The 56,533-nt window shown below is 70.7% G+C and carries 52 protein-coding genes and 1 pseudogene (2 of these 53 running past the window's edge); 32 read left to right on the top strand and 21 right to left on the bottom strand.

Features of this window, described 5'->3' with window-relative positions; all coding sequences use genetic code 11:
- From ACFYY8_RS02290 to ACFYY8_RS02270, 5 genes are all read right to left on the bottom strand, one after another.
- Positions 1-68: the beginning of an acetoacetate decarboxylase family protein gene (locus ACFYY8_RS02290; protein WP_390036294.1), read on the bottom strand. 673 nt of this gene lie to the left of the window's left edge; the window shows 68 of its 741 coding nt (coding positions 1-68); its start codon is at positions 66-68; the stop codon falls past the left edge of the window.
- Positions 53-1,183, bottom strand: coding sequence for a glycosyltransferase family 4 protein (locus ACFYY8_RS02285; protein ID WP_390036292.1), 1,131 nt, complete (start codon positions 1,181-1,183; stop codon positions 53-55). The genes ACFYY8_RS02290 and ACFYY8_RS02285 overlap by 16 nt, the downstream gene beginning before the upstream one ends.
- Positions 1,184-1,232: 49 nt before the next feature.
- Complete coding sequence (locus tag ACFYY8_RS02280; RefSeq protein ID WP_390036289.1) at positions 1,233-3,215, bottom strand: acyltransferase family protein; 1,983 nt, start codon at positions 3,213-3,215, stop codon at positions 1,233-1,235.
- Between the two features lie 254 nt (positions 3,216-3,469).
- Positions 3,470-5,173 carry an LCP family protein gene (locus tag ACFYY8_RS02275; RefSeq protein WP_390036287.1) on the bottom strand — a complete coding sequence of 568 codons (1,704 nt, stop codon included), beginning with the start codon at positions 5,171-5,173 and terminating at the stop codon, positions 3,470-3,472.
- Positions 5,174-5,326: 153 nt separating this feature from the next.
- Entirely contained in the window at positions 5,327-6,757 is a 1,431-nt protein-coding gene (locus ACFYY8_RS02270) for a phospholipid carrier-dependent glycosyltransferase (protein WP_390036285.1), read from the bottom strand.
- A 141-nt stretch (positions 6,758-6,898) separates the two neighbouring features.
- Between ACFYY8_RS02270 and ACFYY8_RS02265 the strand changes: the two genes are divergently transcribed.
- From ACFYY8_RS02265 to ACFYY8_RS02220, 10 genes are all read left to right on the top strand, one after another.
- On the top strand, positions 6,899-9,046 hold the full coding sequence (locus ACFYY8_RS02265; RefSeq protein WP_390036284.1) for a hypothetical protein: 2,148 nt from the start codon (positions 6,899-6,901) through the stop codon (positions 9,044-9,046).
- 105 nt (positions 9,047-9,151) lie between these two features.
- Entirely contained in the window at positions 9,152-10,129 is a 978-nt protein-coding gene (locus ACFYY8_RS02260; protein ID WP_390036282.1) for a permease-like cell division protein FtsX, read from the top strand.
- A 54-nt stretch (positions 10,130-10,183) separates the two neighbouring features.
- On the top strand, positions 10,184-11,113 hold the full coding sequence (locus ACFYY8_RS02255; RefSeq protein WP_390036280.1) for a glycosyltransferase family 2 protein: 930 nt from the start codon (positions 10,184-10,186) through the stop codon (positions 11,111-11,113).
- Complete coding sequence (locus ACFYY8_RS02250) at positions 11,114-12,190, top strand: glycosyltransferase family 4 protein (protein ID WP_390036278.1); 1,077 nt, start codon at positions 11,114-11,116, stop codon at positions 12,188-12,190.
- Positions 12,191-12,249: 59 nt separating this feature from the next.
- On the top strand, positions 12,250-13,116 hold the full coding sequence (locus tag ACFYY8_RS02245) for a class I SAM-dependent methyltransferase (protein WP_390036276.1): 867 nt from the start codon (positions 12,250-12,252) through the stop codon (positions 13,114-13,116).
- Between the two features lie 18 nt (positions 13,117-13,134).
- A complete protein-coding gene (locus tag ACFYY8_RS02240) occupies positions 13,135-14,061 on the top strand; it encodes a YbhN family protein (protein WP_390036274.1) in 927 nt (308 codons plus the stop codon).
- Positions 14,062-14,152: 91 nt separating this feature from the next.
- Complete coding sequence (locus ACFYY8_RS02235) at positions 14,153-15,274, top strand: glycosyltransferase family 4 protein (protein WP_390036272.1); 1,122 nt, start codon at positions 14,153-14,155, stop codon at positions 15,272-15,274.
- Between the two features lie 71 nt (positions 15,275-15,345).
- On the top strand, positions 15,346-16,440 hold the full coding sequence (locus ACFYY8_RS02230; protein WP_390036270.1) for a sugar phosphate nucleotidyltransferase: 1,095 nt from the start codon (positions 15,346-15,348) through the stop codon (positions 16,438-16,440).
- A gap of 9 nt (positions 16,441-16,449) precedes the next feature.
- Positions 16,450-17,346 (top strand): DNA-3-methyladenine glycosylase family protein, encoded by an 897-nt coding sequence (locus ACFYY8_RS02225; protein WP_390036268.1) that lies wholly within the window; start codon positions 16,450-16,452, stop codon positions 17,344-17,346.
- A gap of 284 nt (positions 17,347-17,630) precedes the next feature.
- Positions 17,631-20,225: a bifunctional FO biosynthesis protein CofGH gene (locus tag ACFYY8_RS02220; RefSeq protein ID WP_390036266.1), complete on the top strand. Its 2,595-nt coding sequence runs from the start codon at positions 17,631-17,633 to the stop codon at positions 20,223-20,225.
- Between the two features lie 36 nt (positions 20,226-20,261).
- Here ACFYY8_RS02220 and ACFYY8_RS02215 read toward each other — a convergent pair whose 3' ends face one another.
- Positions 20,262-20,909 (bottom strand): TetR/AcrR family transcriptional regulator, encoded by a 648-nt coding sequence (locus ACFYY8_RS02215; RefSeq protein ID WP_390036264.1) that lies wholly within the window; start codon positions 20,907-20,909, stop codon positions 20,262-20,264.
- A gap of 168 nt (positions 20,910-21,077) precedes the next feature.
- Between ACFYY8_RS02215 and ACFYY8_RS02210 the strand changes: the two genes are divergently transcribed.
- The gene (locus ACFYY8_RS02210) at positions 21,078-21,686 is read left to right on the top strand and encodes a DUF4386 domain-containing protein (RefSeq protein WP_390036262.1); all 609 of its coding nucleotides are present in this window, start codon (positions 21,078-21,080) and stop codon (positions 21,684-21,686) included.
- A 35-nt stretch (positions 21,687-21,721) separates the two neighbouring features.
- On the opposite strand, the pseudogene ACFYY8_RS02205 reads toward ACFYY8_RS02210, so the two are convergent.
- From ACFYY8_RS02205 to ACFYY8_RS02195, 3 genes and pseudogenes are all read right to left on the bottom strand, one after another.
- Positions 21,722-21,808, bottom strand: a pseudogene (locus ACFYY8_RS02205) (hypothetical protein); the annotation flags it as partial.
- A 202-nt stretch (positions 21,809-22,010) separates the two neighbouring features.
- The gene (locus ACFYY8_RS02200; protein ID WP_390036260.1) at positions 22,011-23,438 is read right to left on the bottom strand and encodes a tetratricopeptide repeat protein; all 1,428 of its coding nucleotides are present in this window, start codon (positions 23,436-23,438) and stop codon (positions 22,011-22,013) included.
- Between the two features lie 340 nt (positions 23,439-23,778).
- Positions 23,779-24,273: an FBP domain-containing protein gene (locus ACFYY8_RS02195; protein ID WP_390036258.1), complete on the bottom strand. Its 495-nt coding sequence runs from the start codon at positions 24,271-24,273 to the stop codon at positions 23,779-23,781.
- Between the two features lie 72 nt (positions 24,274-24,345).
- Between ACFYY8_RS02195 and ACFYY8_RS02190 the strand changes: the two genes are divergently transcribed.
- The gene (locus tag ACFYY8_RS02190; protein WP_390036256.1) at positions 24,346-24,915 is read left to right on the top strand and encodes a TetR/AcrR family transcriptional regulator; all 570 of its coding nucleotides are present in this window, start codon (positions 24,346-24,348) and stop codon (positions 24,913-24,915) included.
- Between the two features lie 49 nt (positions 24,916-24,964).
- On the top strand, positions 24,965-25,438 hold the full coding sequence (locus ACFYY8_RS02185) for a DUF1203 domain-containing protein (protein WP_390036254.1): 474 nt from the start codon (positions 24,965-24,967) through the stop codon (positions 25,436-25,438).
- Positions 25,439-25,457: 19 nt separating this feature from the next.
- Here the strand turns inward: ACFYY8_RS02185 and ACFYY8_RS02180 are convergent, their stop codons facing one another.
- Positions 25,458-25,787: a cupin domain-containing protein gene (locus ACFYY8_RS02180; RefSeq protein WP_390036252.1), complete on the bottom strand. Its 330-nt coding sequence runs from the start codon at positions 25,785-25,787 to the stop codon at positions 25,458-25,460.
- 79 nt (positions 25,788-25,866) lie between these two features.
- Here ACFYY8_RS02180 and ACFYY8_RS02175 point away from each other — a divergent pair, with 79 nt between their 5' ends.
- Positions 25,867-26,808 (top strand): helix-turn-helix domain-containing protein, encoded by a 942-nt coding sequence (locus tag ACFYY8_RS02175; protein WP_390036250.1) that lies wholly within the window; start codon positions 25,867-25,869, stop codon positions 26,806-26,808.
- 15 nt (positions 26,809-26,823) lie between these two features.
- Here the strand turns inward: ACFYY8_RS02175 and ACFYY8_RS02170 are convergent, their stop codons facing one another.
- Positions 26,824-27,195: a DUF4267 domain-containing protein gene (locus ACFYY8_RS02170; protein WP_390036248.1), complete on the bottom strand. Its 372-nt coding sequence runs from the start codon at positions 27,193-27,195 to the stop codon at positions 26,824-26,826.
- Between the two features lie 434 nt (positions 27,196-27,629).
- On the opposite strand from ACFYY8_RS02170, the gene ACFYY8_RS02165 reads away from it, so the two are divergent.
- The 5 genes from ACFYY8_RS02165 to ACFYY8_RS02145 all read left to right on the top strand — a co-directional run bounded on the left by ACFYY8_RS02165 (position 27,630) and on the right by ACFYY8_RS02145 (position 31,467).
- Positions 27,630-27,884: a hypothetical protein gene (locus ACFYY8_RS02165; RefSeq protein ID WP_390036246.1), complete on the top strand. Its 255-nt coding sequence runs from the start codon at positions 27,630-27,632 to the stop codon at positions 27,882-27,884.
- Positions 27,881-28,411, top strand: coding sequence for a hypothetical protein (locus tag ACFYY8_RS02160; RefSeq protein WP_390036244.1), 531 nt, complete (start codon positions 27,881-27,883; stop codon positions 28,409-28,411). The genes ACFYY8_RS02165 and ACFYY8_RS02160 overlap by 4 nt, the downstream gene beginning before the upstream one ends.
- Before the next feature lie 427 nt (positions 28,412-28,838).
- Entirely contained in the window at positions 28,839-29,501 is a 663-nt protein-coding gene (locus tag ACFYY8_RS02155) for a DsbA family oxidoreductase (protein ID WP_390036242.1), read from the top strand.
- Between the two features lie 230 nt (positions 29,502-29,731).
- On the top strand, positions 29,732-31,330 hold the full coding sequence (locus tag ACFYY8_RS02150) for an MFS transporter (protein WP_390036240.1): 1,599 nt from the start codon (positions 29,732-29,734) through the stop codon (positions 31,328-31,330).
- Positions 31,327-31,467, top strand: a complete 141-nt coding sequence (locus tag ACFYY8_RS02145; protein WP_390036238.1) for a hypothetical protein — start codon at positions 31,327-31,329, stop codon at positions 31,465-31,467. The genes ACFYY8_RS02150 and ACFYY8_RS02145 overlap by 4 nt, the downstream gene beginning before the upstream one ends.
- An 89-nt stretch (positions 31,468-31,556) precedes the next feature.
- Here ACFYY8_RS02145 and ACFYY8_RS02140 read toward each other — a convergent pair whose 3' ends face one another.
- Together ACFYY8_RS02140 and cofD are read right to left on the bottom strand one after the other, a co-directional pair.
- Positions 31,557-32,876: a coenzyme F420-0:L-glutamate ligase gene (locus ACFYY8_RS02140; RefSeq protein ID WP_390036236.1), complete on the bottom strand. Its 1,320-nt coding sequence runs from the start codon at positions 32,874-32,876 to the stop codon at positions 31,557-31,559.
- Positions 32,873-33,838 carry a 2-phospho-L-lactate transferase gene (gene cofD, locus ACFYY8_RS02135; protein WP_390036234.1) on the bottom strand — a complete coding sequence of 322 codons (966 nt, stop codon included), beginning with the start codon at positions 33,836-33,838 and terminating at the stop codon, positions 32,873-32,875. Before cofD ends, ACFYY8_RS02140 begins: the two co-directional genes overlap by 4 nt.
- A 261-nt stretch (positions 33,839-34,099) precedes the next feature.
- Between cofD and ACFYY8_RS02130 the strand changes: the two genes are divergently transcribed.
- The 4 genes from ACFYY8_RS02130 to ACFYY8_RS02115 all read left to right on the top strand — a co-directional run bounded on the left by ACFYY8_RS02130 (position 34,100) and on the right by ACFYY8_RS02115 (position 41,264).
- Positions 34,100-36,124 (top strand): hypothetical protein, encoded by a 2,025-nt coding sequence (locus ACFYY8_RS02130; protein ID WP_390036232.1) that lies wholly within the window; start codon positions 34,100-34,102, stop codon positions 36,122-36,124.
- 229 nt (positions 36,125-36,353) lie between these two features.
- The gene (locus ACFYY8_RS02125) at positions 36,354-36,614 is read left to right on the top strand and encodes a WhiB family transcriptional regulator (protein ID WP_012888122.1); all 261 of its coding nucleotides are present in this window, start codon (positions 36,354-36,356) and stop codon (positions 36,612-36,614) included.
- 178 nt (positions 36,615-36,792) lie between these two features.
- The gene (locus ACFYY8_RS02120) at positions 36,793-39,654 is read left to right on the top strand and encodes a glycosyltransferase family 2 protein (protein ID WP_390036230.1); all 2,862 of its coding nucleotides are present in this window, start codon (positions 36,793-36,795) and stop codon (positions 39,652-39,654) included.
- Positions 39,651-41,264, top strand: coding sequence for a DUF5719 family protein (locus ACFYY8_RS02115; protein WP_390036228.1), 1,614 nt, complete (start codon positions 39,651-39,653; stop codon positions 41,262-41,264). The genes ACFYY8_RS02120 and ACFYY8_RS02115 overlap by 4 nt, the downstream gene beginning before the upstream one ends.
- A gap of 69 nt (positions 41,265-41,333) precedes the next feature.
- Here ACFYY8_RS02115 and ACFYY8_RS02110 read toward each other — a convergent pair whose 3' ends face one another.
- Positions 41,334-41,729, bottom strand: coding sequence for a metallopeptidase family protein (locus tag ACFYY8_RS02110; protein WP_390036226.1), 396 nt, complete (start codon positions 41,727-41,729; stop codon positions 41,334-41,336).
- 228 nt (positions 41,730-41,957) lie between these two features.
- On the opposite strand from ACFYY8_RS02110, the gene ACFYY8_RS02105 reads away from it, so the two are divergent.
- From ACFYY8_RS02105 to ACFYY8_RS02085, 5 genes are all read left to right on the top strand, one after another.
- Complete coding sequence (locus ACFYY8_RS02105) at positions 41,958-42,344, top strand: DUF3499 domain-containing protein (protein ID WP_352009871.1); 387 nt, start codon at positions 41,958-41,960, stop codon at positions 42,342-42,344.
- Between the two features lie 460 nt (positions 42,345-42,804).
- Positions 42,805-44,169, top strand: coding sequence for a phosphomannomutase/phosphoglucomutase (locus ACFYY8_RS02100; RefSeq protein WP_390036224.1), 1,365 nt, complete (start codon positions 42,805-42,807; stop codon positions 44,167-44,169).
- 4 nt (positions 44,170-44,173) lie between these two features.
- Positions 44,174-44,347: a Trm112 family protein gene (locus ACFYY8_RS02095; RefSeq protein WP_184712993.1), complete on the top strand. Its 174-nt coding sequence runs from the start codon at positions 44,174-44,176 to the stop codon at positions 44,345-44,347.
- Entirely contained in the window at positions 44,344-45,450 is a 1,107-nt protein-coding gene (locus tag ACFYY8_RS02090) for a bifunctional phosphoglucose/phosphomannose isomerase (protein WP_390036222.1), read from the top strand. The genes ACFYY8_RS02095 and ACFYY8_RS02090 overlap by 4 nt, the downstream gene beginning before the upstream one ends.
- A gap of 41 nt (positions 45,451-45,491) precedes the next feature.
- Positions 45,492-46,451, top strand: a complete 960-nt coding sequence (locus ACFYY8_RS02085; protein WP_390036220.1) for a cation diffusion facilitator family transporter — start codon at positions 45,492-45,494, stop codon at positions 46,449-46,451.
- A gap of 10 nt (positions 46,452-46,461) precedes the next feature.
- Here ACFYY8_RS02085 and ACFYY8_RS02080 read toward each other — a convergent pair whose 3' ends face one another.
- The 3 genes from ACFYY8_RS02080 to ACFYY8_RS02070 form a co-directional block, all read right to left on the bottom strand.
- Entirely contained in the window at positions 46,462-47,241 is a 780-nt protein-coding gene (locus ACFYY8_RS02080; protein WP_390036218.1) for a response regulator, read from the bottom strand.
- Positions 47,238-48,416 (bottom strand): sensor histidine kinase, encoded by a 1,179-nt coding sequence (locus ACFYY8_RS02075; RefSeq protein ID WP_390036216.1) that lies wholly within the window; start codon positions 48,414-48,416, stop codon positions 47,238-47,240. The genes ACFYY8_RS02080 and ACFYY8_RS02075 overlap by 4 nt, the downstream gene beginning before the upstream one ends.
- Positions 48,417-48,492: 76 nt before the next feature.
- Positions 48,493-48,828 carry a MerR family DNA-binding transcriptional regulator gene (locus ACFYY8_RS02070; RefSeq protein ID WP_352009865.1) on the bottom strand — a complete coding sequence of 112 codons (336 nt, stop codon included), beginning with the start codon at positions 48,826-48,828 and terminating at the stop codon, positions 48,493-48,495.
- Between the two features lie 201 nt (positions 48,829-49,029).
- Between ACFYY8_RS02070 and ahcY the strand changes: the two genes are divergently transcribed.
- Both ahcY and ACFYY8_RS02060 read left to right on the top strand, forming a co-directional pair.
- A complete protein-coding gene (gene ahcY / locus ACFYY8_RS02065) occupies positions 49,030-50,457 on the top strand; it encodes an adenosylhomocysteinase (RefSeq protein WP_390036214.1) in 1,428 nt (475 codons plus the stop codon).
- Positions 50,458-50,520: 63 nt separating this feature from the next.
- Entirely contained in the window at positions 50,521-51,762 is a 1,242-nt protein-coding gene (locus tag ACFYY8_RS02060) for an adenosylhomocysteinase (RefSeq protein WP_390036212.1), read from the top strand.
- A gap of 2 nt (positions 51,763-51,764) precedes the next feature.
- Here ACFYY8_RS02060 and ACFYY8_RS02055 read toward each other — a convergent pair whose 3' ends face one another.
- A complete protein-coding gene (locus ACFYY8_RS02055) occupies positions 51,765-52,412 on the bottom strand; it encodes a DUF305 domain-containing protein (protein WP_390036210.1) in 648 nt (215 codons plus the stop codon).
- 184 nt (positions 52,413-52,596) lie between these two features.
- On the opposite strand from ACFYY8_RS02055, the gene ACFYY8_RS02050 reads away from it, so the two are divergent.
- The gene (locus ACFYY8_RS02050; protein ID WP_390036208.1) at positions 52,597-54,006 is read left to right on the top strand and encodes an LVIVD repeat-containing protein; all 1,410 of its coding nucleotides are present in this window, start codon (positions 52,597-52,599) and stop codon (positions 54,004-54,006) included.
- A gap of 52 nt (positions 54,007-54,058) precedes the next feature.
- On the opposite strand, the gene ACFYY8_RS02045 is transcribed toward ACFYY8_RS02050, so the two are convergent.
- Together ACFYY8_RS02045 and ACFYY8_RS02040 are read right to left on the bottom strand one after the other, a co-directional pair.
- Positions 54,059-55,000 carry an RDD family protein gene (locus ACFYY8_RS02045; protein WP_390036206.1) on the bottom strand — a complete coding sequence of 314 codons (942 nt, stop codon included), beginning with the start codon at positions 54,998-55,000 and terminating at the stop codon, positions 54,059-54,061.
- A 48-nt stretch (positions 55,001-55,048) separates the two neighbouring features.
- Positions 55,049-55,573: a pyridoxamine 5'-phosphate oxidase family protein gene (locus ACFYY8_RS02040; protein WP_390036204.1), complete on the bottom strand. Its 525-nt coding sequence runs from the start codon at positions 55,571-55,573 to the stop codon at positions 55,049-55,051.
- Positions 55,574-55,673: 100 nt separating this feature from the next.
- Between ACFYY8_RS02040 and ACFYY8_RS02035 the strand changes: the two genes are divergently transcribed.
- The gene (locus ACFYY8_RS02035; protein ID WP_390036203.1) at positions 55,674-56,165 is read left to right on the top strand and encodes a winged helix-turn-helix transcriptional regulator; all 492 of its coding nucleotides are present in this window, start codon (positions 55,674-55,676) and stop codon (positions 56,163-56,165) included.
- Here the strand turns inward: ACFYY8_RS02035 and ACFYY8_RS02030 are convergent.
- Positions 56,134-56,533 carry the 3' portion of a B3/4 domain-containing protein gene (locus ACFYY8_RS02030; protein ID WP_390036201.1) on the bottom strand. It continues 293 nt past the right edge of the window, so 400 of the gene's 693 nt are visible here — the last part of the coding sequence; its start codon lies beyond the right edge, outside the window; it ends in the stop codon at positions 56,134-56,136. The two genes, ACFYY8_RS02035 and ACFYY8_RS02030, sit on opposite strands and share 32 nt — an antisense overlap.

The following is a 56,533-nucleotide window of genomic DNA, read 5'->3' as shown; positions in this document are numbered from 1 at the left end:
CACGCCACCGCGTCGCGGACGCGGACGGGGGTGGATATCTCACGTCCCTGGATCAGATGGCGTGCCATGCCTCCAGTACACCAATCTCCACGGCGGACGTCACCGGTTTGCCGGCCCATTCCTCAAGGCGGCCGACGAACTCACCCGCGTGGTCGGGCCAGTGGTGTTCGCTCAGTGCCTGCTCGTACCCGCGCTTGCCCATCGCCGTGGCCCCGCCGGGATCGTCCCGCAGACCGAGCACGGCGTGCAGCGCCGCGTCCACGTCCCCGAACGGCACGACGACGCCGCAGCCGACCCGCTCGACCATCGAGGCGGCGGCGGGCAACGGCGTCGTCACCACCGGGACACCCCTGGCCATGTACTCCACGACCTTGGTCGGCATCGACTGCCGGTAGTTGGGCACGTCGTGCAGCAGGGAGAGTCCGGCGATCGCCCCCTCGGCCATCCGCAGCGCGTGCTGGTTGGGCACGTAGCCGTACCAGTCGAGCACGCCCTCCCGTTGCGCGTCCCGCAGCAGCGGCCTGATCTCGTGGTCGGCCGCCCCGACCAGGTCGGTCCTGATCCCGTGTGGCAGCAGCCGCCTGGCCAGCTCGATCAGCTCGACGGCCCCCCTGGCCGCCGACAGCTGGCCGACGTAGATCACCCGGTTCCCCGCGGGCGGGGCGGGCGGGCGCCGGGGCACGTAGGTGGTGTTGAGCACCACGGGATGGGGTCTGGAGAAGCGCTCCTGGTAGGCCTCCTCGGCCAGGATCAGGTGCATGCGCCGCTCGGCCCTGGCCTCGACCCCGCGCACCAGCGACGGCAGCGTACGGCGCAGCACCTCGGGCAGGTACGGCTTGGCCTCAAGGGCGGCGGCGGTGTCCTCGTGCACGTCCCACACGGTCGCGGGCCGGCGCCTGGGCAGCCGGAACAGCAACTCGATGTCGTGGACGATCAGCAGGTCGGCGCCCTCGATCCCGCGTTTGAGGGCCTTCCTGGCCGCCTTGAGCGCGCGCCTGCGGCGCCGCCCGGTCGCGCGGGGAACGTCGATCGCCCTGATCCCGGGATCGGGCGTGACGTTGCAGTCGGTGAAGGGCGCGACATAGGTGATGTCATGCCCGGCGTCGAGGAGCGCCCGGATCTGCCGATGCATGATCCGGGCGTCTTCGGGGTGATGGACGATCGTCCCGACACATACCCGCATATGCCGATGCTGAGTGCCGGTTCCGTCCTCACCGGATGCGTTGAGTGAACTACCGGGGAATGGCGGCTGAACTCTCCTTCGAGGAGGGTCTGCGGTACAGCCAGACCAGGCGGGGTTCGAGCAGCCATTTGAAGAGCGTGCGGGTCTGCGGCAGGCTCAGGATGATCGCCAGCACGAGCGCGCTCGACGCGATCGCCAGCACGCCGAGCGGGCCGTACAGCCAGGGGAAGCTCAGCCACTTCTGGTCCTTGGCGATGAGCACGACGACGCCGTGCAGCAGGTAGGTGTAGAGCGTGCGGGTGCCCAGGTCGGAGAACCAGGTCTCGCGCCTCGGCACGAGCGCCAGCAGCGCGATCGAGAGCGCCAGGCCCGCCAGCAGCATGGCCGCGCGCACGCTCAGGCCCATCCACCAGCTGAGGTGCATGTACTTGAAGCTGTAGCGGTAGTAGACCGGGTCGAGGCCGACCCTGGGGGCGAGATAGATGGCCACCGCGACGCCTCCGGCGACGACGAACCCGGCGGCGATTCGCACCCAGAACGGCTTGAGCAGGTCGAAGTGCTCGGGCTTGAGCAGCAGGCCCAGCACGTAGAACGGCAGCAGGCCGAAGAAGCGGTCGAGGCTGAAGTCGCCGGATATCTCGGAGAAACCGGCCACCATGTATATGGTCACCGCGACCAGCAGCGGCTGGCGCATCCGCGTCCAGATGGGGGTGGAGATCCGCCAGAGCACCAGCGCGACGAGATACCAGTTCAGCCAGGCCGGGTCGATGATCGTCAGGGTCCACTTCTGGCCGAGCGCGTAGCGCAGCAGGGCGTAACCGATCTCGATGAACGCGTACGGCACCAGCATGGTGTCGACCAGCTTGTTGATCTTCGCGTTCGAGTTCCAGAAGTTACGTCCCAGATAGCCGCTGATCAGCACGAACGCCGGCATGTGGAACGTGTAGATGAACAGGTAGGCGGCCCGGGAGGAGTGCGCGGCCAGGGTCGGCACCAGCGAGTGCCCGATGACGACCATGACGATCAGGACGAACTTGACGTTGTCGAGGTACGGCTCGCGCTTCTTCTTCGCCGGGGGAGCGGGGGGCTCCTCCTCGGTGTAGGCCCGCTGCTCCCAATCCAGCGCCGCCGGACCCCCGACGGGTGGGCCGGGGGCGACGGCCGGGCCCGCGGCGTGCGCGCCGACGGGAACCGGCACCCTCTGCTGTTCGCCTACCTGGGCGTGTTCGTCCAGGTAGGCGGGGATCCTGGGCCGGGCGTTCAGGTGCGAGGCCGCCCGTGAGCCCCGGCGGCGCGGTGCGGTCCGCTCGGGGAGCTCGGCGGGAGCCGGTGCGGCGTATCCGGCGTGCTCGGCGGGCGCGGAGGGTTCCTGAGGCGGGACGGGGGAGGGGCCGGCCTGCTCCCAGGGGGAGACGGTCGCCTCTCCCCACGCGGAGGGCCGACGGTCGGCCTCCTGGGGCTCGGGCTGCTGCCGGGCGGAGTTCTCCCAGTAGGAGAAGGTCTCCGAGGAAGGCGGTTCGGCCGGGGCGCCCGAGGTCCACGCCCGTGCCTGGGCCGCGCCGAACTCCTGAGCCCACCGCGCGTCCCGATCCCGGGCCGCCGGCCTCTGGGGCAGAGGCTCCCGGGTCTCCGGCCTCTGGGACGAAGATTCCTGGGATGGAGGCCCCTGAGACGCGGGTTCCTGGGGTGCGGCGGTGTGCGGGGGGTCATGGGGGCTGGGGTAGGGACTGCGCGCCTGCCGTGCGGCGGACGGCGCCGCGCCCGCCCCGGAGGCCTCGGCACCCCCGAACGCGGAGGACCCCTCCCAGTACGGCGTGTTCGCCCCCTCGCCGGATGCGTTCTCCGGCTCCCGGTAGGCGGGGTAGCCCCACGCGGTGACCTCGCCCGCCCCCTCCGTGAGGTCCGGAGCCGGAGGCTGGGGCCACGGCGCCGCCCTTCCGTCCTGTCCGCCGGTTCGCCCGCCGCCTCCGGCGCCACTGGCGCCGTCGTCCCATGGGTCCGGTACCGGGGAAGAGGGTCGGGTGTCGCTCACGAGGAAAACGCTCAGCTATCTGTCGGAGACGGGGAAGCGGACCGGCGAGATCGCCCGGGACACGGACGGATGACAGAGTCGCCCACCGGTCGGACCACCATAAACGCTCTTGGACGCCCTGTCGCACGAGCTCGCCGCGTTTCACGGGGTTTCGTGACCGTCGGGGCGGCCCGGAGCTGGGAGAACGGCCCCGTTCCCGGAGGAACGGGGCACGGGGCGGCGCCAGAGGGCACCGGCGGTACCGGGGACGGGGCTCAGAGACAGGGGTTGGTGTTGGCGTCGACCACGTCGCCCTTGATGCTGTCCGGGATCTTGATGGGGGCGGCGACACCCTGCCAGTCGGAGCCGATGACCAGCTGGATCACCGGCCCCTGGCCGTCCGTCGCGGTGGCCGGGGCGCTCGCCGTCGGCGTCGCGGTGGGCGCGGTCGAGGGCGTTCCCGTCTCCGAGGCCGTGGGGACGTACGGCTCGCTGCCGCCCGGCTTGAGCTTGCCGCCCTCCGGCTTGACCTTCTCCTTGTTGAGGAGCTTGGCGGCCACCGGGGCGGCGTAGTCGGCGCCGTCCTGGGCGTTCTTGGCGTACAGGATGCGTGTCTTCGGCTGGTCGGCGCCGCTGGGCAGTCGCGCGTTGCCGACCTCGGTCACCGTGAAGCCCTGGGCGGCCAGCGCGTCGGCCACCTCCTGCGCCCTGCCGGCGACGCTGGTGCCGTTGAGCACCTGGACCCTGACCTGGGAGGGCTTGATCGCGGGTTTGGCGGGGGCCGAGGTCTGGCCGGGGCTGGCCGAGGGCTTCGGCGTGGCGGTCGGCTGCACCTCGATGTCGCTGCGGATCGCGGCGAAGAGCTGGTCGGCCTTCGGCTGGGCCCACTCGACCCGGCCGGGATCGGGCGCGTACGGCTTCCAGGGGACGGTGACGGACTTCAGGCCCTTGGCGTTGAGGGAGGCCGCGCTCTGCGCGATCTCCAGGAGCCGTCCGGTGGTGAGGTTGCGGTCCATCGTCACCGAGGAGGTCGCGGCCTCAAGGAAGGCGGTCAGCTTGGGCAGGCTGGTCAGCAGGTCCGAGCTGGTCGCCTTCTTCATCACCTGGGTGAGGAAGACCTGCTGGCGCTTGATGCGGCTGATGTCGCTGCCGTCGCCGAGCGTGTAGCGGGCACGGACGTACGCCAGGGCGGTCTCGCCCTTGACGGTGTGCTTGCCCTTCTTCAGTTCGAGCTTGGCCTTCTTGTCCGTGACGTCCTTGGGCAGGCAGATCTCGATGCCGCCGAGGGCGTCGATGATGCCCTTGAACCCGGAGAAGTCGACCTTGACGAAGTGGTTGATGTGGATGTTCGTCAGCGTCTCGATCGTCTTCCACGTGCAGGCGATGCCGCCGTCGTTGAAGGTCGCGTTGATCTGCCGGAGACCGGCGGGGATGACCGCCTTGGTCTTGGGGTTCTGGCACTCGGGCGCCTGGACCATCGAGTCGCGGGGGAAGCTGATCAGCGTCGCCTTGTCGCGGTTCGGGGAGATGTGCAGAAGGATGATCGTGTCGGTCCGCTCACCCGTTCCCTGCAGGTGCTGGCCGTACTTCTTGTTGCCCGCGCCGTCGCGGCTGTCGGAGCCGACGACGAGGACGTTGAGCGCGCCCGTCTCCGGCGGGCGGTCGGCGCCCAGCTTGCTCTCGACGTCCTCACGGGTGATGTTGCCCTCGATGTCCCGGTAGAACTTGTATCCGGTGAGGGTGCCGACCACCATGACGCCGGTCAGCGCGACGCTGACCCAGGCGCCGACGCCGAGCTTGGCGGCCTTGCCGCCCGACCCTCTCGACCGGCCGCCGCCGTTCCTCCTGGGAGGTTCCTGGTAAAGAGGGGAGATCTCCTCAGGCGTCACGCCGTTCCCGGCCGCGCGCCTGGACGCCCTGCGCCCAAGGGCCGGCTGGGTGGTGTGATCGCTCATGGCGACGTGCCGCTGGTCGCTCATGCGATCTCCTTGCTCGGCGGCGACACCCGCTGTCTCGGCTCGCTCATAGCGCCCAAAGAGTAGGTCACGAAGTCGGCGTGGGGAGTCGTGATGGTACGAACTCAGCCATGATCGCCCCCGGGGACTGCGCGATGATCCGGCCGCCCAGCATACTCAAATACGGACATTTCTTGGAATGTTACTGAAAGAAGGTTTACTCGCGGCGAAAGCCGCAGCAAGGCAGGCCAGTGGTATGGCGGGCAGCACGTAGCGGTAGTCGAACTCCGCCACCGCGGCGGGCATGACCAGCAACGTCACCGCCGTCGCCCAGGGCAGCGCCCACACCGCCGGGACGGATCCGGCCCGCCGTGTCCCCGGCCTGGCCCGCCGTACTCCCGCGACGACCGGCGGGACGAGCAGGATCACCAGCAGCGCGGCGCCGGGCAGCGCGACGACGCCCTGGTAGGCCCGCATCCAGCCCGCGTACGGCTCGACGACCTCGGTCTCGATCGGCCCCCGCTCGTAGAGCCGGGCGAAGGAGGCGCCGACCAGGGCCGGGTAACGCCCTGGTGGCTCGGGTGTCGCGGCCGGGAAGAGGTAGTGGTCGTAGATCTCCTGGTCGGGGTAGACGGGCCGGTCCGGCGTGAAGGAGCGGCCGAGCTCCGTCAGGACCGAGCCCAGGTAGTCCAGCGGCTGACTGCGGATGGCCAGCGAGGCGAACTCCCCGGCCAGCGCGTCGGTCTCCCGGGTGAAGGTGATGCCGGGCAGCCTGACCAGCGGGGAGTCCTGGCCCCAGAGATACTCCTGCGAGGGGGGCCGCGACGCGGGCGGCCGGGGGTCGCACAGGACGGCCAGCTCCGCCGACGGCCTCATCACCGCGCAGTCGGCGAACGTCATCGTCTTGGCGTAGAGGAAGGCGCCGTTCGCGCCGACCAGGCCGATCCTGCCGGTGGTCGCGTGGAACCAGACGCCGTAACCCAGGATCGGCAGCGCCGCCGCGGCCAGCGTCACCGCCGCGACCGCGACCCGGCCCCGCTCCCGGTAGAGCAGCCACGCGCCCAGGAGCGCGACCAGCGGCAGCCCGACCGTCCTGGTCAGCGTCGCCGCCGCGACCAGCAGGCCGATCGCGCACGCCCCGGCCATCCGCCCCCGCTGACTCCCCGGCTCCCGTACGGCCAGGCAGACGGCGGCCACCACGAGCGTGGTGAACAGCGTGTCGGAGACCAGCAGGTGCTCCAGCTCGATCTGGTAGGCGTCCAGCAGGACGGGGACGCAGGCGAGCGTCGCGGCCCAGGCGGGGGCGCGCAGCCGTCTGGCGGTGAGGTAGACCATCACGCCCGTCAGGAGCCCCAGCAGGTGCTGGACGCCCGCGACGAGGGCGAAGCTGTGCAGGGGCTCGAACAGCCGCAGGAACATCGAGTAGCCCGCCGGGCGCACCAGGTCGGGCCTGGGCCGCATCGCGGTGACCACGTAGGTGTAGGAGTCGGGGAACCACAGCGCGGGCCGGTAGCCGAGCATGGCGAGCGCCCGCAGGACGACCCCGAGACCGAGCACCACCAGGAACCACCGCTGCCTCAGCGGTTCCAGCGCGGCCCACTCCGGCACCGGGAAAGGCCCCCTGCGCCCCCGCACCCACCCGACCACTGCCGCCCCCTTCGCATGCTGCGCGTACGCTACCGGCTCGGCCCGCCGGTCGCGCGCCCCCATCGCCGTCACGCGGCGGGGCCGCTACGCTCGGGGCCAGCCATGAGGATCGGCCCGTGGGACAGCGCGCGCGGACCCACGGCGGGCAGGGTGCTCGCCGTGCTCTCGGCCGTGCCCGCGCTCGTCCTGGCGGGCTGGCTGCTGGCCGGGTTCGCGCTGCTCATGCTGGGCTGGTTCAGGCCGGTCGCCGCGCTGCCGCTCGGCCTGCTGGTCGCGGCGCTGCTGTGCCGGTACGGCCTGCGCCGCCTGCCGGAGACGGTCGAGGCGACCGCCGGGCAGACGGCCGCGGTCGTCGCCGTCGCGGCCGGTTCCGCGATCTTCAACGCCGTGTTCGGCAGCGAGCAGCTCATCGTCCGCCGCGACCCGGCGACCTACGCGCAGTACGCCGTCTGGCTGGCCGAGCACGGCTCGCTGCCGATCCCGTACCAGGAGGCGGCCTTCGGCGGGGCCGACCCGGCGCTGGTCTTCGGCAGCATGGGCTTCTACGACTTCGGCGGCGTGGTCGTGCCGCAGTTCATGCCGGGGCCGCCGATGATCCAGGCGCTCGGCCACTGGCTGGGCGGGCTGGGCGGCCTGCTGCTGGTCCCCCCGCTGCTCGGCGCCATGGCGGTGCTGGTCGTCGCCGGGCTCGTCGCCAGGTTCGTCGGCGCCCGCTGGGCGCCGCTGGCGGCCCTGGTGTTCGCGGTCAGCCTGCCGATCCTCTACACCTCGCGCACCACCTTCAGTGAGATCCCGTCCCTGATCATGCTCTTCGGCGGGCTCGTCCTGCTCCACGACGCCCGGGCCAGGCTGCGCTCGGGTGTCATGGGGCTCGGCTACCTGCCGCCGGTCCCCTCGGGGGAGCGGCCGGGGCTGGTCCGCGCGGCCCAGGCCTACGGCGCCGTCGCGGGCGCCGACCTGGCGGGCCTGGTGTTCGGGCTGGCCGTGCTGGTCAGGATCGACGGCCTGCGGGACATCCTGCCCGTGCTCGCCTACGCCGGACTGTTGATCGCCATGCGCAGGGTCGGCGGCCGTCAGGAGGGACGGCTCGGCCTGCCGCTGCTGTGCGGGCTGGCCGTGGGCACCGGGGTCGGCCTGGCCGCCGCCTACTTCCTGTCCCGGCCGTACCTGACCTACCTGGGAGCCTCGGTCAGGCCGCTGCTGGCCATCTGCGGGGCGGTCCTGGCCCTCACCCTGGCCGCGGCGGCCCTGGCCCCGGTGCTCGCCCCCCCGCTGCGGCGGGCCGTACGGCTGCGCGGGCTTCCCGAGATCGCCGCGGGCCTGGTGGTGCTGGTCGTGGCGATCTTCGTGGCCCGGCCCTGGCTGCAGACCGTGACCCGCATCCCGGTGACCGCCGACGACGCGCTGAACGCCGCGTTCATCCAGCGAACCCAGGCGGACAACGGTCTGGCGGCCGACCCGACCCGGCTCTACTACGAGGAGTCGCTCTACTGGGTGATCTGGTACCTCGGCGTTCCCGCCGTCGCCCTGGCCACCATGGCCGCCGCCCTGCTGACGCGCAGGCTGGTCAGGCGACGCGGGTTCGGCTGGCTGCTGCCGCTGGCCGTGATCGGCTGGACCACGGTCGCCACGCTGATACTGCCCTCCATCACCCCCGACCACCCGTGGGCCTCCCGGCGCCTGGTGCCCGTCGTCATCCCCGGTCTGGTGCTGCTGGCGGTCTGGGGGCTGCGCTGGGTCAGGGACAAGGCCCGCAGGCTCGGGTACGGCAGGCCCGTGCAACGCGGGCTGGTCGTCGCGGGCGTGCTGCTGCTGCTCGTGCCGCCCGTGATCACCTCGGCGGGCATCGCCTTCACCCCGGTCGAGCGCGGTGAGCGCGCCGCGGTCGAGGCGATGTGCGCGGCCCTGCCCGCCAACGCCTCCGTGCTGATCGTCGAACGGGTCACCGGTGACCGGCTCACCCAGGTCGTCAGGGGCACCTGCGGCGTGCCGACCGCCAAGGTCTTCTACCGGCAGGGCGCGGACATCCCCATCCCCTCCGACGTCAACCGCCTGGTCGGCCGCATCCGTACGGCGGGCCGGGTGCCCGTCCTGCTCGCGGTCAGGGCCGACCAGCTCGCCCCGTACGGCGATCCGGTCCAGGTGATGAAGCTGCGGGCCCGCCAGGACGAGCGCTCCCTCGTCGACCCGCCGAACGGCACCTGGTCGATGGCCGTGGACGTCTGGATGACCGTCCCGCCCGCCTCCTGAGGGCCCGTAGGTAACGGTTTCACCCGCCGGGGACCACCTCGTCGAGCGGTGATCGAATCCGTGATATCCATTCATGGCTGTTGTGAAGGACATCTGGTTATCGCGGTGGGTGACGTATTGGACACGATTGTTCCCGGGAGCGGCTCCGGTGGCTCGCGGAGACGGGCACGGGCCCGCCGCGCCGTACTGAGCGGGGTCGCGGCCATGGCCGTACTGCCGGTGCTCCCGCCGACGGCCGCGCAGGCGGTGCCGTCTCCCAAGGCGCCGTCCCCCGGAGCGCCGGCCGCCAAGGCGTCGGCTCCCCAGGCCGAGTCCCCGCGGGAACGGTCCCCCAAGGCCGGGACTCCCAAGGCCCCGTCCCTCAAGACGTCGTCCTCCGCGGCCGGGCAGAAGTTCTCCCCGCCGCCCGCCGGTCCCTGGCCGAAGGGCGGGACGTTCTCCGTCTTCCTGTGCTGGGACGACGCCCCGTGGGAGAACTGCCACGGAAAGGCCGTGACCTCCGAGCAGCGGCGCGAGCTCGGGGAGAGGCTGCGGGCGATGCCCCAGGTGAAGGACGTACGGTTCGTCTCCCGCCAGGAGGCCCTGGCGGACTACCGCAGGGCCTACGCCGGGGACGAGGTCATGCTCTCCGTCCTCAAGGCGGGGGACCTGCCGGAGTCGTTCGTCGGGACACTCCGCGACCGGGCCGACATCGCCCCCTTCCCCGCCGCGCTCAACCGGGTTCCCGGCGTCGCCAACGCCGGTGCCTTCGGCCACCCCTTCTGGCGGTACAAGGCCGACGCCTACCTCACGCTGTGCGGGGCGGACGACTGCGCGGGACGCGGTCGGGCCACCTCCCGGGAGAGGAAGGCCGTCGAGGCGAGGCTGGCGGGCATGGAGGAGGTCGAGCACGTCTACGTCGAGGACGCCGCCCACGCCCGGCGTGTCCTGTCCTTCATGTGGGCCGGGCGCATGCCCGACTCCACGGCCGTGTCCGAGGGATACTTCGTAAAGCTCGCCGACCCGGCGGACGCCCGGTCATTCGTCACGACGATGGAGGAACTGCCGGGCGTCGGCGGCGCCGGCGTCGTGGAGACCGGCTGAGCCGGACGGCGAAGTGCACTCGCCTCCCAGCCGGGCAGAGTATCCTCGCCCGTCGTGAGCACGCCCGAGACGCCGAAGAGTGGAACCGCCGTGGACGCAACACCGTACGTCACAATCGTCCTGCCCTGTTACAACGAGCAGAACCACGTCATCGACGAGGTCGAGCGCATCTGCCGGGCGATGGACGACAGCGGTTACACCTACGAGCTCGTGGCCGTCGACGACTTCTCGACCGACGCGACCCTGGCCAGGCTGCACGAGGCCGCGCCGCGCTTCCCCAACATGCGGGTGCGGGCCTTCCACCGCAACGGCGGCTCGGGCACCGTGCGCAGGATCGGCACGCAGGAGGCCAGGGGCGAGATCGTCGTGTGGACCGACGCGGACATGACCTACCCGAACGAGCGCATCCCCGAGCTGGTGGCGATCCTGGACAAGGACGCGGCGATCGACCAGGTCGTGGGCGCGCGGACCACCGAGGAGGGCTCGCACAAGTTCCTGCGGGTGCCCGCCAAGTGGTTCATCCGCAAGGTGGCCGAGCGGCTCGCCGGGCAGAGGATCCCAGACCTGAACAGCGGGCTGCGGGCCTTCCGCAAGTCGGTGGCCAAGCCGTACCTGCGGCTGCTGCCTCCCGGCTTCTCCTGCGTCACCACGATCACGCTGTCGTTCCTGTCGAACCAGCACGACGTCTACTATCTGCCGATCGAGTACAGCAAGCGGGCGGGCACGTCGAAGTTCAGCTTCGTCTCCGACGCCTACCGCTACATCCTGCAGGTGCTGCGGATGGTCATGTACTTCAACCCGCTCAAGGTCCTCATGCCGCCCGCCCTTTGGCTGGTCGGCATCGGCCTGGTCAAGGGCGTGGTCGACATGATCCGCTACGGGTTCTACCTGACCAGCAACACCATCGTCATCTTCCTGTCCGGCCTGCTCATCGGCTCGCTCGCGCTGCTGGCCGACCTCATCGTGCGCTCCAGGAGCGAGTAGATGCGCGTCGCGATCGTCGGGCCCGCCCACCCCTACAAGGGCGGCGGGGTCGCGCACACCACGGAGCTGGCCCACCGTCTGCGGGCGGCCGGGCACGACGTGCTGATCGAGTCGTGGCGGGCGCAGTACCCCTCCTTCCTCTACCCGGGCACCCAGACCGTGGACACTCCCGACGGCGCCCCCTTCCCCAACGTCCTGCGCGACCTCGACTGGCGCCGCCCCGACGGCTGGGTGCGCGCGGGGCGCCGTCTGGCGGAGGCCGACCTGGTGATCCTCGTCGTGCTCAGCCCGGTGCAGGTGCCCGCCTACCTGGGCGTTCTGTACGGCCTGCGGCGCCGTACCCGGGTCGTCGCGCTGTGCCACAACGTGCTGCCCCACGAGCGCAAGCCGTACGACGTGCCGCTGATGCGGGCGCTGCTGCGCAGGGTCGACGGGGTGCTGGCCCACTCGCGGGCGCAGGGAGACCTGGCCGGAGGGCTGACGCCCGCCCCGGTGACGGTGGCCGAGATGGCGCCGCACCTGCCCGCCGCCCTGCGCGGACGTCCTCGGGAGGCGGGTTCCGGTACCACCGGCCGGCTGCTGTTCTTCGGCCTGGTCCGTCCGTACAAGGGGCTCGACGTGCTGATCAGGGCGCTGCCCGAAGGGGTCTCGCTGCGCGTCGCCGGAGAGTTCTGGGGGGGTCTCGACGAGACGAAGGCGCTGGTCGCGCAGCTCGGGCTGACCGGCCGGGTCGAACTGCGACCGGGTTACGTGGCCGACACCGAGGTGCCGGAGCTGTTCGCCGACGTGGACGCGCTGGTCCTGCCCTACCGCGGCGGTACGGCCAGCCAGCAGGTGTGGCTCGGCCACGAACAGGGCGTGCCGGTGATCGCCAGCCGGGTGGGGACGCTCGGCGACCACGTGACCGACGGCGTGGACGGCCTGCTGGTCGAGCCGGGTTCGGTGGAGTCCCTGCGGGCCGCGCTTGAGGCCTTCTACCAGCCGGGCGAGCCGCAACGGCTGCGGTCCGGGGTCAAGCCGGTCGACCCCGACCCCTACTGGGACGCCTACCTGGCGGCTCTGGTCGGTGACCGGTAAGGGGCACGGCACGCCGGTACGCTTGGGCCGCGCGCCCCGGCGGGCAGGGGCGGGCCGTGATGGCGACGAGGAACGGTGAACGGGCGATGAGCGGCGAGCGGGTTGCGCAGCTGGAGTACTCCGAGTTCCAGGCGGCCATGCTGGACGAGGAGAAACGCCGCCGCAAGGCCGCGAAGATCGTGGCGGTGCTCGGCCACTTCCTCGGCAGGAGGGAGCGGGTCCTCGAAGGGCTGACGGTCGCCGACATCGGCTGCTCGGCCGGGTTCATCGCCGACGAACTGGCGGCGGCGGGCGCTCGGCGGACGTTCGGCGTGGACATCGACGTGCCGGGCCTGCGTAAGGCCTCGGCGCGTTTCGGCGAGCGGGTCAGCTTCGTCTGCGCCGACGGTACGGCGCTGCCCTTCCCCGACGACTCCGTCGACGTGCTGGTCTTCAACCACATCTACGAGCACGTGGTGGACCCCGACGCGATCATGGCGGAGATGCGCCGGGTGCTGGCCCCCGACGGCGTGCTCTACCTGGGTCTGGGCAACCGGCTGGGGGTGATGGAGCCGCACTACAAGCTGCCGTTCCTGTCCTACCTGCCGCCCGCGCTCGCCGACCGCTACGTGCGCCTGTCCGGGCGGGCCGACAGCTACTACGAGCGCTACCGGACCCGCAGGGGGCTGCGCCGGATGGTCAGGGGACTGCGGGTGTGGGACTACACCTTCCCGGTGCTGGCCACCCCGGCGGAGTTCGCCGGGTCCGAGCTGTTCCCCGGCGCGGTCGGCCGGGCCGCGGAGGGCGTCCTGTCCCGGCTGCCCCGGCCGGTGCTCGGCGCGCTGCTGCCGGTCGTGCCGACCTACCTGTGGGTGGCCACCAAGGGGAGGCGCCGTCCCGCGGGGGCCTCCCTGCCGCAGCCGCCGGAGCCGGTGCTCCCCCTGTGAGATTGGAACCGTGAGAGCGTGAAACGCCTGGTCCGGATCGCGTTCCTGGTCGTCGCGCTCGGCTTCGGCGCGTGGGCGGTCACCCGGCAGTGGGACGACATCCGCGCCGGGTTCGCCCGGCTCTCCTGGCCCGGCCTGGTCCTGTCGCTGCTGGCCGTCATCGCCGCGCTGGGCGGCGGGATGATGACGTGGCGGGCGCTGCTGGCCGACCTCGGCTCGCCGCTGCCGTTCCGCCCCGCCGCGAAGGTCTTCTTCGTCGGCCAGCTCGGCAAGTACATCCCCGGCTCGCTGTGGCCGGTCCTGGCCCAGATGGAGATGGGCAGGGAACTCGGCGTGCCCAGGTCGCGCAGCGCGGCGGCGTTCTTCCTGACGATGCCGGTGCAGCTGGGCAGCGGGCTGGTGATCTCGGGGGTGACGCTGCTGGCCGCCATGCCGGGTTCCGCGGCGCCGTACGCCTGGGTGTTCCTGCTGATCCCGGTGCTCGCGGTGGCCTTCGAACCCCGGGTGGTCAACGCGGTCCTCGGGTTCGGGCTGCGGAAGCTGGGGCGTGAGCCGCTCGAACGCCCGCTCACCCGCAGGGGCATGCTCACCGCGCTCGGCTGGGCGCTGCTCGGCTGGACCGCCTACGGCCTGCATCTGGCCGCCGTCGTCCGTGACTTCGGCCCCTCCGGGCTTTCCGCGATCGTCTTCTCCATCGGGGCGTTCGCGCTCTCCTGGTGCCTGGGCATCATGACGTTCGTGGTCCCGGCGGGGGCGGGGGTGCGCGAGGTGGCCATGGTCGCGGTGCTGGCGCCGGTGCTGAGCCAGGGACAGGCGATCACGGTGGCGCTCTGCTCCAGAATCGTGATCATTGTCGGTGACCTTGTTTGCGCCGGTGCGGCCGGGATCGCCGCCCGTCGTGACGTCGGTCCCACGCACGATCAAACAACGGGAAAACCCGTGTGATATACCCCACGTTTTCGAAGACGCTCGCAATAGAGTGAAGGGGAAATGGGAGAAGGAGCCCGCGCTGACCCTTGAGGGGGAGTGATCGTTCTTGACGCCCCGAGTGCTCGTCGACGCGGCCGCGGTTCCGGCTGACCGTGGTGCTCTGATCAGATATGTCGACGGACTTCTCGCCGCGCTTGACCGGGCGGGAGCCGACCTGGCGATCGTGTGCCAACGCGCCGACGCCGAACGTTACGCCGGGCTCGCCCCCTCGGCCAGGATCGTTCCAGGCCCGCTCGGCATCGCCAACCGGGCCGCCAGGATCGCCTGGGAGCAGACCGGGCTGCCGGTCGTCGCCCAGCAGGTGGGCGCCCAGGTGATCCACGCCCCCTACTACTCGATGCCGCTGCGTTCCGGGCTGCCCGCCGTGGTGACCGTGCACGACGTCACGTGGTTCACCGAGACCTCCCAGCACGACACGGTCAGGGCATCCTTCTTCCGCTCGGCGACCCGCACCGCCGTACGGCACGCCGCGCGGGTCGTCGTCCCCTCGAAGGCGACGAGGGACGAGCTGGTCAGGGTGCTGACCGCCGACCCGACGAGGATCGACGTGGCCTATCACGGGGTCGATCCCCGGCTGTTCCACCGGCCCTCCGAGCGGGAGCTGGCGCACGCGGCCGACCGGCTCGGGCTGCACGGCACGCCGTACGTTGCCTTTCTCGGCCCGATGGAGCCGCGCAAGAACCTGCCGAACCTGATCAGGGGGTTCGCCAGGGCGGTGCGCGAACTGCCCTCGCCGCCCGCGCTGGTGCTGGCGGGCGGGGTCCACGAGGCCGACGTGGACGCCGCGATCGACGAGGTGCCCTCGGATGTCAGGGTCGTCCGTCCCGGCTTCCTGGCCTTCTCCGACCTGTCCGGTTTCCTCGGCGGCGCGCTGGTGGCGGCCTTCCCCTCCCGGGGGGAGGGCTTCGGGCTTCCCGTGCTTGAGGCCATGGCCTGCGGCGCACCGGTGCTGACCACGCACCGGACCTCGCTGCCCGAGGTCGGCGGGGACGCGGTCGCCTACACCGAGCCCGACGAGGCCAGCATCGCCGACGCGCTGCGTTCGCTGCTGACCTCGGAGGAGCGCCGCGCGGCGCTTTCCGAGGCGGGGCACTCCAGGGCGAAGGAGTTCACCTGGGACGCCTCGGCTGAGGCCCATCTGTTGTCCTATCAGCGTGCGCTCGATTAGCGAAAGAATCGATCTTCCATCGGTTAATGGGCTATTCAGCACGCTGTTGAACGGTGAGCTAATCTCGCGGGATGATGGAGACCTCTTTGTCGGATCTTGAGGCGATTCTTCTTGTCGGAGGACAAGGAACGCGACTGCGTCCGCTTACCCTGGGCACCCCGAAGCCGCTGCTGCCCACGGCGGGGGTCCCCTTCCTGGCGCACCAGCTGGCGCGGGCCCGTTCGTTCGGGGTACGGCGCATCGTGTTCGCCACCTCCTACCGGGCCGAGATGTTCTCCGAGGCGTTCGGGGACGGCTCGGCATTCGGGCTCTCGCTGGAGTACATGACGGAGGAGACGCCGCTGGGCACCGGCGGCGCCATCAGGAACGCCGCCGACGCGCTGACCTGCGGTCCGGACGCCCCGGTGCTGGTGCTCAACGGTGACGTCCTGTCCGGCCACGACATCGGCGACCAGGTCGCCAGGCACATCGCCAGACAGGCCGCGGTGACGTTGCACCTGACCGAGGTCGAGGACCCCTCGCGGTTCGGCTGCGTGCCGACCGACGGGGACGGCCGGGTGACCGCGTTCCTGGAGAAGACACCGAACCCGGTCACCAACCGGATCAACGCGGGCTGCTACGTCTTCACCCGCTCGGTGATCGACACCATCCCGGCGGGCGAGGTCGTCTCCGTCGAACGGGAGACCTTCCCCGGCCTCATCGAGGACGGCGCCCTGGTGCTCGGCTACGCCGACGCCTCCTACTGGCTGGACGTCGGCACCCCCGCCGCGTTCGTCCAGGGCTCCCGCGACCTGGTCCTGGGCCGTCTGGCCTCCCCGGCCCTGCCCGGACCGACCGGCGACCTGCTGGCGCTGCCCGGCGCCGTGGTCGACGCGGGGGCGAAGGTGGACGGCGGTTCCGTCGTCGGCGCCCGCGCGGTCGTCGAGGCGGGGGCGCAGGTCTCCGGCAGCGTGCTCGGTGACGACTGCGTGATCCGCGCCGGGGCGTCGGTGACCGACTCGGTCGTGGGCATCGGGGCCAGGGTCGAGCCGGGCGCGGTCCTACGGGACGTGGTCGTCGGTGACGGTGCCGTCGTCGGGCCGGGCAACGAGCTGCTCGCGGGCAGCCGGGTCTGGCCGGGTGTCGTGCTGCCCGAGTGCGCCATCCGTTTCTCCAGCGACCACTGACCTTCTCCCTTGGCGGAAAGACGCTGGCGGCCGGACCGGCCGCTCGATCTCAGGGCGACTCTGCGTCCGCTGCGGCACGGTCCCGGGGACCCCGCCTGGCGGCACACCCCCGACGGGGCGTTCTGGCGCACCTGCGCCACGCCCGACGGACCGGGCACGCTGCGGGTCGCCGTCGCCGACGGCCGCGTCACCGGTGCGGCGTGGGGTCCCGGAGCCGGATGGCTGCTGGAGACGCTGCCCGCGTTGCTCGGCGAGGACGACGACGTTTCGGGCTTCGTCCCGGAGCACGAGGTGGTACGGCGCGCCGCGAAACGGCACGAGGGGCTCAGGATCGGACGGACCTTCCGGGTCTTCGAGTCCCTGGTGCCCGCCGTACTGGAGCAGAAGGTGGTCAGTGAGGAGGGCTGGCGGGCGTGGCGGTGGCTGCTGTACCGCTACGGTGAGCCGGCTCCGGGGCCCGCGCCCGAGGGGATGCGGGTCTTTCCCGGACCTGAGGTGTGCCGGTCGATCCCCTCGTGGGACTGGCACCGGGCGGGGGCCGAGGCCGTACGGGCCAGGACGATCGTGAACGCCGCCCGGTACGCCGCGAGGCTGGAGGAGGCGGGGGACAGCGCCGCCACCGATCTGCTGCTGCGGGCGCTGCCGGGGATCGGGGTGTGGACGTCGGCCGAGGTGCGTCAGCGCTCACACGGCGACGCGGACGCGCTCTCCGTCGGCGACTATCACCTGTCGTCGCTGGTCGGCTGGGCGCTGACCGGGCAGCGGACCGACGACGCGGGGATGCTGCGGCTGCTCGCCCCCTACCTGGGGCATCGTCACCGGGTCAGCAGGTTGCTGAGGTCGGACGGCGAACGCCCGCCCGCACGGGGGCCGAGGGCGCGGGTGCGGGACTACCGATCCTTCTGACGGGGAGCCTTCTCCTGGACGTGGCGGGGTCGTCGTCGCGCCAGTCGCGGCCGTCACGGGTGTCGGTGCCGATCAGCGGGGCCAGCGCGGACACGGCGAGCAGGGCGAGGAGGAACCAGAACATCGTGAACTCCTGTGGAGCGGTTTCCGGGGGTGCTCCCAATATATGCAGGTGCAATAATTTACGTCTATCGAGATTTACTTGAGGGTCCACTTAAGCAGTGCTGAAGTCGGAGCCGTACCCCGCACCCGATCCGTCCGGAGCAGGGTCGTAATGTGCCGTCATGAGCGACAACCCCACCGACAGCGCGATGCGTAGGGCGCTGGCCCGCGCCCGTGACGGCAAAGCTCTTGATCTCACCGAAGCCACCGTCCTCCTGCACGCCAGGGACGGTCATCTCGACACCCTGCTCGAACACGCGGGCCGAGTCAGGGACGCGGGTCTCGAAGCCGTCGGACGGCAGGGAACCATCACCTACAGCCGCAAGGTCTTCATACCGCTGACCCGCCTGTGTCGTGACCGCTGTGGGTACTGCACGTTCGCGACCGCTCCGCACAAGCTGGAGAGCGTGTTCCTGAGCCCCGACGAGGTGCTGGAGATCGCCAGGCAGGGCGCGGCCATGGGGTGCAAGGAGGCGTTGTTCACCCTCGGTGACCGTCCCGAGGACCGCTGGCACCAGGCTCGCGAGTGGCTGGACGCGCACGGCTACGACGACACACTCTCCTACGTCCGCGCGATGGCCATCCGGGTCCTTGAGGAGACCGGCCTGCTGCCGCACCTCAACCCGGGCGTCATGACCTGGCGTGACCTGCAACGCCTCAAACCGGTCGCGCCGTCGATGGGCATGATGCTGGAGACGACCTCACGGCGCCTGTTCGAGGTCAAGGGCATGCCGCACCACGGCTCTCCCGACAAGGACCCCGCCGTACGGCTGCGCGTCCTTGAGGACGCGGGCCGCAGCAACGTGCCCTTCACCACCGGCATCCTCATCGGCATCGGCGAGACCGTCGAGGACAGGGCCGAGTCGCTGTTCGCGCTGCGCAGGGTGGCCCGCGAGTACGGCGGTCTCCAGGAGACCATCATCCAGAACTTCCGCGCCAAGCCGGACACCGCGATGCGCGGCATGCCCGACGCCGACCTGCAGGAACTGGCCGCCACGATCGCGGTCTCCCGGCTGGTTCTCGGCCCCCGGATGCGGGTGCAGGCCCCGCCGAACCTGGTCGACGCCGAGTACGACCTGATGATCAGGGCTGGGATCGACGACTGGGGTGGCGTCTCGCCGCTGACCCCCGACCACGTCAACCCGGAACGGCCGTGGCCGCAGATCGACGAACTCGCCGCCCGTACCGCCGCCTCCGGCTTCACGCTGCGTGAGCGGCTGACGATCTACCCCGAGTACGTGCTCGCGGGTGAGCCCTGGCTCGACCCCCGCCTTCACGCGCACGTGGCGGCACTCGCCGACCCGGGGACGGGGCTGGCGCGTGAGGACGCCGTCCTCGTCGGCCGCCCCTGGCAGGAGCCCGACGGCGGCTTCGTCTCGGCGGGCCGTACCGACCTGCACACCGCGGTGGACACCGAGGGGCGAACCGGTGACCGTCGCGAGGACTTCGACAACGTCTACGGTGACTGGGACGCGCTCAGGGAACGGCTGCCCGTGGCCGCCGCTCCCTCCGCGCTGGTCGGGGAGGTCGGCCGGGCCCTGCGCAAGGCCGCGGAGAACCCGGCCTCGCTGACCGAGGAGGAGGCCGTCGCCCTGCTCGACGTGGCGGGCGACCAGAACGGGGCGGGAGCCGACGACGCGGCCCTCGACGAGCTGTGCCGGATCGCCGACGACCTGCGCAGGCAGGCGGTCGGCGACGACGTGACCTTCGTGGTCAACCGCAACATCAACTTCACCAACGTCTGCTACACCGGCTGCCGCTTCTGCGCGTTCGCGCAGCGCCGTACCGACGCCGACGCCTACACCCTCAGCCTGGAACAGGTCGCGGACCGGGCCTGGGAGGGCTGGCAGGCCGGGGCGACCGAGGTGTGCATGCAGGGCGGCATCCATCCGGACATGCCGGGCGACGCCTACTTCGACATCGCCAGGGCGGTCAAGGCGAGGGTGCCGGGAATGCACGTCCACGCCTTCTCCCCGATGGAGGTCATCAACGGTGCGAGCCGTACGAACCTGTCCATCGAGGACTGGCTCGTCGCGGCCAGGGAGGCCGGGGTCGACTCGCTGCCCGGCACCGCCGCCGAGATCCTCGACGACGACGTGCGCTGGGTGTTGACCAAGGGCAAACTGCCGGCCAGGGAGTGGATCGAGGTCATCTCGACCGCGCACAAGGTCGGCATCCCGACGACCTCGACGATGATGTACGGCCACGTGGACACCCACGCCCACTGGGTACGGCACATCCGGCTGATCCGTCGGATGCAGGAGGAGACGGGCGGCTTCTCGGAGTTCGTACTGCTGCCGTTCGTGCATCACAGCGCGCCCATCTATCTGGCCGGGATCGCCAGGCCGGGACCGACGGCGCGGGAGAACCGCGCCGTGCACGCGCTGTCCAGGATCCTGCTGCACGGCGCGATCGACAACATCCAGTGCTCATGGGTCAAACTCCGTGACGACCTGTGCCGTCAGGTGCTCCAGGGCGGCGTCAACGACCTGGGCGGCACGTTGATGGAGGAGACGATCAGCCGGATGGCGGGCTCGGAGAACGGCTCGTTCAAGACGATCACCGAGATCGGGGAGATGGTGGCCCCGACCGGGCGGCGGATCCGCCAGCGGACCACGGAGTACGGCACGCCGGACGCGGAGCGGCTGGCCGCCTCGGCCGCCAGCGACGGCGTCTGCCGCAGTGTCCGGGGCCTGCTGCCCCTCGAACAGGTCTGAGCAGTCGGGTGGGGCCGTGCTCGGTCCCACCCGGCGTCACCCTCCTTCGTGAAGGCGCTTCCGCGTGAGGCCGTCGAGGATCAGGTCGAGCCCGAAGCCGAACTCGTCGCCGAAGTCGTAGCCGGGCAGGAGGACGTGGTGGGTCGCCATCTCGACGAGGTGGGGATATCCCTCGGCGAAGGCCTGCTGTGCCATCGGCTCGACGATCTCGGTCACGCCCTGCGGGCCGTCGAAGGGCAGAGACGCCTCCTGGAGGGCGAAGCCGTACACGTAGCTGTCGAGCAGCGCGTAGGCGTGGGCGGCCATCCGCACCGAGAAACCCGCCCCGCGCAGGATGCCGAGGACCGCGTCGTGGTGCCGCAGGGTCGCGGGGCCGGGGGTGGTCCGCGACTCCAGGAGCCCGAGAGCCCAGGGGTGGCGCCGCAGCACGAGACGGGCGGAGGACGCCCGTCGCCGGATCTCCTCGCGCCAGTCGCCGTCGGCCGACGGTAGCTCGATCTCCTGGAAGACGAGGTCGACGATGCCGTCGAGGATCTCCTCCTTGCCCGCGACGTGGTGGTAGACCGACATCGGCTTGACGCCGAGCTCCTGGGCGAGTGAGCGGATCGTCAGCGACCCGATTCCCCCCGCGTCGGCGACCGCGAGGGCGCCGCGCAACACCCGTTCACGGCTGAGCTGAGCCATCGCGCCCTCCGGACGATTGTCGTTTCGTACTTAGTACGTTACCGTGACCGTACTTAGTACGAGCGCACTCCGGGCCTGGCCGAGGACGGGCCCGGTGACGTCCGGGTCCGGTGAAGCCCGGCCCGGTGAAAGAGGGAAGAGATGTCAGCGAGAGCAACGGGACGAGCCGTGGGCGCTCTTTTTCTGCTCGCGTTCGTCGTGTACATCCCCGGCAACGCCCTGACCGGTGCCGCCGCCGACCAGACGCGGACGTCGGCGGGAGCACTGTTGATGCTGGTCAACTCCGTCGCCGTCGCCGGCATCGGAGTGCTGATGTTCCCCGTCCTGAAACGCCGCCACGAACTCTCCGCCCACGCCTACCTGGTCTCCCGGGTCGTCGAGGCGGTGATGCTGGCCGTGGGGATCGTCTTCCTGCTTCTGCTGGTCCCCCTCGCGCGGGACGCCTCCATCTCACCGTCATTGGCCGATGTCCTCCGGCAGGGGAACCTTTACGCCTACCAGATCGCCATGGTCTCCCTGGGCCTCGGCGGTCTGCTGTTCTGCCGTGTTCTGTTCCGGGCGAGACTCGTGCCCGGATTCATGGCGGTGTGGGGAGCGGTGGGTTACGCCGTTTTCGCGGTGGGTGCGATTCTCGAAATCCTCGGGTACGGCGTCGGCATGGCCCTTTCGGTCCCCGGCGGCCTTTTCGAGGTCGGCCTGGGAGTGCTGCTGGCGGCGAAGGGGTTTCCCGCCGAGTCCGAGGAGGAGGCCCAGGCTCTACCGGTGGTTCCGGGGTGATCGGTGAGACGGCCGCAGTGTCCGGCGTCCACCGGCATGTGGAACCACGTCCCGTTCAGGACGTCGAGCAGTTCCCCGGCGATACCGTTCTTGCCGGAACCGGACGTGCCGTTGAGCGGAATGACCGTGCCGCAGGCCCCGGTTCCGGGAACGGAGGTGTGACCACCTTGCTCTCGGTGGCTTCGGCTCGATCGTCATAAACGAGGCAAGAGGCGCCGGGGCGGCCGCGGAGCATCGTGACGCCGCCCTGCTCCATGCGGCATATGGAGTCGCCGATTCCCGGCCATGGAGCCCTTGTCCGTCGCGACGCCCCGGCCTCGTGCCCTAGTCGATCGGCCGGCTCCACCACGAGGTCTTCGAACGGTCGGCGTCCCGGGCGTTCCTGAGGCTCTCCTGAACCGTTCGCGTGACCGGGTGGTCGCCGCCCAGTACTTCCCTGAGATCTGGCAGCAACCGCTCGTACAGGGCGATGGCCTCCTCCGTTCGTCCCGCCGCCCGGTACGCGGAGGCGAGGTCGCTGCGGCTGTTCAGGGTGTCGGGGTGGTCGTCGCCGAGTGTCCGCCGCCGGTCGGCCAGCACCCGTTCGTACAAGGGGACGGCCCGCTCCACCCGCCCTGTCGCCTGGTAGGCGCGGGCGAGGTCGCTGCGGCTGTTCAGGGTGTCGGGGTGGTCGTCGCCGAGCGTCCGCCGCCGGTCGGCCAGCACTCCCTCGAACAGGGGGACGGCCCACTCCGGCCGCCCTGTCTCCTCGTAGGTGAAGGCGAGATCGCTGCGCGTTGTCAGGGTGTCGGGATGGTCGTTGCCCTGCGTTCGCCGCCGGCCTGCCAACGCCCGCTTGAGCAGGGGGATGGCTCGTCCCTTCTGCCCTGTCGCGTGGTAGGCGTGGGCGAGGTTGTTGCGCGCTGTCAGGGTGTTGGGGTGGTCGTCGCCGAGCGTCCGCTGCCAGTCGGCCAGGGCCTGCTCGAACAGGAGGACGGCCTGCTCCGCCCGCCCGGTCCCCAGGTGGACGAAGGCGAGACTGCTGCGCGCTTTCAGGGTGTCGGGGTGATCGATGCCCCGTGTTCGTTCGAGCTCGGCCAATGTCCGCTCGAGCAGGGGGGCGGCTCGTTCCGTCCGCCCTGCCGCCTGGTAGCTGAGGGCGAGGTTGCCGCGCGCTGTCAGGGTGTCGGGGTGGTCGTCGCCCAGGGTTCGTTCGTTGTCGGCCAGTGCGCGTTCGAAGAGGGGGACGGCTCGTTGCGGCTGCCCTGTCGCCTGGTAGGCGCGGGCGAGATTGATGCGGCTGAGCAGAGTGCGCGGGTCGTCGTCGTCAAGTGTTCGTCGCCGTTCGGCCAGTACCTGTTCGTACAGGGGAACGGCCTGCTCCGCCCGTTTGGAGTCCAGATAGACGGTCGCGAGGTTGTTGCGTACCGTCAGGGTGTTGGGGTGATTGTCGCCGAGTGTTCGCTGCCAGTCGGCCAGTACCCGTTCGTACAGGGGGATGGCCTGCTCTGTCCGTCCGGTCAGCTGGTAGGCGTGGGCGAGGTTGTTGCGGCTGACCAGGACGCCGGGGTGGTCGTCGTCGAGTGTTCGCCGTCGGTCGGCCAGCGTCCGCCCAAGCAGGGAGACGGCCTCTTCCCTCCGCCCGGCTTCCAGGTAGGCGATGCCGAGGTCGTTGCGGACTTCGAGGGTTTGGGGATGTTCCTGTCCCAGTAACCGTTCGTTGTCGGCCAGCTTCAGTTCGAGCAGGGTGACGGCCGACTCCGGCGCGTTCACGATTGCCCGGCCGTCGTGTCGGCGTCGGCCAGGAAGCGCGTTGTCGGCCGCACCGCTCCCGGCGGCACGACCGAGGCCGCGGAAAGCCGGCCCGCGCGCGACGATTTTCGCGGACTCGTCATAGAGCTATTTTCGATGCGAATGCCGGTCGATAGGAGTAATGATGCTAAATAGCAATAAATCGCTATAAAGGGGTGTGGCATAAAGCCGTCGCGCTTTGTGGCATAAATACGATGGGTGAGGTAGGTGGTGTCGTGTGGCGTTCGCCGGCACCGGTGAGGGTTCACAAGGGTGTGGCGTCGCCGGCGTGATCAGGGCTGACGCCCTGCCTTGGCGAGAGTCACTCGACGACCTTGTTGAGGAAATTCGTGAGGTTGGCGGCGGTGCGGGTTATCAGTTCCTCCAGGGTCAGGGACTCGTGGAGGCGGGCGCCGGGGGCGGCTTCTTTTTTGCCGCGGAGGTAGAGGGAGCAGGCCAGATCGGTGCAGATGTAGGCGCCGACGGAGTTGCCCTGCTGCCCGGTCTTTCCCGCCCTGCGAGCGGTCAGCAGGCTCACGCCGTCCCCGGGATGCACGGTCAGGCACAGTGAGCACATGCTGCGCCGTACATGACCGGCGTGGGGGGCGGCCTGGCGCAGGGCGATCGCCACGAGGCCGTCGCCGGCCTCGGCGACCATGTAGCCCCGCTCCGGTGAGGCGGGGTCGCGCCAGCCGAGGAAGTCCAGGTCGTCCCAGGGTCGCGTGGCCAGATCCCGGGGTACGGCCAGCCGCTTCGCCTCTCCCTTGGTGCAGTTGACGAAGGCCGCGCGGATGTCGCGCTCGGTAACCGGTCTCATGGTTGGGACGCTATCCTTTCCTAGGGATCCTAGGCAAATGGTTAATTCATCTAAGTTGTGAGAGGGAGGCGCATGGCGCGCGCGGGAGTGACCGTCGAACGGCTGACGCGGGCGGCGGCGGACCTGGCCGACGAGATCGGCTTCGAGAACGTGACCGTCTCGGCGCTCGCGCGTGGATTCGGCGTCACGGACGCGAGCCTGTACTCCCACGTCAGGAACGTGCGCGACCTCAGGACGAGGGTGGCGATCCTCGCGCTGACCGAGCTGGCCGACCGGGCCGCCGCCGCGCTGACCGGGCGTTCGGGCAAGGACGCGCTGGTGGCCTTCGCCAACGCCTACCGCGACTACGCCAGGGAACATCCTGGGAGATACGCCGCGGCGCGCTTCGAACTGGACCCGGAGAACGCCTCCGCCGAGGCGGCCACCCGGCACTCGACGATGACACGGGCGCTGCTACGCGGCTACCACCTGCCGGAACCCGCCCAGACGGACGCCGTACGGCTGCTGCACGGCTTCTTCCACGGGTACGTCAGCCTGGAGACGGCGGGCGGGTTCAGCCACTCGAAGGCGATCGACGAGTCCTGGGCCAGGAACCTGGACGCCCTCGACGTCCTCCTGCGGAACTGGCCGTCACAAGCGTGAGGTCCGAGGAACGCCGGTGCCCGGACGCGGGCCGTACGACGATGGCGGCATGGGATATGAGATTCGGGCGATCGACGCCCAGGTCGTGAAGGAGTTGCTGGAGGGTGACGACGCGGGCCGTCCGCCCCGGGTGTCGACCGAGCGGGAGGGCGCTCCGCTGCGCTGCTGCCTGACCAGGGCGGGAGCGGGGGAGAGGGTCGCGCTGCTGTCGTACGCGCCGCTGCGCCGGTGGGCGGCGGAACGGGGGGTGGACCCGGGCGCCTACGACGAGCAGGGGCCGATCTTCGTGCACGCCGGTGACTGCCCCGGCGCCGGGTCCGACGGCTGGCCCGAGGGGCACGAGTCGCACCGGATGCTCCGGGCCTACGCCGCCGACGGGCACATTCTGGGGGGACGCTACCTGGCCGCGGGCGATGACCCGGACACGGCGCTGCGGGAGGTGTTCGAGGACCCGGAGACGGCGGTGGTACACGTCCGCGCGATCGAATTCGGCTGCTTCCACTTCGAGGTACGGCGCGGCTGATGCCGTGTGAACCGGGAGATCAGCCCTCTGGGTAGAAGAGGAAGAGGGTGCAGCCGGTGGTCGTCCGGGGGATGTGGGAGGAGCCCGCGGGGGCGTGGATGAAGGTGCCCGCGGGGTAGTCCCGGTCGCCGTCGTTGAAGACCCCGGAGACCACGAAGACCTCCTCGGGGCCCGGTTCGTGGACGTCGATCCCCTGCCAGGACGTGTTCGGGTCCATCTGGAGCACGTAGGCCTTGGCGCCGTTGTGCCCCTTCCACAGGGAGTGCAGGCGCATGCCGGGAAAGATCTCACGAACCGGGGCGTCCTGGACGGTGGACCACACATACCGCTCTGTCTGTTCTGTCGTCATGTGGCCAGCCTGGCGGTCGGCCGTCTCCCTGCCGAGTGTCTGGAATGACGCCGTGCGGTACTTTCTTGCCATGCATCGGATGGCAGCGCTCGTCCGCCCGGGGCAGTCGACCTTCGAACTCGCCTGCGCGGCCCAGGTGTTCGGCGTCGAACGGCAGGGCCTTCCCACCCGGTACGCCTTCGGTGTGTGCGCGGAGCGGCCCGGCCCGATCCCGACGCTCGCCGGCTACGACATGCTCGTGAACGACGGGCTGGAGGCACTCGACCAGGCGGACACCGTGGTCGTCCCGGGCTGGCTGCCCGTCGAGGAACCTCCGTCTCCCGAGGTCGTCCTGGCGCTGCGCCGTGCGCACTCCCGTGGCGCGCGGGTGGTCAGCATCTGCTCCGGCGCCTTCGCGCTGGCGTACGCGGGTCTGCTCGACGGACGGCAGGCGACCACCCACTGGGCGTTGGCGGGGGAGTTCGCCAGGCGCTTCCCGCGTGTCCGGTTGGACCCGGACGTGCTGTACGTGGACCACGGGGACGTGGCCACCAGCGCCGGGGCCGGGGCCGGGTTCGACCTGTGCCTGCACCTGGTCCGTGGCGACCAGGGGGCCCGGTACGCCGCGCACATCGCCCGGACCATGGTCATGCCACCGCATCGTGAGGGCGGGCAGCTGCAGTACTCGGCGCCGCCGCACCCCGAGCAGATCGACGGCACGCTCGCGCCGTTGCTGGAGTGGGTCACCGGGAGGCTCGACGAACCGGTGACCGTCGAGGACATGGCCGAGTGGGCGGGGCTCTCGGCGCGCACCCTCGCCCGGCGGTTCGCCGACCAGCTCGGCGCGAGCCCGGGACAGTGGCTGCTCGCCCAGCGGATCGCCGTCGCCCAGGACCTGCTGGAGTCCTCCGATCTCCCGCTGGACACCGTCGCCCGCCGGGCAGGCCTCTCCTCCTCCACCAACCTCCGCAGGCGTTTCCTCACGGCCTTGGGCACGACCCCGGGCGCCTACCGCCGAGCGTTCCGGGCCCGGTCGCGGTGAGTTTCCGGCGCCGGCTCAGACCATGAACAGCAGGGCGGCGCTGATGAGGACGGTTACGGCGGTGGCGAAGTGGATGCCGAAGGCGACGGCCCTGGTGCCACCGTGGCGTAGGACGATGACCGTGTCCACGAGCGGGACGATCGCGACGACGAGCATGAACCACGCCTCGGCCCTGGCGCCGGCGAAGGCCAGCAGGGCCAGGCCGACGAGGCCGTAGGTCAGGTCGCGCAGGCCCTTGATGGTCAGGTAGGCGGCGTCGCCGTTCTCCTTGGCGGGAACGCCGTAACCGGCGGCGGCGGGGCCCGGCGTCAGGAGGAACCTGAGGCCGATGAAGGCGATGAGGAGATCGAGGAGTACGGCCAGCCCGTAGGCGACGGGGGTGAGCATGAGCATCTCTCTTTGCTAGCAACGCTAGGAACAAGAGTGAAGCTAGCATGCCTTCGGCAGTAAATCTAGCGATGCTAGGAAAGGGGGTGCGGGCCTTCGTGCCGACGCCGCCCGGCGGCGGACGTGACCCGGAGGAACTGCCGGGCGGGCCGTGTTTCGAACCCGGCGCGGCGTGGGCGGTCTCCGGCGCGGACGTGGTGCGGGAGACGCCCCGGAGGGCCCGGCGCCGAAGGGAAGCTGTTCGGGAAAAGGGAACATCGGGCAGAAGGTCATCCTTGATGCCCTTTCCCATGTTAAATGTGGAAATATACGGCAGCTGGATGGAGTTTTTGGCGCCGTGGCGGAACCCGGCTGGGCGGCCAGTCATGTTTCTCAAGTGTCATTCGAGCGCCTCTTTCCAGCATTATGAGGACTTCTTGAAAGGAGCCCGTCAGATGAGAGAAGTTACGGCCCCGCCGGATTCGTACGCGCGGATGCAGCAGTTCCACGTACCCGTCGTCGCCGTCCGCCCCGGAGCCGGGCAGCCGGAGATCGCGCCGAGCCGCATGGTCCACGACGTGCCGGTCGAGGGCGCCGGCGGCGGCCTGCCGGTCGGACCCCGCCGGGTCGAGCACGACTGGCGGCAGGAACCGGCCGCCACGGCGGCCGTCACGACGGCCGGTTCGGTGAACGGTGAGGTGTCGTGGTGAGCGTGCCGTACCTGGCCAGGACCAGGATCGACGGCGAGTGGACGCCGATCGAGTACTCCAGGGAGTTCACGGTGACCGCGCCGGAACGGGTCGCGCCGGGAGAGGAGTTCACGGTCGTCTTCGCCAGCGCGCCGATTCTGGCCCTGGCCGCGTTCAACCGGACGCTGACCGACCTGCGGATCGCCTACCGGGTCTCCGGCCAGGCGGCCGTGCTGGAGTGGGAACTGCGCGGGGGCGACACCCCCGGCGGACTGGAGTTCACCGCCGAGCGGCAGGGCGCCGACCTGGTGGTCCGCTTCGGCGGGACCATCGCGGGCGGGGTCGAGGTCGCGGTGCCCGACCTGGTCGTCACGGTGCGCGCGGAGGAACCGGGCACGGTCACCACGTCGCCGGGGGGCTCCGGGTTCGACCGGCCGGCCTTCGGGTGGACGCGCGAGCACGCGGTCAACGGCCAGTGGGACCCCTTCCAGTGCTACGTCCCCGTCGACGCGCCGGTGGTCTTCACCACCACCCTGATCTCCTCCTGACCTCACGTCTCTCCTGCGCCGGGGACGACCCACGCCGAAAAACCCGTAAAACCTCCTGGAAAACAATGAGTGACGAAAGAAGGAAGCACGCATGAACAGGTGACCCTCCGTACCGCCGTCGTGGTCCTGACCGGCCTGGCCGCCCCGGCCGAGGCCCGGCAGGCCACGACGGCAAGGGCGACGGGGGGGCCACGAACTGCCGGTGGACCACCTGGAGGCGACGGCGTCCACGCCGTCCTCCCGCTCCGGCGGCTGGCCGGGGCACACGTGATCACCGAGGGCCGTCGCCGTATCGGAAGGGTCGGCCGAAACGCCGGCAGTCTTTTCCCGGCTTGACCTCTAGCGTGCTTGAGGTTGCAGCATCGAAGGCATCGAGGCCCGTTTTCCGAGTTCGCCGCGCGCTGGCCGCGGGACGGGAGGATTCCCCATGTCTACCGATAACCAGACCAGGACCGTCGAGGTCTACGCCGACGTATTGTGCCCGTGGAGCTACATCGGAAAAAGGCGTCTTGAGACGGCCCTGGCCGGGACGGAGGGCAGGGAGCGGCTTGAGATCGTCTGGCGCAGCTACGAGCTGTCGCCGGAGGAGGGCCGTACTCCCGGCAGGACGGCGGCCGAGGCGATGGGCGACTGGTGGGGCGAGCAGAGCGGCGCCAGGGTCGAGCTGATCCACACCCTCGGCCGGGCGGAGGGCGTGGACATCGACCTCACCCTCGCCAGGCCCGTCAACACCTTCGACGCCCACCGGCTGCGTCACCTGGCCGCCGACCACGGCCTGGCCGACCAGGTGATGGAGCGGCTGCTGCGCGCCTACCTCTGCGAGGGCGGCAACGTCAGCGACCCCGAGGTCCTGGAGCGCGTCGGCGTCGAGGCCGGTCTCGACGCCGGGCAGGTCCGCGCGCTGCTCGACGGCGACGCCTACGCCAAGGAAGTCCGCGCCGACGAGCGCGGGGCGAGGGAACGGGGCGTCAACGGCGTGCCGATGCTCATCATCGACGGCAGGCCGCCCGTCACCGGCATCCAGCCTCCCGCCGACCTGACCCGCCTGCTCCAGGACGCGCTGCGCCCGGCGTCCGTAGCGGGCGACTGACGGGTTCGACACCTCACCACGCCCGAGCGGATCACGACGGCGGTCGCCGGGTTCGCCGAGATCGGCGTCAACGAGCTGATCTTCGCGGGCAACGACCCCGACCCCGCCCAGGTCGACCTGCCGGCCGACACGATCGGCCGTGAGCCCGGGGGTGCGAGAACGGCCCCCACCTCACGCGGACCGTCGCGGCGCGGCGGCCTTCCGGACGAACTCGACGAAGGGATCAACCGATGGTCGCCACTGCACCGGCGCGCGCAACCACGCGTGACTGGCTCGGCCTGGCGGTGCTGGCACTGCCGACGGTCGTGATCGCGATCAGCATGACCGTGCTGAACCTGGCCGTGCCCAAACTGAGCGCCGACCTGCGGCCCGACAGCACGCAGCTGCTGTGGATCATCGACGTCTACGGGTTCGTGATCTCCGGATTCCTGATCACGATGGGCAACGTAGGGGACCGCATCGGCCGCCGCAGGCTGCTCATCTGGGGGGCGGGCGCGTTCGGCCTGGCCAGCGTGTTCGCCGCCCTCGCCCCTAACGCCGAGCTGCTGATCCTGGCGCGGGCGCTGATGGGTGTCACCGCGGCGACCCTGATGCCCTCGACGATGTCGCTGATCCGCACCATCTTCGAGGACCCGCGTCGGCGCGCGGTCGCGGTCAGCGTCTGGATCTCCAGCTTCACCGCGGGCGCCGTGCTCGGCCCGGTCGTCGGCGGGGCGCTGCTGGAACGGTTCTGGTGGGGGTCGGTGTTCCTGCTGGCCGTACCGGTGGCCGTGCTGCTGGTCGTGCTCGGCCCGATCCTGCTGCCCGAGCAGCGCGACCCGGAGCCGGGACCGCTGGACTTCCTCAGTGCCGGGCTGCTGCTGGCGACCGTGCTGGCCGTGGTCTACGGGCTCAAGCGGATCGCCGCGAGCGGGGTGAGCCTGCCCGCCGTGGCCGTCGCGGTCGCCGGGGTGGCCGTCGGCGTGGTCTTCGTCCGGCGCCAGCGGGTGCTGCGCGACCCGCTGCTGGACACCGGATTGTTCGCCAACCGGGCCTTCACCGCCTCGCTGGGCACGATCGCCCTGGCCATCGCGGCCTCGGCGGGCATGCAGTTCTTCATCAGCCAGTACCTGCAGACGGTGCTCGGGCTGTCGCCACTGCGGGCGGGCCTGGTGGTCGTGCCGAGCGCGGTGGCGAGCATCACCGGCACCATGCTCGCCCCGGTGCTCGCCCGCCGGGTCCCCAGGGCCTACCTCATGGCGTTCGGGCTGGCGCTCTCGGCCCTGGGCATGGGGGTGCTGACGCGGGTCAGCGCGGACGCCGGGGTCGGGATCGTGGTCGCGGCCACCGTGATGACCTCGCTGGGGTTCGGGCCGACGCTCGCGCTGGGCAGCGACCTGGTGCTCGGCTCGGTCTCCGTACGGCAGGCGGGGGCGGCCTCGGCGATCTCGGAGACCGGCTCCGACCTGGGGCTCGCCCTGGGCATCGCGGCCATCGGCAGCGCCGGGATGGCCGTCTACCGGGGTGAGGTCGCCGGGAACCTGCCCCCCGGCCTGCCCTCTCAGGCGGTCGCCGCGGCCCACGACACGGTGGGGGCGGCCTTCTCCGCCGCGGCGCGGCTGCCCGGTGAGCTGGGCGAGAGCCTGCGCCTGGCCGCGGGACAGGCGTTCACCCACGGGCTGCGGCTCGCGGCGGGCATCGGCATGGTCACCGTCTTCGGGCTCGCGGTCGCGGTGGTCCTGCTGCTGCGCGGTGTACGGCCCGCGGACGCCCATGGATCGGAGCAGCCGAATGAATCGGAGAAGCCCGAATCAGTCGAACATCCCGCTGAAGCACCTGACATATCGTGAAAAAAGGCTGTATTCCCTACCAGGAATCCATCGACCAGGGCGGCTCGGGGGCCAACGCCTCCCGCTCCTCCAACAAGGACGTCGACGCCTGGCTCGACCGGACCCTCGACACCGCGCGAAACGCCGCGGACGGGTGAACTCCGCGCGGCCGGGGCGGGCCGTCTCCGGAGGGTTCCCCGGCGGGGGTGCCCAGGAGGGGGCTGGAAACCGGGGAACGGCGAGGGGTTCAGCGGACGACGATGAAGTCGTCGGCCTTTCTCGGGGCGCGGTCCCTGGGCGGGGCCGCGGGACGGCCGACGGCGACGGCGCCCATCGGGTCCCAGTCGCCGGGCAGGCCGAGCACCTCGCGGACCACGTCGCGGCAGAACATCGTCGAGGAGACCCAGGCCGAGCCGAGTCCCTCGACCGCGAGCTGGACCAGGAGGTTCTGCACCCCGGCGCCCGCCGCGACCACGAACATCTCCCGCTCGGCCGCGTTGCGCCGCTCGTCGCGGTAGGTGTGCGAGCCGTCCGTCACCAGGCAGGGCACCACCAGGTACGGCGCGCCGCGCAGCACCTCTCCGCGTGCGACCCGCCTGGTGATCGCCTCCTCGGAGAACCCGTCCCCCCGGAGGTCGGTGATCCACGCCTCCCGCATGGCGTCCAGGAGCTTGGTCCTGATCTCGGGAGACTCAAGCAGGACGAACCGCCACGGCGTGGTGTGGTGCGGGGCGGGGGCGGCGATCGCGGCCTCGACGGCCCTGCGGACCTTGGCGCCGTCGACGGGCTCGGCGGAGAAGGAACGCACGGTCCTGCGGGCGAAGAGCACGTCCCGAGAGCCGTACCGGAACATGTCCTCCTCGGACGGGCGGACCAGCTCGCGGACGCCGGGGCCGTCCTCCTGGGTGGTGTACTCGGCCATCCCCCTGATCACCGCCACCGGGGTCTGGGCGAGCTTGCCCTTGACCAGGTCGCCCGCGGCGGCCAGCTCGTCGGCGACCGCGGTCAGGGTCACTTCGAGGGCGTTGCCGTGGTCGTCGGACATGCCCCGGTAGTCGAGTATGGGGGTCACCCCCGCCACGCCGATCGCCACGTCTGTCTGGCCGTTGCGCCACGGGCGGCCGAAGGTGTCGGAGACGATGACGCCGACCGAGACGCCGAGCCTGCGCCGTACGCTCTCCCGCACCGCGGTGGCGGAGGCGTCGGGGTCGACGGGCAGCAGCACGACGGTGCCCGTCTCGGTGTTGGAGGCGTCGACTCCGGCCGCGGCCATGACGAACCCGTGCGTGGTCTGCGCGATCACCGTCTCGCCCCAGCGGGCCACGACCCGGGTGGTCTCGGCGGCGATGGCCTCGGCCCGGGTGAGGTCTCGCCTGACCCGCCCCTCGGCCTTGCTGGAGATCTTGGAGGTGACGACGAGGATGTCGCCGTCACGCAGGTCGGGTACGGCGTTCGCGATCAGCTCGCCGACGTCGTCGCCCTCCTTCACCTCGGGGATGCCGGGGACGGCGAAGATCTCCAGCCTGGCGTCCTGGGGCTCGTCCCTGGTACGGCGGTCCCTGCTCATCGGACCTCCCCGTTCGAGCCGCCGGTCCCGGCAAGGGAGGCGGCCAGGTCGAGGGCGGCCCGCGCGATGTCGGCGGCGGCCTCGACGTCGTGCATGATCAGGGGACGGGCCTCGACGCGCACGCCGTCGAGGGCGACCCCGGCGTCCTCCTCGGCGACCAGCCAGCCGTCGATCAGCGGCGAGCCGTACAGGTCGAGGACCGCCTGGGCGGTGGTCTCCACGCCGATCGCGGTCAGGCAGGCGTCGGCCATGCCGCGTACGGGGGCGCCGCCGACGATGGGGGAGACGCCGACGACCGTCTTGGACTCAAGGGCCTCGCGGATGCCCTTGATCTGCAGGATCGTGCCGATGCTCACCACGGGGTTGGACGGGGGCAGGATCACCACGTCGGCCTCGGCGATGGCCTGGAGCACGCCGGGGGCGGGACGGGCCTCCTCCGCGCCGACGAGGATGATCCGCTCGGCGGGGACCGAGGCGCGCAACCGTACCCACCACTCCTGGAAGTGGACGGCCCTGCGGCCCCGCTCGTCGGAGATGACCACGTGGGTCTCGGCCCTGTCGTCGGTCATCGGGATCAGCCGCACGCCGGGCTGCCAGCGGGCGCACAGCGCCTCGGTGACGGCGGACAGGGGGTATCCGGCGGAGAGCATCTGGGTGCGCACGATGTGCGTGGCGAAGTCGCGGTCTCCCAGGCCGAACCACTGCGGTTCGACGCCGTAGGCGGCCAGCTCCTCCTTGACGACGTGGCTCTCCTTCTGCCTGCCCCAGCCCTGCTCCTCGTCGATGCCGCCGCCCAGGGTGTACATGACGGTGTCCAGGTCGGGGCAGACCTGCAAGCCGTACAGGGTGATGTCGTCACCGGTGTTGCCGATGACGGTGATCTCTGAATCGGGGACGGCGGAACGGAGGCCGCGCAGGAAACGGGCACCGCCGATCCCGCCTGCGAGGGACACAATGCGCATGCGGTCCAGTGTTCCATTGCCGTGCCGGTACCGCCCTGATGGGGTCTGGGGGCTTTCGTCAAGGGGGCGGGATGACTTGTCTTGATCGTTATGCACGGAGTCTTCGCTGGCAGGGTGATCTTCCGGGCTGCCCGAAGTATGCCCGAATAGGATGCTATGTAGTACTTATGGGATAAGTGGGCTTCCTGGGTCTCCGGACACCTAAGTCGGCCGTGTGCAAAACTTGCCCCGGGTTTACCTGAGAACCCTTTGGGAGTAATCGTGATCAATGCGGAAGCGGGCAGGCTCAGGGAGCCGGCCGCGTGGCTCATGATCGCCGTAGCGTCCACGGGCGTTCTCGTCGATGTCGAGCGGTTGCTGTTCGGTACATCGCTCGGAGGGTCCTTCGCGTTTCGCGCGGCCAGCCAGGTGGGTGGACTCACCTCCCCGGTGATCACCGCGCTGCTCGTCGGCGCCGTGCTGCTGGCGGGAAACGCGGGCCCGGCGATCGCCCGCCTGAAGCTCATGACGCAGATCGCGGTCGGCACGCTCGGCCTGGCCGCCCTGTTCGGCACGGTCGGCCTCTTCGGCGGCCTGTTCGCCGGTGAGACCGGCCTCATGGAGAAGGTCGAGTTCCTCCTCGTCAGCCTCCCCGCCCTCGGACTGACCGGCCTCGCGCTGGCCTATCTCCTGCCCAGGATGGCCGCCGCCGGGCCCGCGCGGAAGGAACCGGCCTTCTCCCACGGCCAGGCCTTCCCCACCCCGCAGCCCGGCGCGCACTCCGTTCCGCAGCCCGGCGCACAGCCCGGTGCGCCCTTCCCGGGGGTCCACCCCCAGGAGCAGGCTCCGCAGCACGGCTTCCCGCCCCAGGAACAGCACGGCTTCCCGCCGTACGACCAGCAGGGCGCGCCGCAGGGAGCCAACCTTCAGGAACAGCCCCCCGCGCACGGCCGGCCGCCGCACGAGCAGGTCCCGTCGCAGTACGAGCAGGCGGCACGCCCCCAGGAGACGGCCCAGCACGGCTTCCCCGTCCAGGACCAGGGCGGCCACGGCTTCGCGGCTCAGGACCAGGGCGGTCACGGTTTCCCGGTCCAGGACCAGAGCGGTCACGGTTTCGCGGCTCAGGACCAGGGCGGTCACGGTTTCCCGGTCCAGGACCAGAGCGGCCATGGCTTCCCGACTCAGGATCAGGGGAGCCACGGGTTCGCGCAGCAGGCTCCGCCCGCCCCCGCGAGCAGGCCCGCGCACAGCCAGCCCGCCCTTCCCCCCGGCCCGGCCGCCGTCGCCGAGGCGTACGGCGCCGAGGGATACGGCGAGAGGTACGGCCAGGACCTGCTGACCCCGCAGACCGGCTCCCACACCTCCCCGGCGGCCCCCTCCTACGGCGCCGCGGAGTCCTACGGCGATTCCTACGGTGAGTCCTACAACCCGAGGCCGTACGTCCCGGCGGACGTCCAGCCCCCGGCGCCGTCCTACGACCCGCCCGCCTACGACCAGTCCGGTTACGGGCCGAGGACGGAGCCGCAGCAGCAGTCACCGTCCCAGCCACAGCCGCAGGCCCCGTCCTACACCGACGCCTACGCCGACCCTCAGCCGTCCGCCTACCCGTCGCCCGCCGATCCCCAGGCCACCGGGTACGGCCAGCAGGCCGGGCAGTTCCACGGCGCCGACTCCTACGGCGGGCACCCCGAACCGCAGGCGGCCGCGTCGTACGGCTCCGACAGCGAGCCGAGGCTGACGTTCGACGCGCAGGGGCAGCACTCCTTCCCGCAGCCGCCGGACAACTACGGCCAGCCGTTCACCGGTTACTCCGGCTCCGAGTACGTCCGCCAGACCGAGCCGAACCTGCACTACCCGGCGCCCGACCCGGTCGATCCCCGCTCCCAGCAGATGGCGCAGGCCTACCAGCAGGCGGAGAACTACCAGCAGTCGCAGGCGGGCGCTCCGGAACCGCAGCTGCGCGTCCCCGAGTACACCTCGAACCCCCAGGCCCCCCAGCAGGGCGGAACCTACGACGACCTCGGGTACCCGCAGGCGCAGCCGTACCAGCAGGGCGGCGGCCAGTGGGAGGCCCCGGCCGAGACGACGATGAGGTTCGACCCCGCCGCCTACCAGGGTGACCCGCTCAACGGCCCGAGCCCCTCGGCGCGCTCGTGGGACTCGCAACCCCCGATCGACCCCACCGCGATTTACAAACCGGAGCGCTCGACCCAGGTAACGGGAGAGGAAAGTCCGGACAGAGAAAGGGTGGGTCCCGGTCAGGAGCAGAACATGTCCTGGTACGGTTCCGACCGCCGAGAGCACTGAAGAGCCAGGCGATCGTCACGGGAGACCGGGGTGAACGCCGTATTTGGCAGTAGGACGATCCACTACCGGGGAGAGCAGGTCTTTCCCCGGATACCGGCATGCCGCTTGACGTCACACAGGCCACGCGCGTGTAATTACACACGTGTTGTTACGCCTTCCCGCTGGTGGGTAAGAGGGGAGGCGTTCATAGGGGGGCTCCATTTGCGGGCAGGCGGCAGGGAGGTGTGCAGTGGCCGACCTGGTCATCGCACAGGACAGCATCGCTGAAGAGCAGCTTGGTTGGCAGGAACGCGCGCTGTGCGCGCAAACCGACCCCGAGGCGTTCTTCCCCGAGAAGGGGGGATCCACTCGGGAGGCCAAAAAGGTCTGCCGCTCGTGCGAGGTGCGTGCCGAATGCCTTGAGTACGCTCTGGAGCACGACGAGCGGTTCGGGATCTGGGGAGGGCTCTCCGAGAGGGAGCGCCGCAGGATCAAGCGCGAGGCGGTCTGAGCGGACGATTGACGCGCTCACCGGGGGCCACGGGTTCACGGAGAGTGCTTGATCATATATCGACGGAGCATGTGGCCGACCGGCCACATGCTCCTTTTTTGGTGCATCAGGCATACCTCAACAGAGGGTGCCGTATCGTGGTCGCGCCGATCATCAGCCCTTCCTGAACACGGGACGCATGTCCAGCACCGACTCCCCCCGCCCCAACCACACCGTCACCGCGATCGTCGTGACCCACGACGGCGCACGCTGGCTTGGGGAGACCCTCGCCGCGCTGCTGCGGCAGACCCGCCCCATCGACCGGGCGGTCGGGGTCGACAACGGCAGCAGGGACGGCAGCGCCGCGCTGCTGACCGGCACCCTCGGCCGCAACGCCGTGCTCACGCTGCCACGCTCGACGAGTTTCGGCCAGGCCGTGGCCGAGGTCCTCGACCGGCTCGGGCCCTCGGAGGGAAACGAGTGGCTGTGGCTGCTGCACGACGACTGCGCGCCGGACGACGGCGCGCTCGAAGCCCTGCTGAAGGCCGCCGACGACGACCCCGGCGCGGCCGTACTCGGTCCCAAGCTCCGCGACTGGCTCGACCGGCGGCTCCTGCTTGAGGTCGGCGTCACCGTGGACCTGCGAGGACGCAGGGACACCGGCATCGAGCCCCGTGAGTTCGACCAGGGCCAGTACAGCGGCGCCAGGGACGTGCTCTCGGTCTCCACGGCCGGAATGCTGGTCCGCAGGGACGTCTGGGAGGAGGTCGGCGGCCTCGACCCCTTCCTGCCGTTGTTCCGTGACGACCTCGACCTGTGCTGGCGGATCAGGAGCGCCGGATACCGGGTCCGCAACGTCACCCAGGCCGTCGCCTGGCACGCGGAGGCGGCCGGCAGACGACGCCGCCGCATCACCGTCAGCGGTGACCACCCCCGCCGCCTCGACCGCCGCAACGCCATGTTCGTGGTCATGGCGAACCTGCCCGCGCGGTCGCTGCCGTGGGCGCTGCTGCGCAACCTTTTCGGCTCGCTGGTCAGCACGCTGCTGTTCCTGCTGGCCAAACAGCCCGCCGACGCGCTGGACGAGGCGCTCGCGCTCGGCTCGATCCTCAGGCACCCGGGCAGGCTCGTCAGGGCCAGACGCGCCCGCGCCGCGGGCAGAAGACGCGGCGGCGCCGCGGCGGCCAGGCTGCTCACCCCGCCGGGCGCGGGCTACCGGCGGCTGGCCGACCGGTTCCAGGGCTACCTGGCGGGCAACGGCCTCGTCGAGTCGGCGGGACGCCACCACGCCGCGACCCCCGTCCAGGAGGACGGGGAGGAACTGCTCACCGACGACGTCGGGGCGACCCGGCGCCTGTTCGGCAGTCCGGGCATGGCGCTGTTCCTGGTCCTGGCCGCCGTCACGCTGGTCGCCGAACGCGGCCTGCTCGGCGGCTCCCGGCTGGGCGGCGGCGCGCTCGTCCCCGTGATCGGCGGCGCCTCCGACCTGTGGGACCTCTACACCGAGGGCTACCGTCAGGCGGGACTCGGCGGTGACGGGTGGGCGCCGCCGTACGTGGCGGTGCTCGCCGGACTGTCCACGGTGCTGTTCGGCAAGCCCTGGCTCGCCGTGACCGTGCTGCTGCTCGGCTGTGTGCCGCTGGCCGGGCTCTCCGCCTACACCGCGACCAGGGCGATGATCCCGGGCCGCTGGACCCGCGTCTGGCTCGGCGCCTCCTACGCGTTGCTGCCCGTCGCCACCGGGGCGATCGCGGCCGGGAGACTCGGCACCGCCGTAGTCCTCACGCTGCTGCCCTGCTACGCGGCGCTGGCCACCAGGATGCTGACCGCCGACCCGCGCCGGGCGCGCCGCGCCGCCTGGGGGCTCGGTCTGCTGCTGGCCGTCGGTACGGCCTTCGCCCCGCTGATCTACCCGCTCACGCTGGTCCTGGGCGCGCTGGCCGCGCTCGCCTTCCCCCGCAGGGGACTGACCGGCTCGGTCGTCATCGCCTTCGGCGTCCCGGTGGCGCTGCTGCTGCCCTGGCTGGTCCAGGTGGTCTCCACCCCCGGCCTGCTGCTGCTCGAAGCGGGCCTGCACCGGCCCGAGCTGGTCGACGCCGCGTTGCCCGCCTCCTCGCTGCTGCTGCTCAGCCCCGGCGGTCCGGGAATGCCGCCGCTGTGGGTGACGGGCGGCCTCATCGCCGCCTGCCTGGCCGCGCTGCTGATGCGCCGCGACCGGACGGTCGTCGCCGTCGGCTGGGGCGTCGCGCTCTTCGGCACATTGGTCGCGATCCTGGTCAGCAGAACCCCGGTCACCTCGCTGAACGCCGACACCCGGGCCCCCGCCTGGCCTGGCGTGCCGCTCGCCCTCGCCGCGATCGGCATGCTCGTCGTCGCCGCGCTCACCGCCAACCGCATCGCCGACCTCAGGAGGGCGGGCGGGCCACGCAGGGCCGTGGCGGTCGCCGTCGTCGCCGTCGCGTTCTCGACCCCGGTCCTCGCGGCCGGAATGTGGATCACCAGGGGGGCGGGCGGCCCCCTCGGAGGCGACGTCGGCGACGTGATGCCCGCGCTGGCCGCCCTCAACTCCGGCGGCGGCGAACGGACCCTGCTGCTGCGCGAGAAGGACGGCGCACTGGCCTTCACCGTGCTGCGGGGCCGCACTCCGCTGGTCGGCGAGGCGGACATCCCCACCCCGCCCGGCCCCAGGGAACGGGTCGCCGTCGCCGCGGGAGGACTGGCCTCGGGCAGGGGCGGTGACGACGCCGACGTGCTCGCCTCCTACGGCATACGGTTCGTCGTGGTCGTCCCGCCGGTGACCGAGACGATCAGCCACGCCCTCGACTCCCAGCCGGCCCTGGCCAGGATGAGCCTGTCGCGTGCCATAGGCGTGTGGCAGCTGACCCAGCCGGTCACCGTGCCCCCCACCCCGCCGGGCGACCCCTGGCACGGCCGCTGGCTTTGGGCGCAGGCCGTACTGCTGCTGGTCGTCTCCGTCCTGGCCGCCCCGGGCTCACGCGGCGCCGACAGCCAGCTTCGCACCGAGGTCCCCGAGTCAGGCAGGGAGCCGTCCAGCCGATGAAGTCCCTGATCGAGAACCGGTTCAGCCTCCTCGCGCTCGTCCTGGTCGCACTGCTGGCCCTGTACGGCGTCGCCTCCGCGACCAGGCCCGCTCCCGAGGCCGAACCGGCCAAAGGCCTCAGACGGGTCCCCGTCGCCTCGGTGACGGTCGTCTGCCCCGACCCCGGCGACACCGACGCCGCCGTCGTCACCCCACCGGGCGGCCAAGACGCGGGAACCGCCGCACTCGTCACCGGGGACACCACGGTCACGACCCTGCGGACCCCCGGCACCCTCTGGCACGAGAAGATCCCCGCCAAGTCGGCCCCGCTCGTCGTGACCGCCAAGGCGAACATGGCGGCGGGCCTTGAGGCCTCCCAGACCCGCAGGGAGACCTCGGGCAGGCACCGCGGGCTGGCCGGAGTGCGGTGCGTCGAGCCCGCCGCCGACACCTGGCTGGTCGGCCCCGGGCCCGCGGCGGCCGACGTCACGCTCTACCTCGCCAACCCGGGACTCGCCCAGGCGACCGTCGAGCTCACGGTCTACGCGGGGGAAGGGCCCGTGGTCGCCGACTCGGGCGACGTGATCACCATGAAGCCGGGCGAGACCAGGGCGATCGACCTCAAGGACGTCGCGCCCTCACCGCTCGTCATGGCGGTCGGAGTACGCACCGTCTCCGGCCGGGTCACCGCGGCGGCCCGGGCGATCATGCACGGTGGAAAGGGCGTGGACTGGCTGCCCGCCTCGGCCCCTCCCGCCACCCGCGTCGTGGTCCCCGCCGTCCCCGGCGGAGGCGGCACCCGCCAACTGCTGGTCGCCTCGACCGCCGAGACCGACACCCTGGTCGAGATCAAGGCGATCACCTCGGACGGGACATACGCCCTCAAGGGCAAGGAAGTGCTCGAAGTGCCCGCCGAGTCGGTCGCGACCATGGACCTGTCGAACGCCGTGGACGACCGATCGGCCGCCTTCGTGCTGACCTCGGAGGCCCCCATCCTCGCCGGGGTGACGGTCACCGGGACCGGCAAGAAACCCGATGTGGCCTTCACCGCCGGAGCCGCCCCCGTCGACCTGGGCAGCGTGGTCGCCGACAACCACACCGGAGGAGACAAGGGCGCGAGGCTCGTGCTGAGCGCGCCGGAGACGGCCGGCAAGGTGAGTGTGCGGGTCCTGCCACGCAAGGGAAAGGCACCGGAACCGTTCGAGGTGGACATCCCCGCCGCCCGCACCAAACAGGTGAGCCTCCCCAAGATCGACGGTCCCTTCGGGGTGCTGGTACTACCGGTGCAGGGATCGGGTCCCGTGTACGGCGGGCGGGTGATGGACGAACGAATCAAGAAGGGCCTGGCCCTGACCGTCCAACCCCTCGCCGCGGCCCGAGTGTGGGCTCTGGTGCCGCCTACGACGGAATCGGTGTCTGTGATCATCGCGCTGCCTTCGGCGGCACGGGTCCGGGCGTGTCTCTTTGCGACGCCTGGCGGCGTCGCGGGTTCGGGCGCTTCGGGCCGGCGCTTTCCCTCGTCGTTCGTCCGCTGCGCTCCCTCACTCCTCAGTCCAAGCGCCGGCGCGCCCGAACCGCAACTCCTCACACACGGCACCGGTAAGGCACAAGATCAAAAGCCTCGCGTGTGAGGCGGGAGTGGTGAAGGGGAGTGGTGAGGTAAGGGAGATCTGGCGATGAGGTAAGCCAGCCCGGTTGGGCTAGTCGTCTTCCTCGTAACCGGGGTCCACGGATTCGGGGGACAGACCCAGGAGACCGGCGATCTGTTCGACCACGGTGTCGTGGACCAGGGCTCCGAGCTGGTCGCGGTCGCGGGCCCTGGCCTCAAGGGGGCGCCGGTAGACGATCACGACGGCGGGGCGCTTGCCGACGGCGGGTTCCGAGCGGCCGAACGGGATCGGCTCGCCGGACAGCAGGCCCGGGCCGTCGCCCAGCTCCGACAGCGGCGGCACCTCCTCGATCGCGAACTCGACGGACGCGAGCTGGGCGCCCCAGCGTGGCTTGAGACGGTCCACGGCATCCAGGACGAGATCGTCGAAGCGCTCGCTGCGCGACTTGGCGATCGGCACGTGGGAGGGTGCCAGCGGGCCCCGCATGCCACGACCGTGTCGGTCGCGTTTGCGGGGAGGGCGAGGTCTACCTGGTGCCGGGCTCACGGGCCAAGCTTAGACATGCCTGGTGGGAAGGCGGAAAGGGGTTGACGGGAGGGTGTGCAAGCCGTACAGGCGGGTGGAAGCCGGGACACGTGTCCGAATTGTGGCGACACGCTCGTTAAGAGCGCTCAGATAGTGGCGCCCTGGACGCTTACCGGATACGGTCCCACCGTGAGCCCCGTCCGCCGCTGTTCCCGCACCGCGTGCAGTCAGCCTGCCGTATTCACGCTCACGTACGTCTACGCCGACTCGACCGCCGTTCTCGGGCCCTTGGCGACGTACGCCGAGCCGCACTGTTACGACCTGTGCGCCGAGCATGCGGAGCGGCTCACCGCCCCACGGGGCTGGGAGGTCGTCAGGCTGCCGAGCGACGGAGCGCCGCCGAGCACCGACGACCTCGAAGCGCTCGCCAACGCCGTCCGGGAGGCGGCCAGGCCCGCGACGAAGGGCACCGAGCCCGTGGGCCAGGGAGTCGAGGTCGGGCGTCGTGGACACCTGAGAGTGTTGCGCTCAGCCCAGCCACAGCCCCACCCCGCGCAGCCCCAGCGCGACCGCTGAGCCGTACGTCCCACCCCCGGAGCGGCGAGGGTTCCGGAACCCGGGACACAGCTCAGAAGAACCTCATCACGGAGACTCCCACCTTGCGCCCCCGACAACGGCGCCCGCAGCGGAGAGTCCACCCGGAACGGCCTTCTTCAGCGCTGCGAGTGAAGAGTTTCGCCTGTGCCTTCCCGGTGCCGTGCGCGAGGAGTTTCGGCTTGGGCGCGTCGGTGCTTGGACTGAGGAGCGAAGGAGCGAAGCGGATGAGCGACGAGGGAAAGCGCCGACTCGGAGGCGCCCAAGCCCGCGACGCCGTCAGGCGGAGCAAAGGAACACAGAGACGAGGGAAAGCGCCGACTCAGGGCGCCCAAGCCCGCGACGCCGCAGGCGGAGCAAAGGAACACAGCAGGCGGCGCAAAGGGACACTGACCCCCTAGGCTTGGGGGCGGCAGAGACGAGTCAAAGGGGCGGAGCTGGAGTGGGCGACCTCGCCAGGATCTTCAAGGCGTACGACGTGCGCGGCGTCGTGCCGGACGAGTTAGACGAGGAGACCGCGTGGGCGGTCGGCGCGGCCTTCGTTGAGGTCACCGGTGCCGGGTCCGTCGTGGTCACGCACGACATGCGTGCCTCATCGGCTCCGCTGGCCGCGGCCTTCGCCAGTGGGGCCGTCTCACGCGGGGCCGACGTGGTGGACACCGGTCTCGGCTCGACCGACATGCTCTACTACGCCAGCGGCAGTCTGGGCATGGCCGGGGTGATGTTCACCGCCAGCCACAACCCGGCCCGTTACAACGGCATGAAGATGTGCCGCGCGGGCGCGGTGCCGATCGGCGGGGAGACTGGGCTCACCGAGATCCGCGACCGGGCGGCCGAGCTGCTCGCCTCAGGCGGAGAAAGCGGCGAAGGCGGCGCGGGCGGCGGTACGGTGTCCCGGCGTGACCTGCTGCAAGGCTACGCGGACCACCTGCGCACGCTGGTCGACCTGTCCGGTGCCCGGCCGTTGAAGGTCGTGGTCGACGCGGGCAACGGGATGGCGGGGCACACGGTGCCGGTGGTCTTCGAGGGGCTTCCCGTCGAGTTGACCGCGCTCTACTTCGAGCTCGACGGCGACTTCCCCAACCACGAGGCCAATCCGATCGAGCCGGAGAACCTGCGTGATCTGCAGAAGGCCGTGCTCGACGTGGGCGCGGACATCGGTCTCGCCTTCGACGGCGATGCCGACCGCTGCTGGGTCGTGGACGAGCGCGGTGAGTCGGTCTCGCCCTCCACGATCACCGCGTTGGTCGCCGCCCGTGAGCTGGCCAAGCAGCCCGGCGCCACGATCATCCACAACCTGATCACCTCGCGGGGCGTCCCCGAGATCGTCGCCGAGCACGGCGGGGTCCCGGTCAGGACCCGGGTCGGGCACTCCTTCATCAAGGCCGAGATGGCCAGGAGCGGCGCGGTCTTCGGCGGTGAGCACTCCGCGCACTACTACTTCAAGGACTTCTGGTTCGCCGACACCGGCATGCTGGCCGCGCTGCACGTGCTGGCCGCGCTGGGTGAGCAGGACAGACCGCTGTCGGAGATCCTCGCGGGTTACGCCCGCTACGCCGCCTCCGGGGAGATCAACAGTACGGTCGCCGACCAGCATGCCGCGACGGCGCGGGTCAGGCAGGTCTTCGAGGGCAGGGACGGCGTCACCTTCGACGACCTGGACGGTCTGACCGTCTCCGGCCCCGGATGGTGGTTCAATCTTCGTCCGTCCAACACCGAGCCGCTGCTCAGGCTGAACGCCGAGGCGGCCGACGAGATTCAGATGGCGGCGATCAGGGACGAGGTCCTCGCCGTCGTGAGGAGCTGAGCGCGTGAAGATCGACGAGTGGTTGCTGGAGATCCTGGCCTGCCCCAACTGTAAGTCTCCGCTGCGTGCGGAGCCGGAGGTGGACGAGTTGTCGTGCACTTCGGCTTCGTGCGGGCTGGTCTATCCGGTTCGTGATGACATTCCGGTCCTGCTGGTCGACGAGGCTCGGAAGTCGTGAGCTGGGAGTCGGATCGGCTCGACGACCAGGGATGGCTGACCGAGGGCGACCCCTCGGGCATGTTGCGCGCCGTCGCCGCCTCGGCGGCGCAGGTGCGCATCTCACATCGGGGTGTCCGTGAGGCCGACCTCACCCGGGTGATCGGGGAGGGCAGGCCGAGGGCGATCGTGGTCGCGGGCATGGGCGGTTCCGGCATCGCCGGTGACATCCTCGACGCGGTGTGCGGCAACGGGGCTCCGCTGCCGATCGTGACGGTGCGTTCCTACCAGCTGCCCGGCTGGGTCGGCGCGACGGACCTGGTGGTCGCCGTGTCGTGTTCGGGCAAGACCGAGGAGACGCTCGCGGTGGCCACGGAGGCCGTCCGCAGGGGGTGCCGCCTGCTGGTGCTGGCCGCGGCGAACTCTCCGCTGCACGCGGTCGCCAGGCAGTCGGGCGCGCCGTTCGTGCCGGTGACCACCGGCGGGCAGCCCCGGGCGGCGGTCTGGGCGCTGTCGGTGCCGTTGCTCGTGGTCGCCGCCGAGCTCGGCGTGCTCCAGATGGACGACGGGGTGATCGAGGAGGTCGCCAGGCGCCTTGAGGAGATCGCCCACCGCTGCCGTCCGGTGAGCGAGTCCTTCATCAACCCGGGCAAGACGCTGGCCATGGAGCTGGCGGAGACGGTGCCGATGATCTGGGGTTCCTCCCGGCTCTCGGCCGTGGCCGCCTACCGGTGGGCCAGTCAGCTCAACGAGAACGGCAAGTACCCGGCCGTCTGGGGGCAGATCCCGGAGGCCAACCACAACCAGGTGGTGGCCTTCGACGGCCCGCTGGCGCAGCGGGACATCTTCGCCGACGACGCGGGCCGGTCGCTGCGGCTGTTCATGCTGCGTGACACGGAGGAGCATCCGCAGGAGGCGCGGCGGCGTGAGGCCTCGGTGCGGATGGCCGAGGACAGGGGCGTTCCGGCCACCCAGCTCGTCGCGGAGGGCGCTCATCCGCTTGAGCGGCTCGCGACACTGATCGGGCTGGGCGACTACGCGAGTACCTATCTCGCCCTGGGGTACGGGATCGACCCGACCCCCGTGTCGGCCATCACGGAACTAAAGGCGAGAATTTCCCAATAGTATCCTCTCGTCTTTTTCGGACTAAGTAAGCGGAGGCTGTCGTGAGTGCGGGCGGCGGTACAAAGGCGATCATCGCGGCGTTGAGCGCGAACCTTGCGATCGCGGCGGCCAAGTTCGTCGCCTTCCTGGTCACGACCTCGTCGTCCATGCTCGCCGAGTCGATTCACTCCCTCGCCGACTCGGGGAACCAGGTGTTGCTGCTGGTCGGCGGGAAGCGGGCCGAGCGCAAGCGCACTCCGGAGCATCCGTTCGGCTACGGCAGGGAACGCTACTTCTACGCCTTCGTAGTCGCGGTCGTGCTGTTCACGATCGGTGCGCTCTTCTCCCTCTACGAGGGCTGGCACAAGATCCATGAACCGAAGCCGGTGGAGACGCCGGTTGTGGCCTTCGCGGTGCTGATCTTCGCGATCATCGCGGAGAGCTTCTCCTTCCGCACCGCGATCAAGGAGTCCAACCCGCTGCGCGGCAAGCAGACGTGGACCCAGTTCATCCGCAGGTCCAAGTCGCCGGAGCTGCCGGTCATCGTCCTGGAAGACCTGGGCGCCCTGGTCGGTCTCGTACTGGCGCTGGTCGGTGTGACGCTCGCCGTCATCACCGGCAACGGTGTCTGGGACGGCGTCGGCACGATGGCGATCGGTGTGCTGCTGGCCGCGATCGCGATCGTGCTGGCCGTCGAGATGAAGTCGCTGCTGATCGGCGAGAGTGCCGGCCCCGAGGTCGAGGGCCAGATCATCGCCGCCCTGGAGAGCGCCCCCGAGGTGGTCAGGGTCATCCACATGCGCACGCTCCACCTCGGCCCCGAGGAGCTCCTGGTCGCCGCGAAGATCGCGGTCGACCACGACGACACGGCCGCCGAGGTGGCCAGGGGCATCGACGAGGCGGAGCAGCGCATCCGCTCCGCCGTGCCGATCGCCCGCGTCATCTACCTGGAGCCCGACCTCGACCGGGCCAAGACGGGCGGGATCGCTCCCGGGCCGCACGCGGCCAACGGCCGGGCGTGACCCGGAAGGTTCACGCGCCGGGGACCACCAGTCCCGTCTCGTAGGCGTGGATGACGGCCTGCGTGCGATCACGCAGGTTCAGCTTGGCCAGCAGCCTGGCCACGTGGGTCTTGACGGTGTGCTCGGTGACCACGAGGCGGGACGCGATCTCGGCGTTCGACAGCCCCTGGGCGATCAGCCGCAGCACCTCGACCTCACGCGGGGTCAGCGGCCCGCCGTCCCCGGCGGGCCTTCGCTGCCGGGAGAACTCGGCGATCAGCCGTCTGGTGATCCTGGGGGCCAGCAGCGCGTCCCCACGGGCCACCGTCCGCACCGCCTCCGCCAGGTCTCCGGCCCTGACGTCCTTGAGCAGGAACCCGCTCGCCCCCGCGGTGAGCGCGTCGTACACATAGTCGTCGAGGTCGAACGTGGTGATCATGATGATCCTGGTCGCCTCGGTCTCCAGGATCCGGCGGGCCGCCTCGATGCCGTTCATCTCCGGCATCCGGATGTCCAGCAACGCGACGTCGGGATGGGTCCGCCGTGCCAGCCGTACGGCCTGGGCACCGTCGGGGGCGGTTCCCACGACGGTGATGTCGGGCTGGGCCGCGAGCACCGCGGCGAAGCCCCGCAGCACGACCGGCTGGTCGTCGGCGATCAGCACCCGGATCCGGTCGTCCGCGGCCGTCCCGGGAAGAGCCTCGGTCTGAGGGCCGGGGAGGGCCTCAGACCGGGAACCGGGGAGGGCGTCGGCCGGAGGGTCGGTGACGGCCTCGGCGGAGGGGCCGGGGGGAGGTTCGGGGAGGGTCATTCGAGGGGGAGACCCACCTGGATGAGGAAACCACCGGAGGGGCCGGGGCCCGCCTTGAACCAGCCACCGAGGGCGAGGGCGCGTTCGCGCATGCCGACCAGACCGTGCCCGTTCTCGGTGTCGCCGGAGGGGCCGGGGCCGTTGTCGGTGATCCGCAGCGCCAGCAGGGCCGGGCGGTAGGCCAGTTCGATCGAGACCCGGGCGCCGGGCGCGTGGACGCGGACGTTGGTCAGCGCCTCCTGGACGATCCGGTAGGCGGAGACGTCCACGGCCTGCGGCAGCGGGACCTCCTCCCCGATCACATCGAGGTCGACCTCGCCCTCGTGCCGTTCGATCAGCTCGGGAAGCCGCGCCAGCCCCGGTTGTGGCGCGGTCTCCGGGGCGGTGACGACGTCGGCGCGCAGCACGCCGAGCAGGCGGCGCATCTCGGTGAGCGTGGTCCGGGCGGAGGTCGCGATCTCGGCGAACTCCTGGAGGGTCCGTTCGTCGAGGCCGTCGAGTGTGTAGGGAGCGGTCTCGGCCTGCACGGCGATCTTCGAGACGGAGTGGGCCACGATGTCGTGCATCTCCCTGGCGATCCTGGCCCGCTCGGCCATCGCGGCCTGCTCCCTGAGCGTCTCCAGGTTGCCCGCGCGCATCTCCGTGATCGTGCTGGCGCTGCGCCGTACATGGGCGAGGAAGATCAGCAGGACGGTTCCGAGGAGCAGGATGACGAGCCGGGAGACAGTCTCGCTGCCGATCGTGGTGATGGACGGCACCTCCCTCCCGTTCCGCAGGAACACGGCCCCCAGGAACAGGATCGCCAGGGCGCCGATGACCAGCCCGACGACGAGCGGGCCGACGATCCGCGCGATCGTGTAGAGGGTGAGCGCGCCGGAAAGCACCACGGCGAACGGGGGATAGTCAGGCAGTACGCCGGTGTAGAGCAGGCAGAGCGCGCCGAAGGAGACCAGCGCGACGACCGCCCAGGGGTGCCTGCGCCGCACGACGTGCGGCAGTGTGGCGAGCACGGCGGCCAGCATGGTCAGGGAGGACCGGCCGCCGAGCTGGGCCAGGGCGAGGAACATGAGCAGGACACCGACGGCGACGTCGGTGAGGGGGGAGGCGATGACCCGCCGGAGGTTCAGGGCGTCGACCCTCCGTTCGGCCTCGGTCAATACGGTTGCGACGTTCATGGGGAGAATTGTCGCGACGGAGGCCGTCCGGCGTCGTCACTCCTGGGAGCGACCTTCCCGGCGTCGGGAGCTCGTCTCAGGAGCGCCCCTGGAGCAGGCGCAGGGCCTTCTCCTTCTCGAAGTCCAGTGCTCTGCGCGGGGCCTGGAGGCGACCGATCCGCAGCCCGAGATCCCGTACGGCCTGCGCGACGGCGGGCTCGCTCAGCACCCGCAGCGCGAACGCCAGCTCGGCGGGGGAGACGTCGAAGCGCTTCTCCAGCTCGACGCCCTGCGCCACGGCGGCCAGCTCCTCCTGGCCGAAGCGGCGGTGCGCCCCCTGGGTCCTGACGGGCGGGAGCAGTCCCAGGGCCTCGCGGTAGCGGAGCATTCTGGGGGACATTCCCAGCCGTTTCGCGGCCTCGGTGATCCGCATATCGCGCCTTTCCTGGAAACCTCACATTCTTGTGTAAGGTTACCGCCTCTCAAGGTGCGCGGAGCCGTACCGGGCGCCTACACTCACTTCGTCTGCTTTCCGGTGGAGTGAGAGCCGTGCCCGGAAGCGAAGCGGGGCCGCGCACGCGGCGAGCCCGGCGGGGGCATGCGGCGCCAGACCATCAACCAGAGGGGTTAATTCATGGACTTCAAGGTCGCCGACCTTTCCCTGGCCGCTTTCGGGCGTCGGGAGATCCAGCTCGCCGAGCACGAGATGCCGGGTCTGATGGCCGTCCGCAAGGAGTACGCGGACTCCCAGCCGCTGGCCGGCGCGAAGATCATGGGCTCGCTGCACATGACCATCCAGACCGCCGTGCTGATCGAGACGCTGGTCGCGCTCGGCGCCGAGGTCCGCTGGGTGAGCTGCAACATCTTCTCCACCCAGGACCACGCCGCCGCCGCCGTGGTCGTCGGCCCCGAGGGCACCGTCGAGGACCCCAAGGGCGTTCCGGTCTTCGCCTGGAAGGGCGAGACCCTGGAGGAGTACTGGTGGTGCACCGAGCAGGCGCTCGTCTGGCCCGGCGGTGACGGCCCCAACATGATCCTCGACGACGGTGGCGACGCGACGCTGCTCGTCCACAAGGGTGTCGAGTACGAGAAGGCCGGTGCCGTCCCCGGCGCCTCCGAGGGCGACTCCGAGGAGTGGCAGGTCATCCTGGAGCTGCTGCGCCGCACGGTCGGGCCGGACAAGCGCTGGACCGAGATCGCCTCGCGCATCAAGGGCGTCACCGAGGAGACCACCACCGGTGTCCACCGCCTGTACGAGATGTTCAAGGCGGGCTCGCTGCTCTTCCCGGCGATCAACGTCAACGACTCGGTGACCAAGTCGAAGTTCGACAACAAGTACGGCTGCCGCCACTCGGTCATCGACGGCCTCAACCGCGCCACCGACGTGCTGATCGGCGGCAAGGTCGCGGTCGTGGCCGGTTACGGTGACGTCGGCAAGGGCTGCGCCGACGCCCTCAAGGGCCAGGGCGCCCGGGTCATCGTCACCGAGATCGACCCGATCTGCGCGCTCCAGGCGGCCATGGACGGCTTCCAGGTCACCACGCTCGACGACGTCGTCGGCATCGCCGACATCTTCGTCACCACGACCGGCAACTTCGACATCATCACCGCCGACCACATGTCGCGGATGAAGCACAACGCGATCGTGTCCAACATCGGCCACTTCGACAACGAGATCGACATGGCCGGCCTGGCCAAGATCCCGGGCATCGTCAAGACCGAGGTCAAGCCGCAGGTCCACACCTGGGCCTTCCCCGACGGCCGTCAGATCATCGTGCTCGCCGAGGGCCGTCTGATGAACCTGGGCTGCGCCACCGGTCACCCCTCGTTCGTCATGTCCAACTCGTTCACCAACCAGGTGATCGCCCAGATCGAGCTGTTCACCAAGACCGAGCAGTACCCGGTCGGCGTCTACGTGCTGCCCAAGCACCTGGACGAGAAGGTCGCCCGCCTCCACCTCGACGCCCTCGGCGTGAAGCTCACCAAGCTCACCAAGGAGCAGGCGGAGTACATCGGCGTGGATGTCGAGGGCCCCTACAAGGCCGACCACTACCGTTACTGATCGAACCGTCAGACCCGGCCCCCGCGTGGCACGCGGGGGCCTTCGGGCCATCTGGGGAGGACCGTGGACAGCGCGCTGACGGCCGCCGGGGAGCGGCGGATCGGGTGGGCGGCACGGGCGATGCCGGTGCTCACCGCGATCGGGGAACGGTTCGCGGCCGACGAGCCGTTCGACGGGCTGCGGATCGCCGCCTGTCTGCACGTGACGGCGGAGACCGCCGTCCTCATGGGTGCCCTTCGGGCGGGCGGGGCCGAGATCGCGCTGGCCGCCTCCAACCCGCTGTCCACCCAGGACGACGTGGCCCAGGCCCTCGGCGCGTACGGCGTGCGCGTGCACGCGCTGGCGGGGGTCGACCGGCAGACCTACTACCGGCACATCCACCAGGCCCTGGACATCGTCCCCGACCTGGTTCTCGACGACGGCTGTGACCTGGTCAACATCCTGCACACCGAGCGGACCGAACTCCTCGAAACGGTCTCCGGCGGCTGCGAGGAGACCACGACCGGGGTCATCAGGCTCCGGCAGATGGCGGCGGAGCGGGCGTTGCGCTTCCCCGTCGTCGCGGTCAACGACACCCGGACCAAGCGGATGTTCGACAACCGGTACGGCACCGGCCAGTCGACCCTGGACGGCATCATGCGCGCGACCAACACGCTGCTGGCGGGCAAGGTCGTGGTGGTCGCCGGGTTCGGCTTCTGCGGCCGGGGGGTGGCCGAGCGGGCCAGGGGCCTGGGCGCCCGGGTCGTCGTCACCGAGATCGACCCGGTCAAGGCGCTCGACGCCTCGCTGCAGGGCTACGACGTGCGGACCATGGCCGCCGCGGCGGCGGTCGGCGACGTGTTCGTCACCGTGACCGGCAACCGCGACGTCATCAGGGGTGAGCACCTGGCGGCGATGAAGGACGGCGCGATCCTGGCCAACGCCGGCCACTTCGACGTCGAGATCGACGTCAGGGCCCTTGAGGAACTGGCCCGCGAGGTGCGGCCCGGGGTGCGGCCGAACACCGACGAGTACGTCCTGGCCGACGGGCGCAGGCTGCTGCTGCTGGCCGAGGGCCGTCTGGTGAACCTCACGGCCGCCGAGGGGCACCCGGCCGCCGTCATGGACATGTCCTTCTCCGCCCAGGCCCTCGCCGTGGCCTGGCTTGCCCGTGAGCGGGCCCGGCTCGAACCCGGCGTCTACGACGTTCCCGAGGAGGTCGACGTGGAGGTGGCGCGGCTCAAACTCGCCGCCGCGGGCATCGAGGTGGACCACCTGACCACGCAGCAGGAGGAGTACCTGCGCTCCTGGCGTCTGGGCTCCTGACCTCAGGGGGAGGTCAGGAGACGGGCCATCCTGCGGATCTCCCCGGCCTGGACCGTGGCGATCTCGTTGGCCATCTCCTCGATCCTCAGGTGCGAGCCGTTGGTCAGGACCTCCGCCGACATCGTGATCGCGCCCTGGTGGTGGGCCGTCATCAGCCGTAGGAAGAGCCGGTCGAACTCCGGGCCCGAGGCGGCGGCCAGGGCGCTGAGCTGCTCGGGGGTGGCCATGCCGGGCATGGCGCCGTGATTCGTGTGGTGGTCCGGCAGCCGCATGCCCTGCTCGGTCAGCCACCGGGACATGACCTGGATCTCCGGTCCCTGTGAGTCCCTGATCCGGGAGGCCAGGGCGCGGACCGTCGGGTCGCCCGCGTGGGTGAGGGCCAGGGTCGCCATCTCCAGGGCCTGCCGGTGGTGGACGATCATGTCCTGCGCGTACCGCACGTCGGCCGCGTTCGCCGTCGGGGTGGGCACCGCCGTCGCAGCCTCGTCCGCCCCGAGCGTCCTGGCGGCCTCGCCCGGCCTGCCGGGCGCGATGACGGGCGCGGTCGACAGCGGTGTGGACAGCGCCGCCGGTCGCCCGCCGGTGGAGCAGGCGGTGGCCGACAGGGCCGACAGGATCGTGAGAACGGCGAGCACCAGCCTGACGCGCACCCGGCCTCCTTCGTGATCTCCCGACTCCCCCGGGCAAGGACGATAACCCGGCGAGAGAAAGGAGTAAAGGCCGCAGAACGGGAAAATTTACTGACGTAGTCAGGTCTTGTGGCGACTGCCGTTCGGATAAACAATTCAGTTATTTATCTGTGCTTTATGGCATAAGCGGCAAGGAGGACCACCGGTGTTATCCCCTCTCAGGAAGGGCCTTGGCGGCCGATTCCTGATCGCGGCCGCGGCCGCGGCGGCGCTGACCCTGGCCACCGTACCGGCCCAGGCCTCCGATCTCCCGGCCCCCGGCCAGGTGGTCACCAGTGCGAATGTGACGCATGTGACGAACGTTCCCAAGCCCGCCGGGCTGGAGAAGACCATCAACACCGACATCGCATTCCAGGGTGACTATGCGTTCGTCGGAAATTACGGCGGTTTCTCTATCTACGACATCCGCGACCCGAAACACGTCAAGGTGGTCAGCAGTGTCGTATGCCCCGGTTCCCAGATGGACGTCACCGTCCACGACAACCTGCTGTTCACCGCGGTCGACTCCTCCCGCAACAACGACTCCTGCAGCAGCACCGCGCAGAGCGCGTCGGTCAAGGAGTCGTGGGAGGGCGTACGGATCTTCGACATCAGCGACAAGGCACATCCGAAGTACATCAAGTCGGTCGAGACGAACTGCGGCTCCCACACCCTGACCCAGGTGCCGGGCAAGGGCAGGGACCGCTGGAGGAACGTCTACCTGTACGTCTCCTCCTACAGCCCCAACGCGGCCTTCCCCGACTGCCAGCCGCCGCATGACAAGATCTCGATCATCAAGGTGCCGCTGCGCAAGCCGGCGGACGCCGCGGTCGTCAGCACGCCGGTCGTCTTCCCCGACGGCGGCAACGAGACCCAGCCCGGTCTGCTGCTGCCGACCACCGGCTGCCACGACATCACCGTCTACGCGGAGAAGGACATCGCGGCCGGGGCCTGCATGGGTGACGGCGTGCTGCTGGACATCTCCGACCGGGAGAACCCGGTCGTCACGGCCCGGGTGACCGACCCGAACTTCGCCTTCTGGCACTCGGCGACGTTCAACAACGAGGGCACCAAGGTCATCTTCACCGACGAACTCGGCGGCGGCGGCGCGGCCACCTGCAACGAGGAGACGGGGCCCAACCGGGGCGCCGACGCCATCTTCGACATCAGGCGCGGCGAGCTGGTCTTCAAGAGCTACTTCAAGATCTCCCGCTACCAGGGGGAGACCGAGAACTGCGTCGCGCACAACGGCTCACTGATCCCGGTCAGGGGCCGCGACATCCTGGTCCAGGCGTGGTACCAGGGCGGCGTCTCCGTCATCGACTTCACCGACTCGGCCCGCCCGAAGGAGATCGGCTTCTTCGAGCGCGGTCCCGACCCCAGCGGCGGAGCCGGCGGCATCTGGTCGGCCTACTACTACAACGGCTACGTCTACGGCAGTGACTTCAACTTCGGACTCGACGTCCTCAACATCAGCGACCGGCGCACCGACCTGGCGAAGTGGGTCCGCTTCGATCGGTTGAACGTGCAGACCCAGACCTCCTACAGGGGCTGGTTCGGCGTCGGGGCGGAGTGACCGTTCCCCTTCTCCCGTGCCCCGGTCCGTCATGACCGGGGCACGTCGGTGTTCAGGCGGGCGGGACGAAGCCGCCGGGGGTGGTCGTGGGAGGCGACTGCGGCACCTGCGGGGGCCGAGGGGCCTGTGCCGGGGCGGCGAAGGGCGGGCCGTACGGCGGGGGCGGCGGGGCGGGCGGCTGCGGATAGGGCTGGTACTGCGGGGCCTGGAACGGGGCCTGGAACCGGGGGTCGGGCGGGGGAGCGCCGATCCGCTGCGCCAGCCGTACCTGGTCACGCCTGCGGCGCTCGGCCAGTACGGCGGTCAGGTAGGCGAACGGCGGCACCCCGGACGGCGGGGGCGGTGAGACGAAGGCCGACATCTCGGTGGCGATGCGCACCCCCATCTCGTGCTGAACGGCGGGCGAGAGGTCGTGCCAGCGCATGAGGTACTGCCTGGCGGTCGCGGCGACCCCCTCGGGCAGCCGGGACAGTTCGAGCGTCGCGGCCCAGGCGGCCAGCGGTGGTGGCATCTCCAGGGGCGGGCCGTACTGCCTGGGGGAGCGCTCGGCGATCACGACGGTGCCCGCGAAGACGTCACCGAGTCGCTTGCCCTTCTCGGAGATCAGCGAGCCGATCAGCGCCGGGGCACCGCCGAGCATCCAGAACTCCACCATTCCGGACAGGCCGCGGAACAGGGCCTGCCGGAACCGCTCCGGGCCGCCGTCGTCGCTGACGACCCTGAGTCCGAGGGCGAGTTTGCCCAGGCTGCGACCCCTGCTGAGGGTCTCGAAGACCACGGGGTAGCCGACGAGCACGGACACGGTGAAGGCGATGTAGAGCATCACGACCAGTGCCCCGTCGGCGTTCCAGGCCAGGACGCCGATCAGCTGGGAAACGCCGAACAGCGTCACGAACTGGACCGTCATGTCGATCAGCAGTGCCAGGGCCCGGCTCGGTAGCTGGGCGATCCGGACTTCGACGACGACGGCCTCGCCGGTTACGACATCGGTCACATCAGCACCCTACCTATGACGGACCATCTCACTCCCCTACGCAGTTGGTCACTCCCCCTCGAACCGCCAGCGTGTCGCCGTCGAGCCGTCGGCGCCGTAGCCGAAGGCGCGGGTCGGGACGATCCGGTAGACACCGTACTCGGGGGAGCCGGGCAGGTCGTCGGCGAAGGCGGAACCGTCACGCACCGACAGCCCCCAGCCGTACTTGGCCCCGAACGCGTCGAGGACCCGCCTGATGCCGTTCTCGTCCGTGATCCGTACGGCCTCGCCCTCGATGACGAGGTCGAGTGTCTCGTCGGCGGCGGTGAGGACGCAGCGGGGGTCGCCGGCGAGGTTCCTGCTCTTGCGGGAGTGGGGGCGGCTGGTGAAGCAGGGCGCGCCGTCGACCCAGACCGGCATCAGCGGCACGGCGTGCGGGCCGCCGGCCGGCCGTCCGGTCGACAGCCACGCCCGGTGCGCCGACTCGACGCACGTCCGTGCCAGGTCCCAGGACTTCACCGTCGCCGGGTCGGTGCTGATGGGGGTGGCGTCGGCCTCGCTGAACAGGAGTTCGGCCACCGGGTTCTTCGACATCGCGGATCAGTCCTCTCCTTGTCAGTTCCCTGAGGGAACTCATAGGGCGACCGTAGCAGAGACCATTCCCTGAGGGAACCCACTCGCCTAGACTGGGCCGATGCAACGCACTCGGTTCGGTGACATGGCCTGTTCCATCGCCCGCACGCTGGACGTCGTGGGCGAGCCGTGGTCGCCGTTGATCCTGCGGGACGTCTACGTCGGCATGAACCGCTTCGAGCAGATCCAGCAGGACCTGGGCATCTCCCGCAAGGTGCTCGCCGAACGGCTCAGATGGCTGACCGAGAACGGCGTGCTCGAACGACGGGCGTACTCGGAGCGGCCACCCCGCTACGAGTACCTGCTCACCGCCAAGGGCAGGGAGCTGTGCGACCTGCTGCTGGTGATGGTGCGCTGGGGTGACCGCTGGACCTCGGGAGAGGCGGGGCCGCCGGTGCTCTACCGCCATCACGCCTGCGGCGAGATCGGCCACGTCGAGCTGTGCTGCTCCTCGTGCGGGCAGCCGATGCGCGCCACCGACGTGGACGTACTGCCCGGCCCGGGAGCGGGCGGGGGGCCGCTCAGAACTCCAGACGCGGAGCCGACCGGCTGAGCGTCACGGCCTTGGGCGCGACCGGCCAGACCTCGCCGAGCCGCCCGGCGACCGTGGCCGTGAGCTCCTCGACGTCCTTGGCCGCCGAGTCGTGCAGCGCCTCGGCGACGATCAGGACCGAGGCGGTGCCCGGCCGTACGGCGGACAGCCCGCTCTGCCGGTTCGTCCACCGGCGGGCGTGCGCCCGGCCCTCGGCGTCGGCGAAGACCACCTCGCGCGGCTCGGGGTTCTCGGTCTCGCCGGAGAAGGTCAGGTAGGTCTCCTCCCCGGTCGCGTGCCTGACCTCAAGGCCCCCGGAGACGTTGGCCAGGTCGAACACGGCGATCGGGATCGCGAACGCGATCGAGACCGCGTTGCACAGGTCGATC

Origin of the sequence: Streptosporangium sp. NPDC001559 (assembly GCF_042893955.1) — a bacterium.
Classification (GTDB): Bacteria; Actinomycetota; Actinomycetes; order Streptosporangiales; family Streptosporangiaceae; genus Streptosporangium.
The sequence above is the reverse complement of the archived record's forward strand: the minus strand, read 5'-3'. Positions and strand labels throughout refer to the sequence as shown.

What these genes read in the sequence shown, in the direction of transcription:
- ACFYY8_RS02285 (WP_390036292.1), bottom strand. Translation starts at nt 1,183, where the DNA reads ATGCGGGTATGTGTCGGGACGATCGTCCATCACCCCGAAGACGCCCGG.
- ACFYY8_RS02275 (WP_390036287.1), bottom strand. Translation starts at nt 5,173, where the DNA reads ATGAGCGACCAGCGGCACGTCGCCATGAGCGATCACACCACCCAGCCG.
- ACFYY8_RS02265 (WP_390036284.1), top strand. Translation starts at nt 6,899, where the DNA reads ATGAGGATCGGCCCGTGGGACAGCGCGCGCGGACCCACGGCGGGCAGG.
- ACFYY8_RS02250 (WP_390036278.1), top strand. Translation starts at nt 11,114, where the DNA reads ATGCGCGTCGCGATCGTCGGGCCCGCCCACCCCTACAAGGGCGGCGGG.
- ACFYY8_RS02245 (WP_390036276.1), top strand. Translation starts at nt 12,250, where the DNA reads ATGGCGACGAGGAACGGTGAACGGGCGATGAGCGGCGAGCGGGTTGCG.
- ACFYY8_RS02230 (WP_390036270.1), top strand. Translation starts at nt 15,346, where the DNA reads ATGATGGAGACCTCTTTGTCGGATCTTGAGGCGATTCTTCTTGTCGGA.
- ACFYY8_RS02220 (WP_390036266.1), top strand. Translation starts at nt 17,631, where the DNA reads ATGAGCGACAACCCCACCGACAGCGCGATGCGTAGGGCGCTGGCCCGC.
- ACFYY8_RS02215 (WP_390036264.1), bottom strand. Translation starts at nt 20,909, where the DNA reads ATGGCTCAGCTCAGCCGTGAACGGGTGTTGCGCGGCGCCCTCGCGGTC.
- ACFYY8_RS02195 (WP_390036258.1), bottom strand. Translation starts at nt 24,273, where the DNA reads ATGAGACCGGTTACCGAGCGCGACATCCGCGCGGCCTTCGTCAACTGC.
- ACFYY8_RS02190 (WP_390036256.1), top strand. Translation starts at nt 24,346, where the DNA reads ATGGCGCGCGCGGGAGTGACCGTCGAACGGCTGACGCGGGCGGCGGCG.
- ACFYY8_RS02185 (WP_390036254.1), top strand. Translation starts at nt 24,965, where the DNA reads ATGGGATATGAGATTCGGGCGATCGACGCCCAGGTCGTGAAGGAGTTG.
- ACFYY8_RS02180 (WP_390036252.1), bottom strand. Translation starts at nt 25,787, where the DNA reads ATGACGACAGAACAGACAGAGCGGTATGTGTGGTCCACCGTCCAGGAC.
- ACFYY8_RS02175 (WP_390036250.1), top strand. Translation starts at nt 25,867, where the DNA reads ATGGCAGCGCTCGTCCGCCCGGGGCAGTCGACCTTCGAACTCGCCTGC.
- ACFYY8_RS02170 (WP_390036248.1), bottom strand. Translation starts at nt 27,195, where the DNA reads ATGCTCACCCCCGTCGCCTACGGGCTGGCCGTACTCCTCGATCTCCTC.
- ACFYY8_RS02165 (WP_390036246.1), top strand. Translation starts at nt 27,630, where the DNA reads ATGAGAGAAGTTACGGCCCCGCCGGATTCGTACGCGCGGATGCAGCAG.
- ACFYY8_RS02155 (WP_390036242.1), top strand. Translation starts at nt 28,839, where the DNA reads ATGTCTACCGATAACCAGACCAGGACCGTCGAGGTCTACGCCGACGTA.
- ACFYY8_RS02150 (WP_390036240.1), top strand. Translation starts at nt 29,732, where the DNA reads ATGGTCGCCACTGCACCGGCGCGCGCAACCACGCGTGACTGGCTCGGC.
- ACFYY8_RS02140 (WP_390036236.1), bottom strand. Translation starts at nt 32,876, where the DNA reads ATGAGCAGGGACCGCCGTACCAGGGACGAGCCCCAGGACGCCAGGCTG.
- cofD (WP_390036234.1), bottom strand. Translation starts at nt 33,838, where the DNA reads ATGCGCATTGTGTCCCTCGCAGGCGGGATCGGCGGTGCCCGTTTCCTG.
- ACFYY8_RS02120 (WP_390036230.1), top strand. Translation starts at nt 36,793, where the DNA reads ATGTCCAGCACCGACTCCCCCCGCCCCAACCACACCGTCACCGCGATC.
- ACFYY8_RS02115 (WP_390036228.1), top strand. Translation starts at nt 39,651, where the DNA reads ATGAAGTCCCTGATCGAGAACCGGTTCAGCCTCCTCGCGCTCGTCCTG.
- ACFYY8_RS02110 (WP_390036226.1), bottom strand. Translation starts at nt 41,729, where the DNA reads ATGCGGGGCCCGCTGGCACCCTCCCACGTGCCGATCGCCAAGTCGCGC.
- ACFYY8_RS02080 (WP_390036218.1), bottom strand. Translation starts at nt 47,241, where the DNA reads ATGACCCTCCCCGAACCTCCCCCCGGCCCCTCCGCCGAGGCCGTCACC.
- ACFYY8_RS02075 (WP_390036216.1), bottom strand. Translation starts at nt 48,416, where the DNA reads ATGAACGTCGCAACCGTATTGACCGAGGCCGAACGGAGGGTCGACGCC.
- ACFYY8_RS02070 (WP_352009865.1), bottom strand. Translation starts at nt 48,828, where the DNA reads ATGCGGATCACCGAGGCCGCGAAACGGCTGGGAATGTCCCCCAGAATG.
- ahcY (WP_390036214.1), top strand. Translation starts at nt 49,030, where the DNA reads ATGGACTTCAAGGTCGCCGACCTTTCCCTGGCCGCTTTCGGGCGTCGG.
- ACFYY8_RS02040 (WP_390036204.1), bottom strand. Translation starts at nt 55,573, where the DNA reads ATGTCGAAGAACCCGGTGGCCGAACTCCTGTTCAGCGAGGCCGACGCC.
- ACFYY8_RS02035 (WP_390036203.1), top strand. Translation starts at nt 55,674, where the DNA reads ATGCAACGCACTCGGTTCGGTGACATGGCCTGTTCCATCGCCCGCACG.